Genomic DNA, 56,747 nt, shown 5'->3' with positions numbered 1-56,747 from the left:
CCGGCCCCTCCACCACCGCCCCCACCCGCGGCAGCGCCCGCGGCAACGGCAGCCCGAGCAGGGAGTACTCGCCCTCGGTCGGCGCGATCAGGCCCAGCATCATGCGGATGGTCGTGGTCTTGCCCGAGCCGTTGGGCCCGAGGAAGCCGTAGACCGAGCCGCGCGGCACGGTCAGGTCGAGCGCGTCCACGGCCACCTGGCCGCCGCGGAAGCGCTTGGTCAGGCCGCGCGTGACGATGGCGTGCTCCCCGGAGGGCGGGGCCGCCCCGAAGGGCGCCCCCGCTTCCTGCGCGACTGCGGTCACTTGACGCCCGCCGCCTGGGTGATCTCCTCCGGGGTGACCGCGCCGACCAGCAGACGGCCGTCGTCGGTCAGCAGGACGGTGACGAGCTTGGTCCTGATCAGCCGGCCCGAGCCCCACGTGCCGCTCACCGGGGTGGCCGTCTTGAGCACGGTGTCGGCCAGCGCGCCCACGCCGGCCTGCGAGCCGCCGTCGGTGGACGGCGAGCCGCCGCCGGCCTTGAGGTCCTCCGGCTTGAACGGCAGGACCGCCACGGTCGTCCAGCCGTCGCCGACGACCCTGGCCCGCGCCGCGACCTTCTCGGCCTGCTCGGCGTGCTGCTCGGCCTGCTCGGCGCCACCCAGCTCGCTGAGGTCCTTCTCCTCCACCTTGGCGCCCGCGGGCGGGGTGAAGTCGAAGTTCTCAGGCGCCGGGGGCGTGAACGTCACCTGGGTGAAGCCCACCTGGAACGCCGGTTCGGCCGAGCCCTTGGCGTAGACCTGGACCTGGAGCGGGACGTACGTCTCGCCGTCGAGGGCCAGGCGCACCTCCTGCACCAGCGAGCCCTCGTCCTTGGGCGCCAGGACGAGCTGGTAGACCGGGCGTCCGGCCACCTCGGCGGTGTTGATCACACGGACCGCGGTGTCCTTGCCGGCCGTGGCCAGCAGCCGCTGGGCCGCCTGCGCCGGCGTGAGCTGGACCGGCGGCGGGGTGGGCCGCTGGTGTTCCAGGCTTGTGCCGGGCTTGACCGTCAGCTTCGTCGCGGTGTTGTCGGCACTCTGCCAGTACCAGCCGTGGTCGCCGTTGACGATCAGGTTGGTCTCGCTCAACTGGCTCGGCATGGCCACCCTGAACCTGTCGGCGCCGCCGTACCAGACCTTGATCTCGTGCGAGCCGGACAGCAGGCTGAGCGGCGACTCACCCCCGGTCTGGGGCAGTGCCGGCAGGCCGAGCGAAGCCGTCTGCTGCACCGTGCCGGACATGGGCGGCAGGCCGCCCTTGTCGCTCGTCGCCGCCACGGCGTCGGCCAGCAACTGCTGGGCCGAACGCTCGGGCAGGACGGGCTCGCCGCTCACCGCGGCGATGACCGGGCCGGCTCCGATCGCGCCGCCGATCACGGCCGCCGCCGCGATCGGCACTCCCCACCTCACGAACGTGCCTCTGCGCATCTCACTCCTTAACGGTATGTCGATGACCAGAGCCTGCGTCATGCATCCTGTGGCGGGCCTGAGACTGTCTGAGACGCCTCTCAGCCTTCTCAGCGGCGTCTCAGGTCAGGGACGGGAGAATCAGCACATGAGAGTACTGGTCGTCGAGGACGAGCGGCGGATGGCGGCGGCGCTCCAGCGCGGGCTGCAGGCCGAGGGCTTCGCCGTGGACCTCGCCCACGACGGCGAGGAGGGGCTGCACGCGGCCCGGCAGGGCGACTACGACGTCGTCGTGCTGGACATCATGTTGCCGAGGTTGTCGGGCTACAACGTGTGCAAGCAGTTGCGCGCGGAGGAGAACTGGGTGCCGATCCTCATGCTGTCGGCCAAGGACGGCGAGTACGACATGGCCGACGGCCTCGACCTCGGCGCCGACGACTACCTGACCAAGCCCTTCTCGTACGTGGTGCTGGTGGCCAGGCTCCGGGCCCTGCTGCGGCGCGACGCCGGGCGGCGGCCGTCGGTGCTGGCGGCCGGCGACCTGACCCTCGACCCGGCCCGGCGCAAGGTGCAGCGGGGCGAGCGGCCGGTGGAGCTGACGCCGAGGGAGTTCGCGCTGCTGGAGTTCCTGATGCGCCGCCGGGACGAGGTGGTGTCGAAGTCGGAGATCCTGGAACACGTGTGGGACACCTTCGACACCGACCCGAACGTGGTCGAGGTCTACGTCGGCTACCTGCGGCGCAAGGTCGACGCCCCGTTCGGCAGGAACGCGCTGCAGACCGTGCGCGGCGCGGGCTACCGGCTGGCGGGCGACGGTGGCTGACACCCCGCTGGCGTGGTGGCGGCGGCAGGGGCTGCGGTTCCGGCTGACGGCGGCGGCCGCGGCCGTGCTGGCGCTGGCCCTGGCGCTGTCGGCCTCGGTGTTGTTGTCGGTTCTCGACCGGGCTCTGATCGACACCGTCGACGCGTCCACGAGGCAGCAGGCCCAGAGCGTACGCGTGGCGGCCGACGCCGGGACGCTGTCCAGCCCGATCACCACGCACGACGGCACGATCGTCCAGGTGCTCGACCGCAGCGGGCGGATCACGCACGTCACGTACGGCACCGACAGGCTCGTACCGCTGCTGGACGCGGCGGCCAGGGCCAGGGTGCTGCGGGACGGGCGGGCGGCGTTCCTGGACGGGCGGCCGTACGCGATCCCGGGGCCGCTGCGTGTGGTCGTGCTCAGCGCCGACCACGGTCAGACGGTGCTGGCGGCCAGGCCGATCGGGGAGATCCAGACCAGTCTGGGCGTCGCCGGCCGGGTCCTGCTGGTCGGCACGCCCGCGCTGGTCGTGCTGCTGGCGGTGGCGAGCTGGCTCATGATCGGCAGGACGCTGCGGCCGATCTCCTCGCTGCGCCGGGTCGCGGCCGACATCACGCACACGGCCAGGTCCCGGCGGCTTCCGGTGCCGCAGTCGCGCGACGAGGTCCACGCCCTGGCCACCACGCTCAACGGCATGCTGGCCAGGCTGGAGGAGGCCGAGCAGCGCCAGCGCGCGCTGGTCTCCGACGCCGCCCACGAGCTGCGCAGCCCGCTGGCCAGCATCCGGCTCCAGCTGGAGGTGGCGCTCGGCCATCCGGAGGGCCAGGACTGGACGGAGACCGCCGAGGGCGTGCTGGAGGACGCCCTGCGGCTGTCCAGGCTGGCCGAGGACCTGCTCGCGCTGGCCCGCCTGGACGAGCGCGGCGGCGTGCCGGCCCGCGACGAGCCGGTCAACCTGGACGAGGTGGTACGCCAGGTCACCGAACGCTACGGCGAGGCCCGGCTGACCGCCTGCGACCCCGTGGTGGTGCGCGGGGACGCCCTCGACCTGAGCCGGGTGCTGACGAACCTGATGGACAACGCCGTCCGGCACACCTCCTCGAAGGTCGAGGTGGCGCTGACCGCCGACGGGGTGCTGACGGTGACCGACGACGGGCCCGGCATCCCCGAGCAGGATCGGGAGCGGGTGTTCAACCGGTTCACCCGGCTGGACTCCGGCCGCAGCAGGGACGAGGGCGGGGCCGGGCTGGGGCTGGCGATCGTACGGGAGACCGTGCGCGCCCACGGGGGGACGGTGGTGCTCGCGGACGCGGCGCCTGGCCTGCGCGCCGTGGTCCGCCTTCCGGTGTCCCGCTAGGCGGGCGCCTCCGGGGTGCTCGGCCCGCGCGACGCGTTGGGGGCGCCGGGCGGGCTGCGGTGGGGACGGGGACGACGGGGGATCATGGAACGTTCCTGGTCAGGCGGCCGTGCCCTTCTCCGCGGTGGACAGGAAGTCCTGGGCGATGAGGGGCAGGCGGCGCCGGGCGTGCACGACGGCGATGACGCGCCGCACGGCGGGTTCGAGCGAGCGCACCACCAGGCCGGCCCTGGCGGCCTGGTCGGCCATGCCGCGGTACCACAGCAGTGAGGCCTGTCCGGCGCGGACGGCGCTGAGCCAGCCGTTGCGCTCGTCGGTCTCCAGGACAACGACCGGGGTGACGGCGTACTTGCCGAACATGGCGTCGAGCTCCCTGCGCCGCGCGCTGCCGCGGGCGGGCAGGGCCAGGCGCATGCCGTGCAGCTTGCCCATGGGGACGGGGTTGGGCAGGGTCAGCCCGGGCGGGGAGATCAGCACGATCTCCTGGCGTTCGAGCGGGTGGGTGATGAGGTCGGTGGGCACGGGCAGATCGGTGAGCCCGAGGTCGGCCCGCTGATCCCGGATGGCGCTGACGACGCCGTCACGGCCGTCGCAGCGGACGATGTGCACGCGTACACCTGGGTGCTCGGCCGCGTAGGCAGGGAGCAGCCGCCCCGCGAGTCCGGGTTCGAGACTCGGGGTGGAGGCGATGCGCAGCTCGGCCTCCGTGACGCCGGCGTGGTTGGCCAGGCCCTCGATCTCGTGCACGGCGTCGAGTGCCTCCCTCGCCAGCTTGACCACGCGGCGGCCCTGCGCGGTGACCACCACGCCGCGGCCCGAGCGGGCGAAGAGCGTCATGCCGAGCTCCCGCTCAAGATCGCGGATCGCGCGGGACAGCGCAGGCTGCGCGATGTAGAGCGACCTGGCCGCGTCGGTCATGGTGCGGTGCTCCGCAGTCGCGACCACATAGCGGAGCTGCTGGAGGTTCATGCCAAAGAAGCTAGGACACCGCCCCGCTCCGGGACCGGGAGATAGCGGAGATCACCTCGATTGATTTCAGAGCGTGACCGAGTACCGCTACATCCGTGACGGGTGATAAATCAGTATGCTTTTGCCCCAAATTTGGCAAAGATCCTTTGGGGTCTGCCGCAAAGCCGTGCATTGCAGACAAGCGGGTTAACGGGGAGACACGGTGACAGCAAACGGGCAATATCCACCCCCACCACAAGGGCCAGGGCAGCCACAACGGCCTCCCTCGTTGCCCTGGCCGCCGCCGGGCCACCGGCAGCCGCAACCACAGGGTGGTCACCCCTACCCGCAGGCTCCGCCGCCGCCGCAGCGTCCACCCCAGGGGCCGCCCCCGGGGCCGCCGCCCGGCTCTCAGCCTTACCCGCCGCACGGCTCCCAGCCCTACCCACCGCCGCCCGCGGCGCCCCCGCAGGGCTACCCGGCCCCGCAGCAGGGTTACCCGCCGCCCGGCCCCCAGTATCCGCAGCCCCCGTACGGGCAGCACTACCAGCCGCCGCCTCCCCCGCCCCCTCCGCCGCCGCAGCCGCCCATGCCGACGCGGCAGTGGCCGCAGCAGCCGAGGAAGAAGTCCGGCATGGGGGTCGCCGGCGTCCTCGGGACCGTGTTCGGCTCGCTGGCCGCGCTGTTCGTGCTGATCGTCATCGGGGCCGCGATGCTCAAGTCGGCCTCGCGGACGGACACGACCACGCCGATGGCGATCCCGTCGTACGAGTCGCGGACCGAGGACCCGTTCCCCACCCACGAGCCGACGCGGGACGTCCCCACGCGGGAGCCGTCCGATGAACCCACCGCCGAGCAGCCCACTGAGCAGCCCACCGAGCAGCCGACGCGGCAGCCCAGTGAGCGGCCCACGCAGCGGCCCACGCAGGAGACGGTCACGCCGCCCAAGCAGGTCACGCTCAACACCAGCCTGAAGAACAACACCCTCTACAGGGCGGGCACGCTCCCCCGGCTGAACTGCCGGGCCGGGAACGCCAACGTCTTCAGCCACAGCCAGCTCAAGGCGCTGATCCTGAAAACCGGCCGGTGCATGGACAAGGCGTGGGGGCCGATCCTGCAACGGCAGGGCATCGCGTTCAGCCCGCCGGGCTACGCCATCGCGGCCGGGCGCGGCCGGGGCGCGTGCGGCGACTACCCGTCGGCCGGGAGCATGGTGCCGTACTACTGCCCGCGCAACAACACGATCTACGGCTCCACCTCGGCCATGGCCAAGGGCAACGGGAACGCGCGCGGCTACGGCCAGATCATCTCCTGGCACGGCGGCATCATCAGCATGATGGCCCACGAGTACGGCCACCACGTCCAGAACATCAGCGGCGTGATGGACTCCTGGTGGCAGGGCACGCTGGCCTCCTCCAGCCAGAGCGGCAAGCTGGGGCTGAGCCGCAAGCTGGAGCTTCAGGCCACCTGCCTCGGCGGCATGTGGATGCGCTCGGTCGCCTCCACCTACCCGGTCTCGTCGTCGATGCGCTCGCGACTGTTCTGGTTCTACGCACAGGTGGGCGACTATCCCGGCTATCCGCGCGACCACGGAACTCCAGCCAACAACAATCGCTGGTTCCGCCAGGGCTGGGAGAGAGACAAGACATACCAGTGCAATACGTGGATGGCGCCCTCCTCAACGACCTCCTGAGGGACACGTGGCGTTCATCTCATGTTGAAGAGTTGTCTCGGATGTCCAGGTATGGGGGCTAGAATCCTGGCAATCTTGTGCCCGACATGGGGCTAACGTCATTTTTTGCCTGGTAGGCATGTGAAGGAGCCGGTGTGAGCAAGCGCGATGGGGCGGCCCCCGTGCCCGGAGGGGCCAAACGGCGTTCTCCACGTCCGCGCAAGGGCTCGTCCGCCGCGCCGCGCTTCGCCAGACCACTGACGACCGCCTCGATCCTCGGCTGGACGGCCCTGTCAGCCCTCGTGCCCGGCGCCGCGCATCTGCGGGCCGGGCGCCGCCGTACCGGGCTGATCATGATCGGCGTGTACGCGGTGCTGCTGCTCGCGGCCCTGGCCTTCGGCCTGACGCGGAGCACGGAGAACGTGACGGCGCTCGCCGAGGACGGCGCGCTGCTGACGGTCATCATCATCACGGCCTCGTGCGCGCTGGCCTGGTTCGCCGTGATCGTCACCTCGTACGTGACGCTGGGCCCCAACAAGCTGAACCAGCAGGGCCAGGTGGTCACCGGGATCGCCGTGGGCGTGCTGTGCGTGGCCGTCATGTCGCCGTTCGCGCTGGCGGCCAACAACGTCCTGGCCGGCCGGGAGGCGGTCAACGCGATCTTCCCGTCGCAGCCGGACCCGGAGAACCCCGTCCAGGTCAAGAACCCCGAAGACCCCTGGGACGGCAAGACCCGGGTGAACTTCCTGCTGGTCGGCGGCGACGCGGCGGGCAACCGCGTCGGCGTGCGCACCGACAGCATGACGGTGGCCAGCGTGGACACCAGGACCGGCAACACGGTCCTGTTCAGCCTCCCGCGCAACCTGCAGCACGTGCGCTTCCCGCCGTCCTCGCCGCTGCACAACCACTTCCCCAACGGCTACATGGCCGAGCTGCCCAACGGCGGCCTGCTCAACGAGGTCTGGCAGTACGCCAACGACAACCCGCAGCTCATGGGCGGCAAGAACCGCGGCCCGCGGGCCCTGATGGACGCCATCGGCTACACCCTGAACCTCAAGATCGACTACTACGCCCTGATCAACATGTACGGCTTCGCGGCCCTCGTCGACGCCATCGGCGGCCTGAAGATCCGGGTCGAGCAGGACATCAGGTGGGGCGGCCACTTCGGCACCGCCGGCACGATCAAGGCGGGCTACCGCAAGCTGTCGGGCGAGCAGGCCCTGTGGTACGGCCGCTCCCGCGTCGACAGCGACGACTTCTCCCGCATGGGCCGCCAGCGCTGCGTCATCGGCGCCTTCGCCCAGCAGGCCACGCCCGGCGTGATCCTGACGAACTTCAACAAGATCGCGGGCGCGGCCAAGCGGCTGGCCCAGACGAACATCCCGCGTCCGCTGGTCAAGCCGCTGGCGGACCTGGCGCTCAAGGTCAAGGACGCCAAGATCACCAGCCTGCAGTTCGTGCCGCCGGACTTCTACTCGGGCCGGCCCGACTGGGCCAAGATCCGGGTGGCCACGAGGAAGGCCATCGCCGACTCCGACCGTTCCTCGCGCCAGGCCCAGACCGCCAACGTGACCGCCTCCCCTGGCTCCTCAAGCTCCCCGACGGCCTCGCCGTCCGCCACGCGCAGCCAGACGCAGGCTGCCGGTACGCCGACGGAGACCCCGACCCGCAACACCCAGAAGGGCGGCGCCAAGTCCCTGTCGGAGCTGTGCGGCCTCTGACGGTCCCGCCGAGTGGTCCCGACCGGCGGTCTGCCGGGCCGGGTCACTTCGACAGGTGGGTGAGGATCCAGTCGGCGAGCGTGCCGGTGACGGTGCCGTGCTCGGAGTTGTCGGAGTCGCACTGGTAGTCGTCCAGCTCGCTCTGCTCCGGCGACAGGGCGGTGATGTCGGTGTAGAGGTCCACGGTCCAGTCCACGGGGTCGTACTGGAGCGCGACGGCGCTCACGGAGGGGACGAAGCACGCCGACCGGAACCGGCCCGCGATCTGCGCGCCGAACGCGTCGGCGACCATGCCGTAGGAGGCCAGCGTGCCGCCGGGCGCCCCGTCGAAGGGCGCGACGTCGCTGGTGTAGCTGGTGCTCGCCCAGATGGGCACGGCTCTCATGCCGCCCAGGCGCCGGTTGGTCCCGAAGTCGGGCTGGGTGCGTACGATGGCGCCGGCCAGCCCGTCCAGGGCGCTCCACTCGAAGGCCAGGGCGTCGGGCGGAACGTTCCTTCCGGTGCCGTCGGCGGCGCCGTTCGACACCCCGAGCTTGCGCGGCCGGGCGGGGAACCAGCCGGCGGCGCGCAGGTCCCCGATGAACTCCAGGCGCAGCGGGCTGGCGGTGGCGACCGGCCCCGAGTAGCGGCCGTCGCCGACCCAGCCCCACAGCAGTTGCTGGGCGGCCGGGCTCCTGATCAGGTCCGCCTGTCCCGGGCGGCCGGGGGCGGCCGGCGCGAGCTGTTCGGCGAAGTAGGCCAGTTGTTGCAGGATCAGCGGGATCCAGGCGCCGTTGTGCGGGCAGTCGTAGGACAGGTAGGTCATGGTCTGGTGGTCCTCGCGGCGGCGTTCCATCTCCGCCAGCGCGTAGCGGGTCACCAGCCCGCCCGCGCCGAGGCCGCCGACGATCAGCGGCGCGGCGCCGAGCCGCTCGGAGATCGCGCGGTGCACGCATCTCGCCGCAACCCCGGCGTTGGCCTGGATGTGGGTGTGGCGGGCGGCGAAGCCGAGCAGCACGACGTCGATCCCCTGGGCGAGGAGCCTGCTGAGCAGGCGGTCGCCGTGCGGCGGGTAGGGCGCGTCGAGCCGGTTCCACAACCCGGCCAGGTCGCTCGGCCCGTGGCCGAAGCCGTCCGCGAAGATCATGGGCTGGACGAGGGCGCGGTGTCCCGCGGCGAGGTGGACGGCGGCCGTTCCCGAGGCGAACCGTCCCTTGTGGCGCCAGGCGGAGGTGAGCTCCCACCGCGCGTCGGGCTCGCGGCCCGGCCCGGCGCCCGCGGGCTCGGCCTGGGTGAAGAACACTCCGGCCGGGAGCGCTCCGGCGACCTGCTCCGCCCGGCCGGGGGGCACGGGCTCGCGCTCCTGCTCCAGTACGCGCTCGACGTCGATCCTGGCTGCCCCTGGTGTCGCCATGACTGTCACCTTTTCTCGTGGGTTACCGGATGTGACCCCCGATCGCGGCGCCCTCCTTTCTGAATAACGTTCGATCATTTTCCGGATTCGACGACGTCTCTAGCTCACCTCGCCCGCGACGACAAATCAACCCGCGTCGCCGACAATTCATCCTGACCATCGGTCAAGGCATTACAGAAGCCCGCCGGAAGTCATTTCCATTTGTCACACGAGCGCGGATTTCCGCGGCATGAACGCGAGCGCGCCCAGGTAGAGCAGCGCGGCGACGATGAGCAGGCCCTTGTAGCCGATCACCAGCGCCAGGTATTCCAGGCAGCCGCCGACCATCGCGCCGAGCAGGTTGGCGCCGAAGGACGTGGTGGCGTCGGCGGTGTCGGAGAAACGTTTGGCGAAGACCACGTTCGCGGCGAAGATCGGCAGGAACGCCACCGTCACCGCCGCCACGGCCCGCAGGGGCACCGGCAGCGACAGCAGCCACGCGTTCGGCACGAGCCAGGCCAGCAGCAGACCGGCCAGCAGCACGCCGTACATGACGGGCAGCGGCGGCGTACGGAACCGGCGGGTCACCTCGACGGCGGCCAGCACGGCGACCAGCACCCCGGCGAAGACGATCGCGTTGACCACCCACGTGGTGCCGAACAGCAGCGCGAACCCCGTCACGCTCTTGGTCTCCAGCAGCAGGAACGCCACTCCGAGCAGGAACAGGTCGGTGTAGGGGCGCATGCGCGCGTACGGGCCCGCGACGACGCGCACGGCCAGCAGACTGACGATGAGGATCAGGCCGAGGGTGATGATGTAGATCGGCGGGATCGTCCGGTCCTTCAGGTAGAGGAAGGGACGGTCGTCGTCGGCGGGGGCCGGGGTGCCGGCGGCGGCGCCGGGCCACTCGCTCGCGCAGCGCTGGGCCGAGGCGCTCAGGCCCGCGGTGATGACGGCCTGCTGGCCCGCGGTGCTGACCACGTCGACGCAGGGCTTGTGGCCGAAGGCCGCCTGCATGGTCGAGGCCAGGCGGTCGACCAGCCAGCTCTCCCGGTAGTAGTTGTACATCGAGAACGTGCCGCCGGGCCGCAAGTGGTCGCGGGCGGCCTTCATGGCCTCCTCGGTGAACAGGTAGCTCTCCAGGCGCAGCGAGCTGGCTCCGGACACGAGGGTGAGCGAGTCGGGCAGGGCGAACAGGATCAGGTCGTAGCGGTCGCCGCTGCGTTCCAGGAAGGCGCGGCCGTCGGTGATGTGGGTGGTGACGCGCGGGTCGGAGTAGGGCTTGTCGGGGTGCACCGAGCCGCCCAGCTCGCGCAGCTTGGGGTCGATCTCGACGGCGTCGACGTGCTGGGCGCCCTTGGACAGCGCGATGGCCACGTCGGTGCCGCTGCCCGCGCCCACGATCAGCACGTCCTTGGGCGGCCTGGTGGTGCGCTCGTACGGCAGCCCGTACTGGCGTTCCCACTGCAGCCGGGCGTAGGCGGGCACGGCCTGCTGGTGCGGGATGCCGTTGACGGCGATGTCGGTGACCGGCACGCCGAGCATCTGCATCGCCTTGTAGGTCACCTTGTAGTAGGGCGACCAGAGGGCGCCCGCCGTCAGCGTCTCGGACAGCAGCAGGCCGACGACCAGGAGCGAGGGCACGGTCACCAGGCCCACGTAGAGCGTGCGGGGCCGGGGCACCAGCAGCAGGCCGTAGCACAGGGCCGCGACCAGGCCCCAGAACACCGGCGGCGCCGACAGGAACGACAGCGCCGTGAACGCGGCGATGCCGCTGAGGCTGCCGATCAGGTCGTAGCGGTAGGCCTCCAGGCGCGGCAGCTCGGGGAAGCAGCGTCCGACCAGCTCGGCGGGCCCCATGAGCACCGCCGCCGCGGCGATGAAGATCACCGGCAGGATGAGCCAGGCGGGCGGCCCGACGGTGGACAGGCTCGTCCAGTACAGGACGCCCTCGGTGTTGCGGTCGACGGTCACCGGGAAGGCCAGGACGACGGCCACCAGGACGAGCAGCACGACCGGCGAGTAATAGGGCTGGCGGCGCGAGCGTCCGACGCGCAGGAATCCGAGCCCGATTCCGAGGAAAGAACCCAGCAGAACAAAATTCGTGAAATAGCTCAGATGAACGATGTTCGAGCCTGTCCACCGGATGAGCGCCAGTTCGAGGAAGAGCATGAAGGCACTGGCGAGGACGAGCCTCGGCCGGACCGCCAGCCAGTGTTGTCTTTCCCCGTCGGAAACCGGCGTCTGCGCCTGGAGCGTCATGGTGCATCACCGTAGTGAACAGACCTAAGACAAGGAAGTCTGACGCCCCGGAAACAATATTGGTCCGCTTCGCCAGTTTTGAGGTGTTATCGCAGGTCACAACCCCCGCAATGCACTGGACGAGCCCTGACGGATGCAGGAATGTTGGAAGGTTCGTTTTTCTCCCCACACCTTCGGTGGTGACATATGCGGGTCCTGATCCAGCTTCGCCCCTCCCCCGATCTGGTCGCGGCCGTCGCCGACCCCGGCCAGGTCGCCACCACGGCCGACGTCGCCGACGGTCTGCCCGGCGTCGAACTCGACACGGCCTTCACACCGGTCGCCGTGCCGAGGCCGGTCCCCGTGGCCGGCGGCGATCCGCTCTCCCTCCATCAGCCCCTCGACTTCTCGCTCGCCGCCGAGGACGCCTCCGTGCTCGTCCGCGGCACGATCTCCGACGACGACCTGACCTCGCGGGTCACGCTGCTGCTCACGCTGCGGCCCGACGTCGTCGGCGTGTTCGCCGACCCGGTGATCGAGTCGAGCCTGACCTGCGGCGGCGATCGGCCGGTGGGCGACTGGCACGACGTCGAACGCCTGCTCAACATCGCCGGGCTGCACGCGGAAGGGCTCGACGGCTCCGGGGTGGCGCTGGCCGTGCTCGACACCGGCGTCAACGCCGCCCACGTGGCCAGGCAGCTCGGCCGCGGCGTCACGATGGACGCCGAGCGCAGCTGGAACCCCTCCGGCGTGACGGGCCGGGCCGGCCAGTTCGAGGTCGACCACGGGACGATGTGCGCCTTCGACGCGCTCATCGCCGCGCCGCAGGCGTCCCTGATCGACATCCCCGTGCTGCTGTCGGCCCGGCCGGGCGGCTCGGCCCTGGACGGGCTGCTGTCGGACGCCGTGGCCGCCTTCACCCACCTGCGCACGGTGCTGGAGGCCCAGCCGGCCGCCTCCAGGGCGCTGGTGGTGAGCAACTCGTGGGGGTCGTTCTCCCCCGAGTGGGACTTCCCCGTGGGGCATCCCGGCAACTACTCCGACAACGCGGCCCACCCGTTCAACCTGGTGGTGGCCAGTCTCGACCGGGCGGGCGCGGACGTGTTGTTCGCGGCGGGCAACTGCGGCAAGGAGTGCCCCGACGGCCGGTGCGCCTTCCCCAACCGGCCCATCGGGGGCGCCAACTCCCATCCCAAGGCCCTGTCGATCGGCGCGGTCGACGTCAACGGCGAACGGGTGGGCTACTCCTCGCAGGGGCCCGGCCGGCTGACCGCGCGCAAACCCGACGTCTGCGCGTACACGCATTTCTCGGGGTCGCGGGCGTTCGGGGAGGGCGAGCCGGACACGGGCACGTCCGCGGCCACGCCGGTGGCGGCCGGGCTGGTGGCCGCGGTGCGTACCCGGTGGCCGGCCGCCAAGCTGTCGCCGGCGCAGTTGCGCGCGCTGCTGCGGCGCACCGCCGAGGACCGCAGCGAGGTGGGCTTCGACTACGACTACGGCTACGGGACGGTGGACCCGGCCGGCATCCTGGCCGCGCTGCACCGGCGGGCCAGGAACGCGTCCTAGCCGCGGGCGGGCGGGCCGCCGCGGCGCGGCCCGCTCACGCGGTCGCCCGGTTGAACACGCGGGTCCCGACGGCCAGGGAGAACGCGGCGAAGACGACCGTCACGGCCACGCCGAGCCCGACCGTGCCCGTGGCGTAGTGGCCGGCGAACAGGTCGCGCAGCGCCTCCAGCACGTACCTGAAGGGGCTGAGGCGGGACAGGGCGTCCAGCCAGCCGGGCGCCATCGACATCGGCAGGAACGAACCCGACAACAACACCAGCGGGATCACCACCGTCGACATCACGGGGGCGAAGAGCTGCTCGTTCATGGTCAGCGCGACGGCGTACGACAGCGCGGCCAGACTCGCCCCCAGCACCACGACCAGCACGAACCCGGCCACGAGCCCTGCGGGCGGCACCCGCAGCCCGAACGCGAACCCGGCGGCGAGCAACATCAGCGTCTGGACGGCCATCGTCACGGCGTTGCCGAGCACCCGCCCGAGCAGCAGCGCCAGGCGGCTGGCCGGGGTGACGCGCAGCCGCTCCAGCACGCCGAAGCGCCTGTCGAAGACCACCCCGAACCCGGCCAGCCCCATGCTCATCAGGCCGAGCTGGATGATCAGGCCCGGCACCAGCACCTCCCACGTGCCGAACGTGGTGAAGATCGGCCCGAACAGCACCAGGAACAGCAGCGGCTGGACGGCGCCGAAGACGATGCCGAGCTTCTGCCGCAGGGTGGCGCGCAGCGAATGGCGGAACAGCACCCAGGTATCGCGCAGCATCAGACGCCCGCCTCCTCGCGCAGCGACCTGCCGGTGATGTCGAGGAACGCCTCGTCGAGCGTGCGGCCGCCCTTGAGCTGCGCGGGCGTGCCCTCGGCCACGATCCGGCCGTCGTCGATGATCAGCAGCCGGTCGCACAGGGCGTCGGCCTCGTCCAGGTAGTGGGTGGTCAGGAAGATCGTCACGCCGTGCTCGTCGCGCAGGGAGCGGATGTGCTCCCACAGGTTGGCCCGGCTCTGCGGGTCGAGGCCGGTGGTCGGCTCGTCCAGGAAGAGCAGGCGCGGGTCGTGCAGCAGGGCGAAGGCGATGTCGAAGCGGCGGCGCTGGCCGCCCGACAGCGCGCCGCCCACGCGTTCCTCCAGCCCGGCCAGGTCGAGCCGGGCCAGGACCTCGTGGTAGCGGGATCTGGCCGCGGGGCGGCTCAGGCCGTACAACATGCCCTGAAGCTCCAGGTCGTCGGCGAGCGGCGCCATCAGGTTGACGCCGCCGCCCTGCGAGACGTAGCCGATGCGGCGGCGCACCTCGCGCGGGTCGCCCAGCAGATCGTGGCCCGCCACGGTGGCGGTGCCCGACGTGGGGCGCAGCAGGGTCGTCAGCATGCGCATGGTCGTGCTCTTGCCGGCGCCGTTGGGCCCGAGGAAGCCGACGATCTCGCCGGCCTCCACGGAGATGTCCACGCCTTTGACGGCCTCCACGCCGCCTTCGAAGGTCTTGGTCAGACCTGCGGTTCTCATCATGTGATCGCCTCCAAAATTAGGGTAACCACAATTTTGGGGTCACTGCAAATTGGGTATCATGGGCCGTATGGAAGAGGGGCTGCGGGAGCGCAAGAAGCGCGAGACCAGGCAGCGCATCGCGGACATGGCGATGGGGCTGTTCATGACGCGTGGGTTCGACAACGTGACCGTGGCGGAGATCGCGCGGGCCGCCGACGTGTCGGTCAACACGGTCTTCAACTACTTCCCGACGAAGGAAGACCTGTTCGCCGACCGGCAGGAGCTGGTGACCGACCTGCCGCAGCAGGTGGTGCGGGGGCGCCGGCCCGGCGAGAGCGTCGTACGTGCCTTCCGCCGCGACTTCATGGAGGCCGTGGAGTCACGCCACTGGCGCTACGGGCTCAACGCGGGCGGCGACATCTTCGCCCGCATCGTGAACGAGAGCCCGTCACTGGTCGCCAAGCTGCGCGAACTCCACGTCGCGCGGGAGCGGGCGCTGGCCGAAGTGCTGGCCGACGAGCTCGACGCCGACCCCGACGACCTGACGCCGCAGGTCGTGGCCACGCAGATCCTCAACACGACCAGGGTGCTCACCGGCCACGCGGTGACCCGGATGCTGGCCGGCGAGGGCTGGGAGACGATCGCGCCCGACCTGGAGGCTCAGGCCGCGGCGGCCTTCGACCTGCTGGAGTCGGGCATCGGCGGCTACTGCGTACGGCCGCTAGTTGCTGGAGAAGATGGCCGACAGGATGCCGGCCCCGAGGCCGAGGACCATGAACCCGGCTCCGATGATTAGCAGGATCGTGGCGATCATGCCGCAGATCCGGCCGGCCTGCACCGCGCTGCGGTTGTCGTAGGGGTAGCCGCTGCCGTCGATCTCCTTGAGCGCCTTGTTGCCCATCGACCAGGCGAAGGGGCCGAGGATGCCGCAGACGACCAGGCTCAGGATGCCGAGCACGAGGATGGTGGTGCCGTTGGGGTGGGTCTGGGGCGGCGGTCCGTAATAGGACGGACCATAGTTCGGATACGACATGCCCCTTGCGCCCCCTCGCCCCTGTGACTATCAGGTGGGATTTATACCACAGGCAACTCCTTGATCATGTTGCTGCATCATGGAACGGCACATGACCGATCATTAGGAGCCTGCCCCCGTGCGTGAACGCGTCCATGCCCTCCTCGCCGACCGGCGTTTCCAGCGCTTCATCGTCGGCGTCATCCTGGTCAACGCGGCCACCCTCGGCCTGGAGACCGTCCCCGCCGTCGTCGGCGAGTTCGGCCACGTGCTCGTCGCGATCGACCACATCGCCCTCTACATCTTCGTGGCCGAGCTGGCGGCCAAGATCTACGTCGAGCGCTCGGCGTTCGTACGCGACCCATGGAACCTGTTCGACACCGCGATCGTGGGCATCGCCCTGGTCCCGGCGACGGGCGGACTGTCGGTGCTGCGCTCGCTGCGCATCCTGCGGGCCCTGCGCCTGCTGTCGGTGGTGCCGAGCCTGCGGCGGGTGGTCTCGGCGCTGCTGCGCGCGCTGCCCGGGATGAGCTCGATCGTCCTGTTGCTCTCCCTGGTGTTGTACGTCGCCGCCGTCATGGCCACCAAGCTGTACGGCGGCGCCTCCCCCGAACGCTTCGGCAGTCTGCCGACCTCGCTGTTCACCCTCTACCAGACGATGACGGGCGACGACTGGGGCAACATCGCCCGCGAGGTCATGACCGCCCACCCCACCGCCTGGATCTTCTTCACCATCTTCATCCTGGTGTGCACGTTCGTCGTGCTGAACCTGTTCATGGCGGTCGTGGTGAGCGCCATGGACGAGGAGTCGGCCGAGGAACGGGCCGCGCTGGAGCAGGACAACACCGTACACACCCAGCGCATCCTGGACGAGCTGAGCGCCCTGCGCCGCGAGGTCGCCGAGCTACGCCGGCAAGGCGTCTCCGGCTGACCCCGCGCCGCTCGCCGGTCACGGCCGCCGGGGCCGTGACCGGCGGTCATGGCGAAGTGCGAGGTCAGGTCGCGGCTAGCGCGAGTAGAACTCCACCACGAGCTGCTCGTCCACGGGGACGGCGATCTGCTCGCGCTCGGGCCTGGAGACGAGGGTGAAACGCAGGTCGGCATGGTCGGCCGACAGGTAGGGCGCGAGGCGTTCGTCGGCGTGCACACCCTCGGCGGCGGCCACGAAGGGCTGCATACGCCGCGAGCGCTCCCGTACGGTGATGATCTGGCCAGGCTTGACCAGGTAGCTGGGGATGTCCACCTTGCGGCCGTCCACGGCGATGTGGCCGTGGCTGATGTACTGCCGGGCCGCGTAGATCGACGGGGCGAAGCCGGCCCGCAGCACCAGGGAGGCGAGGCGGGTCTCCAGGATCGTGACCAGCTCGGCGCCCGAGGCGCCCGGCTTGCGCACCGCCAGGTCCCAGTAGCGGCGCAGCTGCCGCTCCGACACGTCGTAGTACCAGCGCAGCTTCTGCTTCTCCAGCAGCCGCAGCCCGTAGTCGCCGGTGTTGCGGCGGTTGGTCTTGCGGCCGTGCTCGCCCGGCGGGTAGGGGCGCTGCTCGAAGTAGCGGACGGCTTTCCTGGTCAGCGGGACGCCCGCGCGACGCGACAGTCGCACCTTCGGGCCGGTGTAGCGCACGTTCACCTCGGTGTGGTTAGGTAATCCTTACTTAGGTAAGGCTAACCTACCAGTGGATGTGATCTCAATGTTGCCCCTCGCCGAGCGGATCCGTACTCTCGCCTCGACCTCGACGCTGGCCAAGCTCACGGTGGACGGCGGCCACTCCCCCGCCCGTGGTGGCGTGGACGAGGGGGGCCGTCCGGTGTTGCTGGTGCACCCCGGCGAGCCGCTGCACGGACTGCGCGAGGACGCGGTGGTCGCGGTGAACCTGACCGCCATGCGCCGGCTCGGCACGGTGACGCACCCGCGGGCGATGATCGAGGTGCAGGGCTGGGCGGAGGCCGTACCGGAGTCGCAGGCCCGCTCGGCGGCGGTGGCGGTGGCGGCGCAGTGCGCCGACGAGGGCCTGTTCGAGGCTTTGGAGCGGTACGGCCGGCCGGACGCCCCCCGCCTGCTGCGCCTGGACGTGGCCCAGGTCGTCTACCTGACCGGCCAGGAGTCGGGCATGCTCGACGCCGACGACTACCTCGGCGCGACCCCCGACCCGCTGACCGAGACGGCCGAACGGGTTGTCGCGCACGTCAACGAGTCCCACCGGCCGCAGCTCACCGCGGGTGTGGCCAGGCAGCTCGGCGAGGACCCCGGCGAGGTGTGGTTGTGGGAGCTCGACCGGTACGGCGCGACCGTGCGCGTGGACGACTCGCTGGTGCGCTTCCCGTGGCCGGTCCCCGCCCGCTCGGGCCTGTGCCTGGAGACGGCGCTGCGCGGCCTGCTGTGCGGGTGTTGATCACGATTGACTGCGTGTTTTCCGGTCAGCCGTCCACTACTGGCTGACCCATGCCCACAGGTCACTACGATCGGAGGACGTGAGCGGATCCCATCGAGCAACGGCCACGCCCGCCTCCCCCAAGCCCGGGGCGAACGCGCGGCGCGGGCGTGCGCTGATGACCGCCGGGGTGCTGGCGGGCACGCTCATGCTGGCCACGGCGGGGGCGTTGATGGGCGACGCGTTCAACTCGCCCGGCCTCGATCCCGTGGACTGGCCGCACGGGGGGCGGTGGACGTCCAGCGAGCCGAATCCGGCGGCCGTCGACTCCGGTCCCGTCGTGGCGAAGTCGTCGGAGCCGGCCGCCGTCACCTCCTCCGGCGTCCCTGACCCCGCCAGGACCCGTACGGGCCGGACCGCGACCGGCACGAGACCCACGGCGACCGGCACGGGCCGTACCGTGGCAGGCACAGGGCCCTCCGCGTCCGACTCCAAGCCCGCCGCGGTCCGCCCGGGCGCCGAACGGGAGACGCGCCGACCGGGCTCGACCACCCCCGGCACCGCCGCCACCTCCCCCGCCAACCCGCCGTCGCCCTCCCCCTCGCGCGGCTCCACCCCGCGTCCCACGACGCCTCCGCCGAACACCTCCGCACCGACGAACACCCCCACCCACCCGCACGGCACACCCCCAGGCCGCCACCCCTCCAAGACCCACGGCCCCCGCTGACCCGCCGCCCCACGCCCCCGACCGGTCCCGCCACCGGCCCGCTCCTCGCCCGACCGGTCCCGCCGCCCGCCCTACGCGCCTGACCGATCGCAGCCCGCCATGCGCGCACGGCCGCGCCGCCGAGCCTCCTCCGCGACAAGCCCGCAGGCCCCACCTTCCGAAGTGCCCCAATGCGCGCCTTTCGAGCCGCTCTCTCGGCGTCGCCACATCCCTCCGCCTCCCGAGGGCGCACACCCTTGCACCGGCTCGGCATCTCCCGGCCTTCAATGTGGAATGAAGCGTTCCGTTCTGTTATTGTGGAACAGAGCAAACCGTTCCGATCCTGGAGGCCAGAGATGACCGCCCTCGACATCCGTCCCGCGGACACGTCGCCCGCCGAGCAGCCGTACCGTCGCCGCTGGGCCGCGCTCGCGGTCGTCCTCGCCGGGTCCGTCATGGAGCTCCTCGACGCCACCGTCACCACCGTCGCCGGGCCCACCATGCGGTCCGACCTCGGCGGCGGCACGTCGCTCATCCAGTGGCTCGGCGCGGCGTACACGCTGGCCATGACGGCGGGGCTGCTGACCGGCGGGCGGCTCGGCGACATCGTCGGGCGCAGGCGCATGTTCCTCATCGGGATCACCGGGTTCACGATCGGCTCGCTGCTGTGCGCGGTCGCGTTCTCGCCCGAGACCGTGATCGCGGCCCGGGTCGTACAGGGGTTGTTCGGGGCGGCGATGATCCCGCAGGGCATGGGGCTGATGAAGGAGATGTTCCCGCCCAAGGAGTTGCAGACGGCGTTCGGGCTGTTCGGGCCGGTCATGGGGTTGTCGGCGGTGGGCGGGCCGATCCTGGCGGGTGTGCTGACCAGCTTCGACTGGCGGCTGATCTTCCTGATCAACCTGCCGATCGGCGTCGGGACCGCGCTCGCCGCCCTACGCCTCCTGCCGCGGAACCGTCCGGCCGGCGGCGTACGGCTCGACCTGCCCGGCGCGGCGCTTGCCTCCCTGGGCACCGTGCTGGCCGTCTTCCCGCTCGTGCAGGGCGGCGAGTACGGCTGGCCCGCCTGGACGTACGCGATGCTGGCCGCCTCCGGCGCGGTGTTCGTGATCTTCGGCGCCTACGAGCGCAGGAAGGCCGCGCGCGGTGGCGACCCGCTGGTGGCGCCGAGCCTGTTCGCCAAGCGGGCGTTCGTGGCCGGGATGGCGACCGGTACGGTCTACTTCGCGGCCTTCGCGGGGGTCCTGTTCGTGGTCGGGCTCTACACCCAGCTCGAGCTCGGCTTCTCGCCGCTCAAGTCGGCCCTGACCGGGGTGCCCTCGTCGCTCGGCATGATCGCGGGCATGGGCATCGCGCAGGCCACGGCCCGGTACGGCCGGCGCGTGCTGCTGTCGGGCGCGGTCGTCATGGCGACCGGCGTGCTGCTCGTCATCGCGATCGCCGGGCCCGGCGTCACCCCGTGGCAGCTCGCCCCCGCGCTGGCGGTGACCGGACTGGGCAGCGGACTGATCATGAGCCCCTACTTCGGGATCGTGATGGCCGCCGTCGAGCCGGGCGAGACCGGGTCGGCCTCGGGTGCGCTCACCGCGTTGCAGCAGGTCGGCGCGGCGCTGGGAGTGGCTCTGCTGGGGTCGGTCTCCTTCGGGTCCGGCGGCGCGGAGGCGGCGCTGTGGGTGGCGGCCGGGATGATCGCCCTGACGTTCGCGGCCGGGCTGCTGCTGCCCCGCCAGGCGCGCGCCGACTTCTGACCGCCCCCGAAAGACCGGCCCTGAAAGACCGGCCCTGAAAGACCGGCCCTGAAAGACCGGCCCTGAAAGACCGGCCCCGGCAACCGGGGCCGGTCTTTCGGCTGGTCAGGGGTGGCCGGTCTCGCGGGCCATTCCGTGCAGGAGGTAGGCGAGGCCGGTGTCGAAGGTGGCGTCCCAGTCGTGGCCGAGGCCGTGCTCGGCCAGCGCCGGGTAGCGGGCGGCCCGCTCGCGCAGGAACGCCCCGGCGTCGAGCCCGTCGCGGCGCTGCCAGGTGACCTGCATGATGACCGAGCCCATGACGTAGTTGGACAGGCTGTAGGCGGCCCGAGGGCCGTCGAGGCCCGCCCCGGACAACGTCCGATAGAGGAACTCGGTACGGTCCAGGGCGTTGGGGCCCATGAGCGGGCGGTCGAGGATGGTGGCCGACCAGGGGTGGCGCAGCAGTGCGGCGCGCCAGCCGCGCATCAGGTCGCGCGCGGCCGTCCGCCAGTCGTCGCGGTCCCCGGGCAGCGGGACCTCGCCGAAGACGGCGTCGAGCGCCAGGTCCAGGACGTCCTCCTTGGTACGGACGTGCCAGTAGAGGGTGGTCGAGCCGGTGTCGAGGCGTTCGGCCAGGTGGCGCATGGTCAGCTTGCCCACGCCCTCCTCGTCGAGCAGCGCGAGCGCCTCGGCGACGATCCGGTCGAGCGTCAGCCTGGGCTTGGCGTCCTTGCGGGGGCGCACCCATACGTTGTCCACGACACGGATAATACGTTGTACGCGAACCGGATCGATGGTCTAGTAATGGAACATGGGTCATATCGAGGTGAGCGGCGTGACGTACCTGCTGCCCGACGGGCGGCCGTTGTTGCTGGAGGCGTCGTTCAAGGTGGGCGAGGGCGCCAAGGCGGCGCTCGTCGGCCCCAACGGCGCGGGCAAGACGACGCTGTTGCGACTGATCGCGGGCGATCTGCGGCCCGACGACGGGCGGATCTCCACCGGCGGCGGCGTCGGGGTGATGCGGCAGTTCCTGGGCACGGGGAGCGTGCGTGACCTGCTGCTGGGCGTCGCGCCCGCACGGGTGCGGGAGGCCGCCGCCGAGCTGGACCGCGCAGAGTCGGAGATCAGGGCGTGCGACGACGAGCCGCGGCAGCTCGCCTACGCCCAAGCCGTCTCCGACTTCGCCGACGCGGGCGGCTACGAGCTGGAGGTCGTGTGGGACGCGTGCGCGACCGAGGCGCTCGGGCTGCCGTACGAGCGGGTCGCGGCCCGCAGCCTGGCGACGTTGTCCGGCGGGGAGCAGAAGCGGCTGATGCTGGCGGCGCTGCTGCGCGGCCCGGACGAGATCCTGCTGCTCGACGAGCCGGACAACTACCTGGACGTGCCGGCCAAGCAATGGCTGGAGCGGGCGGTCAGGGGGTCGGCCAAGACCGTGCTGCTGGTCTCGCACGACCGGCGGCTGCTGGCCGAGGCGGCCGACCGCGTGGTCACCGTGGAGGGGCGCGAGGTGTGGGTGCACGGCGGCGGCTTCGCCGGCTACGCCGAGGCCCGCAGGCGGCGCGGCGAGCGACTGGAGGAACGGCGGCGGCGCTGGGAGGACGAGCGGGCCAGGCTGCGCCGGCTCGTGCACGTGCTGCGACAGCGCTCGGCCAACAACGACGCGCTGGCGGGGGCGTACCGGTCGGCGGTCTCCAGGCTGGAGCGGTTCGAGCGCGAGGGGCCGCCGAGCCGCCCGCCGAAGGAGCAGAACGTCCGGATGCGGCTGCGCGGGGGGCGTACCGGGAAACGGGCCGTGACGTGCGAGGACCTGGAACTGACCGGGCTGGTACGGCCCTTCTCCGCGCAGCTCGCCTACGGCGAGCGGGTCGGCGTGCTCGGCCTGAACGGCACCGGCAAGAGCCACTTCCTGCGCCTGCTGGCCGGTGAGCCGGTCGCGCACACCGGCGTGGCGCGGCTGGGCGCCCGCGTCGTCCCCGGCCACTTCGCCCAGACCCACCTGCGGCCCGACCTGCGCGGACGGCCGATCGCCGAGCTGGTGACGCAGACGTACGCACTGACCAGGAACGAGGCCATGGCGGCGCTGGCCCGCTACGAGCTGGCGCCGGCCGGCGGCCAGAGGTTCGAGACGTTGTCCGGCGGCCAGCAGGCCCGGCTGCAGATCCTGCTGCTGGAGTTGTCCGGCGCGACGCTGCTGCTGCTCGACGAGCCGACCGACAACCTCGACCTGGCCAGCGCGCAGGCGCTGCAGGAGGGCCTGGACGGCTTCGAGGGGACGGTGCTGGCGGTCACGCACGACCGCTGGTTCGCCGACGACCTGGACCGTCACCTGGTCTTCGGCGCGGACGGGGTGGTGCGGGAGAGCGCCGAACCCCGCTGGGACCTCTAGCTGGAGGCGGCCAGGCCGCGCTCGCGGCGCAGCGTCGAGACCGTCATCGTCTCGTCCACCGCCTCCGGCGAGAGCACGTGGTCGAGCACCATGACCGCGCAGCCGCTGATGCCCGCCCCCGCGCCGAGCCGGCTCGGCTCGATGCGCAGCCGCCGGGTCGCCAGGGCGGTCGAGCGGCGGTAGACGACCTCGCGGATGCTCGACACCAGCGGGCCGAACGCCTCGGCCACGTCGCCGCCGAGCACCACGACCGACGGGTTGAGGATGTTGACCGCCCCGGCCAGCACCTCGCCGATCCTGCGGCCGGCCGTGCGAACCGTCGCCATCGTCTCGGCGTCGCCGGCGCGTACCAGCGCGGTCACGTCGGCGATGGTCCTGACGTCCTTACCCGCCTCGCGCAGGTCGCGCAGCAGCGCGGTGCCGCTGGCGACGGAGTCGACGCAGTCGGTGTTGCCGCAGCGGCACAACACGCCGCCGCCGTCGAGCACCGGGATGTGGCCGATCTCGCCGGCCGCGCCCATCGCGCCGCGCAGGATCTCGCCGCCGGCGATCACGCCCGCGCCGATCCGGGTGGAGACCTTCACGAACATCAGGTCGTCGAGGTCGGGGTAGGCGCCGCGGTGCTCGCCGATGGCCAGCACGTTGACGTCGTTGTCCACGAGCACCGGTACGGGGAAACGCTCGCGGATGACGGGCGGGATGACCACGCCGGTCCACGAGGCCATCACCCTGGCGCTCTCCGTACGGCCCTGGGCGAACTCGACCGTGGCGGGCACGCCCATGCCCACGCCCTTGATCAGGGAGCGGGGGCGGTCGCCGAGCAGGTCGTCCCAGGTGTCCATGAGCAGCGGGAGCACGGCGTCGGGGCCCAGCTCGACGTCGATGAAGAAGTCCTGGCCGGCCAGCTCGCGCCCGGCCAGGTCGCAGACCGCGACCCTGGTGCGGCTCGCGCCGAGCGCGGCCACCAGGACGACGCCGCCGCCGGAGTTGAACTCCAGCCGGACCGGCGGGCGGCCGCCGGTGGAGGGGGCGTCGGTGCGCTCGACGACCAGGCCGCGTTCGAGCAGCTCGCCGACACGCAACTGCACCGCCGGGCGCGACAGGCCGGTCACCCGGCCGAGGTCGGCGCGCGTGACGGCCTCTCCCGTGCGGATGAGGCGGAGCACCTCGCCACTCGTGGCGAGGGTCGCGGTGGTACGTCGAGGCATCGGCCAAGTGAATCACATGGGCTTCGGTAATGGAAAGTGAAGACTTTTTCATCTCAGATGCCAAAACTCCGCTTGTGTACGACCCGAACTCTCGTTAGTGTCCGTTCTGTCCTTCTTGGTAGATCAACGGAGCTTCGTTTTGTCCCCCCTCTCGACTGCCGGCCCTGCCCATACCGCAGATCTCGTCGTCTTCGGCGGCACCGGCGACCTGTCCATGCGCAAGCTGATCCCGGCGCTCTACCACAGCGACAGGGACGGCCGGCTGTCCCCGGAGACGCGCGTCATCGCCATGTCCCGGGGCGGGCTGACCGACGCCGACTTCCGCGGCAAGGTGGACGCCGAGGTACGCGACCAGGTCCCCGTGGACGACCCCGCCATGTGGCAGCGCTTCCTCGGCCGCCTGCACCACGTGTCGGTGGACGTCGGCGGCGAGGACAAGTCCGGCTGGGGCGCGCTGACCAGGCTGCTGGCCGGTCACGAGCAGCGCGACCGGGTGTTCTACCTGGCCAGCCCGCCGATGACGTTCGGCCCCTTCTGCCGCGAGCTGGAGGAGGCCGGCCTGGTCACGCCGCTCTCGCGGGTGGTGCTGGAGAAGCCGCTCGGCCGCGACCTGCCCAGCGCGCAGCGGATCAACGACGAGGTCGGCGCCATCTTCGACGAGCGCCAGATCTTCCGCATCGACCACTACCTGGGCAAGGAGACGGTGCAGAACCTGCTGGTGCTGCGCTTCGCCAACGCCTTCCTCGAACCGATCTGGAACTCGTTGTGGATCGACCACGTCCAGATCACCGCCGCCGAGACCGTCGGCACGCCGGGCCGGCGCGGCTACTACGACCACGCGGGCGCGCTGCGCGACATGGTGCAGAACCACCTGCTCCAGCTCCTCACGCTGACCGCGATGGAGCCGCCGGCCCGCAACGACCGCGAGTCCATCCGCGACGAGAAGGTCAAGGTGCTGCAGTCGCTGCGGCCGATCGTCGGGACCGAGGTGGACCGTTTCACCGTGCGCGGCCAGTACACCGAGGCCGACGGCATGCCGTCCTACCTGGACGAGCCCGCCTCCACGCCGACGACCGAGGCTTCGCGGCGGGTGGAGACGTTCACCGCGATCCGCGCGGAGATCAAGAACTGGCGGTGGGCGGGAGTGCCGTTCTACCTGCGTACCGGCAAGCGCATGCCGTACCGGCGGTCGGAGATCGTGGTGCAGTTCAAGGACGTGCCGCACTCCATCTTCCCCGGCGGCACGCCGAACCGCCTGGTGCTGCGGCTGCAGCCCGAGGAGGGCATCGAACTGCACATCATGGCCAAGGAGCCGGGCGCGGGCGAGGTGATGCTGAAGCCGGTGCCGCTGTCGCTGAGCTTCGGCAAGACGTTCACGGCGCGGGTGCCGGAGGCGTACGAGCGGCTGCTGACCGACGTACTGGCGGGCAACCCGACGCTGTTCATGCGGCGTGACGAGGTGGAGGCGGCCTGGCGCTGGATCGATCCGATCCTGGCGGCCTGGGAGTCCTCCGCCGACCTGCCCGAGCCCTACCCCGCGGGCACCACCGGCCCCGCCGGGGCACACGAACTGCTCGGCCGCAGCGGTCGCGCCTGGCACGAGGAGGAAGACCTGTGAATTCCGTCATCCAGGAGATCACCGATCGGATCGCCGAGCGCAGCGCGGCCAGCCGTACCGCCTATCTGGCGCGGATCCGGCGCGACGGCGAGGCGGCGCGGGCCAAGGGACCGGCGCGGGCCCACCTGGGCTGCGCGAACCTGGCGCACGGCTTCGCGGCCGCGCCCGAGGAGGACAAGCCGTCGCTGCGCGGCTCGGCCAAGCCCGGCGTGGCCATCGTGACCAGCTACAACGACATGCTCTCCGCCCACCAGCCGTACGAGACCTACCCGCCGGAGCTGAAGGCGGCGGTGCGCAGGGCGGGCGGCGTGGCGCAGGTCGCCGGCGGCGTGCCCGCGATGTGCGACGGCATCACGCAGGGCCGCGCGGGCATGGAGCTGTCCCTCTACAGCCGCGACGTGATCGCCATGGCGACCGCCGTCGCGCTGTCGCACGACATGTTCGACGCGACGCTGCTGCTGGGCGTCTGCGACAAGATCGTGCCGGGCCTGTTCATCGGCGCGCTGCACTTCGGGCACCTGCCGGCGATCTTCGTCCCGGCCGGGCCGATGACGTCCGGGCTGCCGAACAAGGTCAAGGCGCGTACCCGGCAGCTCTTCGCCGAGGGCAAGGTCGGACGGGCCGAGCTGCTGGACGCCGAGGCCGAGTCCTACCACTCCCCCGGCACCTGCACCTTCTACGGCACCGCCAACTCCAACCAGGCGCTGATGGAGGTCATGGGCCTGCACCTGCCCGGCTCGACCTTCGTCAACCCGCACACCGAGCTGCGCCACGCCCTCACCGAGGCGACCGGCCGCCGCGCCGTGGAGATCACCGCGCACGGCCCGGAGTACACGCCGATCGGCGAGCTGGTAGACGAGAAGTCGATCGTGAACGCGTGCGTCGCGCTGCTGGCCACCGGCGGCTCCACCAACCACACGCTGCACCTGGTCGCCATGGCCGCCGCCGCGGGCCTCGTGCTGACCTGGGACGACCTGGCCTGCCTGTCGCGCGTCGTGCCGTCGCTGACCAAGATCTACCCCAACGGCCAGGCGGACGTGAACCACTTCCGCGACGCCGGCGGCATGCAGGTGCTCATCGGCGACCTGCTGGACGAGGGCCTGCTGCACGGCGACGTGCTGACCGTCGCCGGGCCCGGCCTGGACCGCTACCGCGAGGCGCCGACGCTGACGGACGGCACGCTGACCTGGGCGCCGGTCACGGGCGGCAGCTCCGACCTCGGCGTGCTGCGCCCGGTCGCCGAGCCGTTCTCGGCCGACGGCGGCATCCACATGCTCGAGGGCAACCTCGGCCGGGCCGTCAGCAAGGTCTCGGCGGTCAAGGCCGAGCACCTGGTGATCGAGGCCCCGGCCAAGGTCTTCGACGACCAGCTCGACCTGCTGCGCGCCTTCGAGGCCGGCGAACTCGACGGCCAGGACTTCGTGGCCGTCATCCGCTACCAGGGCCCCAGCGCCAACGGCATGCCCGAGCTGCACAAGCTCACGCCGCCGCTGGCCGTGCTGCTCGACCGCGGACAGCGGGTGGCGATCGTCACCGACGGCCGCATGTCGGGCGCCTCGGGCAAGGTGCCCGCGGCCATCCACCTGTCCCCCGAGGCCGCCGACGGCGGGCCGATCGCGCTCGTCCGCGACGGCGACGTGATCAGACTCGACTCGGCCGCCGGGACGCTGGAGCTGCTGGTGCCCGCCGAGGAGCTGGGCCGCCGCACGCCCGAGGGCCGGCCGCTGAGCGACGCGGAGTGGGTCGGCACGGGACGTGAGCTGTTCGCCGCGTTCCGCCGCATGGCCGGGCACGCCGAGCAGGGCGCCGGGATCTTCGGGGTGAGCGGCGCCGAGTCGCCCCACCACGGTCCCGGGCTGGGCTTCCCCACCGAGGCGGGCGCCTCCCACCTGGAGACGGGCACGCCGGTGGGCAGCCGGGCCACCGGACTGCCCCGGTGAGGGTTCGTGGCATTCTTCCGGTGACGGCGTGCGATCTTGGCCTCGCCCGGAGCACCGGAGGTGTGCGATGAGTGCCTTTGACCTTCCCTGGCTGGTCGCCGACATCGGGGGGACCAACGCCCGGTTCGGGCTGGTCACCTCGCCGCAGGCCCGGCCCTCGAACGTCGCGGTGCTGGCCGGCTCCGCCTACGCCACCCTGCCCGACGCCGTGGACGCCTACCTCGCCGAGCACGCGGGCGGGGCGCGACCTGGCGCGGCCTGCCTCGCGCTGGCCGGGCCGATCGACGGCGACCGCTACCGGCTGACGAACTCGGCGTGGGCCGGGTCCGTACGCGACCTGGGCATCCCGTACGCGGTGCTGCTCAACGACTTCGAGGCGCTGGCCGTGTCGCTGCCCCACCTGGAGGGCGGCGACCTGGTCTCCCTGGGCGGGCCCGAACCCTCCCACGGCGTCAAGGCGGTGCTGGGGCCGGGGACCGGGCTCGGCGTGGGCGGGCTCGTGCCCACCGACCGGGGCTGGACGCCGATCCCGGGCGAGGGCGGGCACGTCACGGTGCCGGTGATCGACCGGCGGGAGCAGGAGATCGTACGGGTGCTGCAGGCCGGGGGCCTGACGCACGTGGTGGCCGAGCACCTGCTGTCCGGCCCCGGCCTCGTACGCCTGCACCGGGCGCTGGCCCAGGTCAACGGCGTGGCCGCGCCCGACCTGACCGCCTCCGACATCGTGGCCCGGCTGGACGACTCGCTCTGTGCGGAGACCGTCGAGGTGTTCTGCGAGATGCTGGGCGGCTTCGCCGGGAACGTCGCGCTCACCCTGGGCGCCAGGGGCGGGGTCTATCTGGGCGGCGGCGTGCTGCCCCGTATCGTGGAACGCGTACGGGCCAGCGGCTTCCGTGCCCGGTTCGTCGGCAACCCTGACATGCCCCGCTACCTGGAGGCGATCGCCACCACCCTGATCGTCGCGCCCCAGCCGGCGCTCACCGGCGCGGCCGCCTGGCTGCGCCAGCGGGCCACCACCGAGCTCGTGGGCTGACGCACAACCTGATCATCACTAGATCGGCCGTGAACCCCGGCCGATGAGGAGAAGACTCTCATGAGCTTGCTCGACCTGGCCCCCGTGATCCCCGTCGTGGTGATCGACGACGTGGCGACCGCCGTGCCGATGGCCGAGGCGCTGGTCGCGGGCGGGCTGCCCGTCATCGAGGTGACGCTGCGCACGCCGGCCGCGCTCGGCGCGATCGAGCGGATCGCCTCGGAGGTGCCGGGGGCCACGGTCGGGGCGGGCACGATCCGTACCACGGCCGACATCTCGGCGGCCGTGGCTGCCGGGTCCCGGTTCCTGGTGTCGCCGGGCACGACGTTGTCGCTGGTCGAGGCGCTGGAGGCGAGCGGGGTGCCGTACCTGCCGGGGGCCGCCACCGTTTCGGAGGTGATGGCGCTGGCCGAGCGGGGGATCAAGGAGCTGAAGTTCTTCCCGGCCGAGGCGGCGGGCGGCGTGCCGTACCTGAAGTCGCTGGCCGGGCCGCTGCCGGACGTACGTTTCTGCCCGACCGGCGGCATCCGGGCCGAGAGCGCCGCCGACTACCTGGCGCTGCCCAACGTGGGCTGCGTGGGCGGAAGCTGGCTCACCCCCGCCGACGCACTGGCCACGGGCGACTGGGCCCGCGTGGAGAAGCTCGCCGCCGACGCGGCCGCCCTGCGCCGATAACCCCGAAGACCGGCCAGGGACGACGGGCTTCGCGCCTTCGTCCCTGGCCTTCGCCTTCGCGCCTTCGTCCCTGGCCTTCGCCTTCGCGCCTTCGTCCCTGGCCTTCGCGCCCTCACCCCTGGCCTTCCCGCACTCGGCGGCCGGGGACCGCGTGCGGCGGTACTCGTGGACGGCTGTCGCACCCAGGCACACGTTCCCTCGGTGGTGACGCTCCTCCGTGCCGGCGGGGGTGGACGGTGGTGAGCGGGCACTTGCGCCCATAATTCCGAATATATGCGCAAAACCCCCGCCGAAGTGGCCGTTTCCGTGTACGCGGAGATCATCAGCCCGCGCCGAACCGGGTATTCGGACGCGCGGCGGCGGGGTAGGGCAAGGGTTGTCAAGCCGCAGCCCCGGGAAGCCCCATCCGCTCCTCGGAGAGCGAAAGGGACCACCATGCCGCTGGAAACGGCCCGTAAGGAAGACCTCGCGCGTCCGGTGACGACGCCGGGGAGCCTGGAGCGGGGCATCGACATCCTTCTCGCGCTGAGCGCGGCGCCCCGGCCGGTCAGCCTGGCCCAGCTCTGCCGGAGCACGGGCCTGCCCAAGTCGACCGCCCACCGGATCCTCGGCGTACTGTGCGCGCGCGAACTGGTCCGCCGCGTGGGCACCGGCTACCTGCCGGGCAGGCAGCTGGAGACGATGGCGGGCATCGCCCGCGGCCGCATCCCGGGCTCGCGGCGGGTGGTGCTGCCGTACCTGCTGTGCCTTCAGGAGACCACCCGGCAGACGGTCAACCTGGCCGTGCCCGCCGGGCTGGAGGCCCGCTACGTCGAGCGCCTGTACGACCACGACCGCGTACGCTCCCGCTCCGACGGCACGGACCTCGCGCCGCTGCACTGCACGGCGACCGGCAAGGCGCTGCTGGCCTTCGACCCAGGCCTGCGCGAGGAACTGCTCGGCCGCGGCGGCTTCGAACGCCTGACCCGCCGTACGATCACCGGCCAGGCCGCGCTGGAGCGGGAACTGGCCCAGGTCCGCCGGTACGGCGTGGCGTACGCGCAGGAGGAGTACACCGAGGGCGTGTCGTGCGTGGCCGCCCCGGTCTTCGGCCCCGGCGGCGGCGTGTGCATGTCGGTGGGGGTGGCGGCCCCGGCCACATCGGCGCCGCTGGCCCGGCTCGGCCTCACGGTACGCGGCGCCGCCCAGGCGATCACGGCCGCGCTCGTGGCGGCCTGAGGCGTTCCGGCCCTTGGAACGCTCCATAAGGCGCGGCCCGAAAACGTTCCGCCCACCGAGACCCCCGCTTGCGCGACCGGCGGACGGGCGATCGCATGAGCCCATGGACTTCCTTCCCGCTCCGGCCGCCGTCCCGGCCACCGAGGCGGCGCCCGCGGCCCGCCGAGGTCAGGCTCGGACGACCCCGGGCACGCGGGCGCCGACCGGCCCCGGAGAGGGCACGCGTGCCTAGAGGCCTGCCCAGGGCCACCGTGCTGGAGAGCCTGCGCCTGACCGCCGCCCTGCTGCCCCCGGGCACGCCGCACGCGAGGCCCGGACTCGACCTGCTGCGCTCCCGCTCCCTGCTGACCGGCCTGCAGATCCGGTACGGCGGCCGTCCCGTGCTGGTCCGCGGCCCGCGCCGCACGGCCCTGGTGGTGTTGTCCCAGCGGGACGCCGAACGCGTGTTGTCCGAGCCCGCCTTCGTCCCCGCCGTGCGCGAGCGGGCCGCCGGGCTGCCCTGCGACGTACTGCGACCGGCGTTCACCGAGGTGGCGCGGGAGGAGGCGGCGGCGCTGACCGAGGGCGTCGTCGACTACGCCAGGCTGGAGGCGTGCTGGCAGCGGGTGGCGCGGCGATGCGTCTACGGCGCCGGCGCGGCCGGCGACGAGGAGCTGAGCACACTGCTCGCCCAGGTCAGGCGCGCGGGAAGGGGCCGCGCCAGACGCCGCCAGGAGATCCTGTCCGGCCGCTACGACGCCCGCATCCTCGACCACCTGCGCCGCGCCGAGCCCGGCACCCTCGCCGGACTGCTCGCCCGGACCAGCGGCCCGGAGGCGCGCGGCCTGCGGCAGGCCGCCTTCTGGCTCATGGGCTTCAGCGTGACCGCCGCGAGCCTCATGCGCACCCTCGCGCTGCTGGCCACCTACCCCGCCCAGCGCAAGTGCGCCCGCGCCGACTCCGACTACCTGCGCGCCTGCCTGCGCGAGGGCCTGCGCCTGTGGCCGCCGGTCCCGGCCCTGTCCCGGATCAGCACCGAGGAGACCGACTGGTACGGCGTCCCGGTGCCCGCCGGCACCCACGTGCTCCTCCCGTTCGCCCCGCACCAGCGCAGCGCGCGCCTGCCGTACGCCGACTCCTTCGCCCCCGAGATCTGGCTCGACGGCACCGCCGCCGACGAATGGTGGGCCCTGCCACGCTGCGACGGCGTGCACCTCATGCTCGCCGTCGGCACCGCCTTCCTGGGCGGCATCCTGGCCTCGGCCCGCCCGAAGGCGTCCGGCCGGCCGCTGTCGCCGCACCGCCCGCTGCCCCAGACGCTCAACGCCGCCCGCCTGCGGGTGACGATGCGGCCGCTGAAGCGGCGTCCGGCCCAGAGCTGAACGGTCTTCGTCGCCACCGGGCCGCGGCTTCTCCGTTAGAGTCTGGGGTGGAAAATTGCGTACCGGCGGAGGAAACGGTTCGGTTTGCGACGGGATGACGACGGCGAGAGGACGGCGACCGTGGGGCGCTCGGCAGGCACTCCGCTGAAGCCTGAGGATCCGCCGGAAATCGGCCCCTACGAGTTGGTCAGCCGGCTCGGCTCGGGGGGCATGGGCACCGTCTACCTCGCCAGGGGCGCGGACAGGGTGAAGGTCGCGCTCAAGGCCATCAGGCGTGACTTCACGGCCGACCCGGTCTACCGGGCGCGCTTCCACGAAGAGGTGTCCAACGCGCGCAAGGTGGCCTCGTTCTGCACCGCGCGGGTGCTCGACCACGGCGAGGACCGCGGGGTTCTCTACCTGGTCACCGAGTACATCGACGGCATCTCGCTGGAAGACCACCTGATCGAGCACGGCGCCCTGTCGTCGTCGGTGCTGCACTCGGCGGCCGTGGGCGTGGCGGCGGCGCTGACCGCCATCCACGCCGCGGGGCTGGTGCACCGCGACCTCAAGCCCGCCAACGTGATGCTGACGCTGGCCGGGCCGCGGGTGATCGACTTCGGGCTGGCCCGCTCGACGCACGTCGAGTCCCGGCACACGAACGCCGGCATGGTGATGGGCACGCCCGGATGGATCGCTCCCGAGCAGGTCTTCGAGGGGCGTACCAGCCCGGCGGGCGACGTGTTCGCCTGGGGTTCGCTGATCGCGTACGCGGGGCTCGGCGGGCACCCCTTCGGGGAGGGGGACGCGTACGTGATGGCGGCGCGGGCCCGTACCGCGCCGCCGGACCTGCGCGGGCTGCCCGCGCCGCTGGACCGGCTGGTCGCCGCGGCCATCCACCCCGACCCGGCACGCCGCCCGGCGGCCAAGCAGCTCCTGCTGGAGCTGGTGGGGGCGGCCGACGAGCCCGCGGCGCAACTCGCCGCCAGCAAGCACCTGACCAACGCGTGGAACCCGTCGGAGTTCCCGCCGCTGCACCACATGACGCCCCCGGCCGAACGCACCGGCCCCCGCCCCCCGATGCCCCCGTCGGCCGAACGGCCGCACCAGGCGCAGATGCCGCCGATGCCGTCCGCGCCCGAGCCCACGGGAGCACGCCCGCCTCACACGCCCTCTGCGGCCGACCACACGGGAGCACGCCCTCCGCACGCGCCCTCCGCGGCCGAGAGCACCGGCCCGCGCCCGCCCATGCCCGCACCCGCGGACCACCCGGGATCACGCGCGACGCCGTCCCCGGTCGAACGCACAGGCCCCCGCCCCCCCATGCCCTCCCAGGCAGACCACGCCGGCCCACGCCCACCGCAGCCGCCCTCCACGTCCGACCACACCGGAGTGCGCCCGCCCCACACGCCTTCCGCGGCCGACCACACGGGAGCACGCCCTCCGCACGCGCCCTCCGCGGCCGACCACACGGGAGCACGCCCTCCGCACGCGCCCTCCGCGGCCGAGAGCACCGGCCCGCGCCCGCCCATGCCCGCGCCCGCCGAGCGCCCAGGGCCGCGCGCGCCGCAGATGCCCGCCCCGGCTGAGCGCCCAGGGCCGCGCCCGCCGCTGATGCCGCCCCCCGTGGACAGGACCGGGAACATCCCGCTCCCCCACCACCAGGCAACCGGTCAGAGCCCGCTCTCCCATCACCAGACCACCGGTCAGGGCCCGCTGCCCCCGCACACGACGGGCCAGGGTCCCCTGCCCGGGTACGTCCCTCCGCGCCGCAGGCGCAGCACCTTCACCGGCTGCGTGACCGCGCTGGTGATCGCGATCGTGCTCCTCGTGGTGGTGCTGGCCACGCTGGCCTGGATCTTCCGCTCATCCACGATCGGCGAGGAAGGCCCGGTGAAGGACGGGACGCTGACGTTCGCGGTAACCGACACAAAGTGCCCCAGAGCCGCAAAGTCAGCCACCCACCGCAGTTGCCAGGTCATGGTCAAGGTGAACAACGTCGGCCAGGAGGCCCGCGTTCTCTACCCCGGCCAGCAGAAGCTGATCGACAAGGACGAGGCACTGCACGGCGGGAACAAGCTCCTGGACAAGGGCGGCGCGGAGATCACCTCGACCCGCATCGCCCCCAGCCAGTCCTTCACGGGCACGCTGGTGTTCGACCTGCCGAGAAGCATCGAACCGGCCGGACTCGAAGTACACGACTCAGACCTGAGCCCCGGCGCCCGCCTAGCCCTGAGCTAACACCACCCACCACCCGAGACTCCCCACCCCGAGGCTCCCCCCTCACCCGTGCACCACCGCCCGGGGCCGAACGTCACCACCCATGCACCATCGCCCCCCGTGCTCCACCGCCCGGGGCCGAACGTCACCACCCGTGCTACACGGCCACCCGTGCTTCACCGCCGAGGCCGAACGTCACCACCCGTGCACCACCGCCACCCATGCTCCACGGCCGCCCCACCGCCGGGGCGAACGTCACCGCCATCGCCCGCCCCACCGATCAGAACCCCTGCTCCGGTGAGACCACACCTTCCAGCGAGGCGCCATCGCCGAAGTGGCGTACGTTCGCGGCCACCCGTTCGGCCAGGCCACGCCAGTAGGACGACGGCGGGTTCGCGGTGTGCGGGGTGATCAGGACGTTGTCCATGTGCCACAGCGGATGCCCCGGCGGCAGCGGCTCAGGATCGGTGACGTCCAGCGCCGCACCACCGATCCGGCCCGTACGCAAGGCAGCCACCAGGTCGTCGGTGACGACGAGCGCACCTCGGGCGATGTTGACCAGCCAGGCGTCCGTACGCATCAGGTCGAACTCGTGGGCGCCCATCATGCCCCTGGTGCTCGGCGTGGTGGCCGCCGCGAGGACGACGTACGCGGCCTCCGGCAACGCCTCCCGATACCGGGCACGCGGAAGGATGCGCTGCGCACCGGGCGCCCGGCCGCTGTCGGTGACCGCGACCACCTGGCAGCCGAACGGCTCCAGCATCCTGATGAGCGCCCGGCCGATGCCCCCGCTGCCGATGATCGCGACCGTCGAGCCGGCGAACTCCCTCGACTCGTTCCGCCCCCACTCCCTGGCCCTCGCCAGCTGCGGCAGGTTGCGGGCCGCGGCCAGCATGAGCGCCAGCGCGTGCTCGGCAACGGGTACGCCGTAGGAGCCGGTGGCGGCGGTGAAGACCGGCTCGTCGGTGATCACCCCGGCCTCGGCGTACCGCTCGACGCCCGCCGCGGGCAACTGCACCCAGCGGATACCGTCGTGGATCATGGATCGCAGCTCCTCGGGCCCGCCGCGCCCGTAGTAGACGATCGCCTCGGCCTCCTCCAGGGGCACGACGCTGCCGCCCGATCGCCGTACGGCGTCGATCAGCACGGGCACCGGTTCGGGCCCGACGTGGACGGCGACGCTCATCGGGGAACCTCCGTGACGCGGACTCGGCTGTCTTCCAGGATCTGCTCGACCTCGGCACGGGCGCGTCCGACGATGTCCGCGGCGGCCTGCGCGGCTTCGTCCGGACGCCCGGCGGCTACCGCCTCGGCGATCTCGTGATGGCGTCCGATGGCGGTGGTCTCCAGGCGTTCGGGCAGGAGCAGCAGCTCCCGCCTGGCTTCGAGCAGCACCTCGGTCACCTCGGCGAGCTGCGCGAACATGCCGTTGCCCGACGCGGTCAGCAACACCCGGTGGAAGGCGGCGTCGGCCGTGACGTAGGCCCGGTGGTCACCTGCCCGCGCCGCGGTGTCCATGGCACGGGCGTGGGCGGCCAGCTCGTCCCGGACACGGGGGTCCTGCCTGGCCGCGGCCAGCGCGGCGGCGGCGGGCTCGACGGCGGCGCGCAGCTCGGCCAGCTCACGCAGCTGGGCCTCACGTCCGGGCGAGGCCAGCCGCCAGCGGATCACCTGGGGATCATAAAGATTCCAGGCGCTCATCGGCCGTACGGTGACGCCGACCCGAGGGCGGCTGGTGACCACCCGTTTCGACTCCAGCACGCGGACGGCCTCGCGCGCGACGGTCCTGGACACCCCGTACCGCTCCTGGACGTCCTCCAGGCGCAGCACCTGGCCGGCCCGGATCTCCCCCGCCGCGAGCGACCTGCCGACCGCGTCGACGACCTGCCCGTGCAGGCCCCGCAGCGCCTCCACGCTCATCGGGCCCGCGCCAGCCCGGCCAGCAACGCGGCCACCCGTTCACCCGCGGCACGCGGCCCGCCCGAGGTCAGCGCGGAGCCCATGCCGCAGGCCACGGCACCGGCCGCGATCCACTCGGGCGCGTCCTCGACGCTCACGCCACCGGTGGGGATCACCGGCGCCTGCGGCAGCGCCGCCCGCACGTCCCGCAGCCAGGACGGTGACACGGCCGACGCCGGGAAGATCTTGACCGCGTCCGCGCCCTCCTCCAGGGCCCGTACGATCTCGGTCGGAGTGGCCACGCCGGGGAAGACCGGCACGCCGTAACGGTGTCCGGCGCGGATCACCTCGGGGTGCAGGCTGGGCGAGACCAGGAAGCGGGCGCCAGCCTCCACGGCGGCCCTGGCGGCGGCCGCGTCGAGCACCGTCCCGACGCCGACCAGGGCGTCGGGACGCTGCTCGGTGAGCCTGGCCACGGCGCTGAGGGCGCGGGGCGTGGTGAGCGCGACCTCGACGGCGTGCAGCCCGGCGTCCAGCACGGCCTCGGCCGCCGCCAGCGCCGCCTCGGGCGCGGCGGCCCTGACGATGCCGAACACACGCTGCTGCGTGACGGCCTGGACGATCTCCCAGCGGTACATGACTTCCTTTCTGCGGTCTTGTCTCATCACCGAACGGCTTCGCCTCGGATTCACCCGCGAACGGGCCCGCCAGCGGCGGCGAACCGTCTCCGCATGCCTCTCCGAACGGACCTCCTCAACCGGGCCGGCCGACTCGCCGACGAACCATCTTCCCCATGCATCCACTTCCAACGGGCCGCTTTCATCGGGTATGCAGGCTTATCGTTGGCTCGTCTTCCACGTGCGCGCTCTTCGATCCGACGGCCTCCGCCGAGCTCTTCGCTCCTCGCTCCTCGCCGGCCCGCCTTCGACGCGCTCGCTCATCAAGGCAGCCGACATGGGCAGACTCACTCCGCGTGACAAACCGCCTCCAGCGGGCTCGCGTTTCGTCGTGGACCGACTTCGACAGATTCGTGGTTACCGGCGACCGTCTGCGGCGGTTTCGCTCATGGCGGCATGACATCTCTGGCTGATCGCCCGCTATCGATGGACTGTCTCGGTGGGCTCGGTGAAGGCAGCCAGCGCGCGGTCCAGGCCCGCCCGGTCCGGCAGCCCGTCGGTGTCGGCCGCACACTGGACGACGAGCGCCGCCACGCCCGCCCCCTCACGCAGGCACACCTCGTACGGCTCACCCCGCAACATCCCCGACAGGAACCCGGCGGCGAACCCGTCCCCCGCCCCTACGGGATCGGTCACCGGCACCGGGAACGCGTCCTGTCGCAATCCCGCGCATGTGGCCGACTTGTCGCGGTGCTTGACCACGGTCAGCCCGGGCAGCACTGCGGGATCCACCTGGAGCAGGTCAAGCTCGTCCTCCCCGGCCAGCACCACATCCGCCCTGGCCAGCAGCGGCACGACCCGCTCGCGCCACGCCCCGGGCGTGCCCAGCTTGAGGCGGACGTTCGGGTCGATGGAGACCAGCGCCCCGGTCTGTCCTGCCAGCTCCAGCAGCCGCAAGGTCGCTTGATGCGCGGAATCGGACAACATCGGGGTGATCCCCGTCACGTGGACGATCTTCGCACCGCTCACCATCTCAGGCGCTACCTCGTCGGGCGTCAGCCTCGAGGCGGCCGACCCCGCACGGTGATACTGCACGTCGATGGCCCGAAAGGGGTGACTGTCACGAACCAGCAGCCCGGTCGGCGCGTCCGGGTCGACGACGGCGTGCCGGGTGTCGACGCCTTCGGCCCGGAGCATGGACAGGACCGCCCTGCCCGCGGGGTCGGCCCCCACTCGGCCCAGCCAGCGCACGTCGTGGCCGAGCCTGGCCAGGCCGGCGGCCACGTTCGACTCCGCGCCGGCGATCGAGCGGCGAAAAACGGTGGCCCGCTCCAGCGGGATGCCGGGCTCGGCCAGCATCAGCAGCATCGCCTCACCGCACACCACGACGCTCACGGCTTACCCATCTCCTGTCGTTCCAGACCGGCTCAATGGTGCTATCAAATCATGAAAGACAAGAGAAATGGCGATCAGGTCGTCTTGTAGGCGGAATGCAGCGAAATATCGATCTTGGAGCGGTCCGGCAGGGCGAGCGTGGCCACGAACCCGACCACCGCTGCGCCGACCATGAAGATCGCGATGGCCTGCCAGCCGTAGTCGTGCAGCAGCCACGTCGCGACCAACGGCGCCGGACCACCGGCGATGATCGAGGCGAGCTGATACCCGAGGCCCGCACCGCCGTACCGGAGCGGGGTCGGGAAGCTCTCGGCGATGAGCGAGGCCTGCGGGCCGTACTCCATGGCGTGCTGGATCTGGGTGATCATGATCGTGAGGAAGACCACAAGCACGATGCCGGTGTTGAGCAGGGCGAAGTACGGGAACGCCACCACCGCCAGCAGCGCGGCGCCGACCGCGTAGACGAGCCTGCGCCCGACGCGGTCGCTGAGGTGCCCGAAGAACGGGATCGCGACGAGCTCCACCGCCGCCGCGCACGTCACCGCCGACAGCGCAACCGTCCGGGGCAGGCCGAGCTGCTGGGTGCCGTACGTGATCGCGAACGTCGTGTAGAGGTAGAACGGCATCTGCTCCGACACCCGCAGCAACGCGCTGAGCACCACTTCCTTCGGGTGTTTGCGCAGCACCTCGACGACCGGGAGCCGCGCCACCTGCCGCCGTTCCAGCACCCGCGCGAACATCGGGGTCTCCAGCACCTTCAGCCGCACCCACAGCCCGACCGCCACCAGCACCAGACTGGCCAGGAACGGCACCCGCCAGCCCCAGTCCTTGAACGTGTCGCCGGTCGTGGCGGCCAGCAGCGACATCGCGCCGGTGCCGAGGATCAGCCCGATGGGCACGCCCACCTGCGGCCAGCTCGCCATCAGCCCGCGCCGGCGCTGGTCGCCCCACTCCATCGACAGCAGCACCGACCCGCTCCACTCGCCGCCCACCGCGATGCCCTGCAGGACGCGCAGGACCACCAGGATGATCGGCGCGGCGATGCCGATGCTCCCGGTGCCCGGCAGCACGCCGATGAGCGCGCTGGCCACGCCCATCGTCAGCAGGGTGACGATGAGCGTCGCCTTCCTGCCGATGCGGTCGCCCCAGTGACCGAAGATCGCCGCACCCACCGGCCGGGCCGCGAACCCCACGGCGTTGGTCGCGAAGGCCGCCAGCGTCCCCGCGTACGGCGTGGACTTCGGGAAGAAGACCTCGGCGAAGACCACGGCGGCGGCGGTGTTGTAGAGGAAGAAGTCGTACCACTCGATGGCGGTGCCGACCACGCTGGCCGTCGCCGCCTTGCGCACCTGGGCCTTGTGCTCGGCGGTCGTTAATCCGCTGCTGCTCTCGGTCACGCTGCACCTCGAAGGCGTTCCTGGGCGGCGTCCGCGCCAACGGGTGCCTTACCCCGCGCCCGCGCCCCGAACCACCTGGCGTGTCCCACCCCGACGGGAACCCCTCGGCCATCGCCATGCCCCCTTCCGCCCCCTGACTCCGCCCGGCTGGACGCGGAGCCGAGCAGAACTCTAACACCCGTTAACCCGCGCGGAAGCCACCAGAGTAATATCCGAGAGCGCAGAGGCGGTCACGCTCCGCGACGAGCCGGGGGCTTCGCAGACGGTCAGGCAGTAGGGTCGTCACCCTGGTCCGGTTCGGGCAATCCGGCGAGCACCGCGTCCAGCGCGAACTTGAAGTGTTCGACCTGGTCGGCCTGCAGCCGCGCGGCCTCGACCGCGTGGAAGTGCGGATACTTGTCGGCGGGAAGCTCGGCCCAGTCCCTGGCCGCGGCCTCGTGCAGGACGAGGTGCCCGACGCACACGCGCAGCACCGCCCCCTTCACGTGATCGGCCCGGTCAGGAGGGAATCCCGCCTCCAGCAGGATCCCGAAGATGGCCTCCTGGAGGCTCATCACCGGCGCGCGCCGCGCATAGGTGGTGATGGACCAGACCGAGGCCCGGGGGTGCTCCAGCGACTGACTGACCATGGAGATCATGAGCCCGCGGAGCTGTTCCCTCCATCCACCTTCACGGGGAGCCTGCGAGACGATCTTGCTGCACACCTCGTCGACGATGGCTTCGAGCAGGGACTCGCGTCCGTCGAAGTAGTGGTAGATCGCCGTCGCCGTCACATCGAGACGTTTGGCCAGCTTACGCATGCTGATTCCGTGGGCGCCGTCCTTCTCGAGGACCTCCAGCCCGGCTTCCAGGATCTTGTGACGGGTGAGCACCAACGTTGACCTCGCGCTTAACACATGTTAGAAATCTAACGGCCGTTAACTCGGGACAGCTTATCCGAGAGGAGAGCGATTCTTGGCTGCCCTTCTCGCGTGCCATCCACTCGTCCGACAATCGTCAACCGTTCACGGGGAGACCAGCCGGTGTCTACGACCTCCGATCTGACCGCGCCCGCGACCACGCCGCGCCGCGCGGGCCCCCGGATCCTGCTCCGGGCTTTGCTCCTGCTCCTGCTCCTGGTGGCCCTCGCGGCGGCCGGCGCCGTCTACGCCGTGAACCGGGGCGGCGCTCCGCAGACTGCCACGCAGCTGGGCGCAGAACCCCAGCTCGGGGAGCGCGAGACGTTCCCCATTCCCAAGGTCAACGCCCCGGACGTCGTGGGCTGGCCCTCCGGCAAGGCGCCGACCGCGCCCGACGGGTTCGCGGTCACCCGGTTCGCCGGCGAGCTGGAGCATCCGCGCTGGCTCTACGAGCTGCCCAACGGCGACGTGCTCGTGGCCGAGTCGGCCACCCTGCCCAAGGATCCCGGGTCCCCGATCATGCAGTTGTTCTACTGGCTGCGCCGCAACGACGGCTCGACCACCGAACGCAGCGCCAACCGGATCACGCTGCTGCGCGACACCGACGGTGACGGCGTGGCCGACTTCCGCAGCGTGTTCCTGGAGAACCTCAACCAGCCGTTCGGCATGGCCCTGCTGGCGGCGTCACCGCCGTACACGCTGGGGCCGTCGGCCGCGAACGGCACCGAGGCGGCCTTCTACGTCGCCGGCACGGACGGCGTCTGGCGTTTTCCGTACAAGCTGGGCGAAACCCGCGTCACCGGCACTGGGAAGAAGATCCTCGACCTGCCGGCCGGCGGCTACAACAACCACTGGACCCGCAACCTCTTCGCCTCCGCGGACGGCACCAAGCTCTACGTCACGGTCGGCTCGTCCAGCAACGTGGGCGAGTACGGAATGGAGGCAGAGCGACGACGGGCCGCCGTCCTGGAGATCAACCCCGACGGCAGCGGAGAACGCATTCTGGCCTCCGGCCTCAGAAACCCCAACGGTCTGGGCATCGAACCCCACTCCAAGACGCTCTGGACAGTCGTCAACGAACGCGACCTCCTGGGCGACGACGCCTCCCCCGACTACCTCACGCGCGTACGCCCCGGCGACTTCTACGGCTGGCCCTGGAGTTATTGGGGGCGCCACGTCGACGACCGGGTCCAGCCACAGCGCCCCGACCTGGTGGCCCGCGCCCTGCGGCCCGACTACGCCCTGGGCGCCCACACGGCTCCTCTCGGCCTGACCTTCGCCGAGAGCCCCGCGTTCCCCGAGCGCTACCGGGGAGGAGCCTTCATCACCGAACACGGCTCATGGAACCGGGGCGATCCTGTGGGCTACAAGGTGGTCTACGTGCCCTTCAAGGACGGCATGCCCAGCGGCAAGCCCCAGGACTTCCTCACCGGCTTCAAGCCCGCCCCGGACGAGAGCACCACGTACGGCCGGCCGGTAGGCGTGATCACGGGCAAGAACGGCCGTTTATTGGTCGCCGACGACGCCGGGAACACGATCTGGCACGTCACCCCTCGACCGTGACGACGCCGCTCAGGGAAGCCGGGGCCCCACAACGGTCAGGCAGGGTTCTCCGCCGAGGCAGGGCGTCCCTCGTCGGGGGTGTCTCCGAGAGGGATGCCGCGGATGCTGAGCAGGAACAGGACGGCACATCCGCCGGTGAGGGCGATGTCGGCGACGTTGCCGACGAACAACCCGCCGTAGTCGATGAAGTCCACCACATGCCCCTGGGCGAAGGCGGGCGGACGGAAGAGGCGGTCGAGCAGATGGGAGGTGGCCCCGCCGAGCAGCGCGCCCAGCACGACGGCCCAGGCCGCCGAGCGCAGCCGACGCGCGGCGTAGAGGATGCCGGCGACCGCCGCGGCCGCCGCCAGGGTGAACACCCAGGTCACCCCCTCGCCCATCGAGAACGCGGCACCGGGGTTCAGCAGCAGCCGCAGCTGGAGCAGCCGCGGGATCACGGTGATCTCCGTGCCGTCGGAGAGCGCCGAGACCGCCCAGAACTTCGACGCCTGATCCACGAGGAGGACCACTATGGCCAGCGCGAACATGCGCCCAAAGGGCCGCGCTCTTCGACTCGTGGCCTGCGGGCCGCGTTCGTCCGACACTCTTCCCTCACAATCAATGGCTTTTGTCTTGAAATCTAGCGGGACTTCACAGCAGTCCGGCATCGCGCACCTTCATGGCGACGAGAACCCGGTTGTCCGTGCCCAGTTTGGCGAAGATGCGGGTGATGTTCGCCTTGACGGTGGCCACGCTCACGTAGAGGCGTTCGGCGATCTCGGCGTTCGAGCTGCCGCGGGCCAGCTCGATCGCGACCTCGCGCTCGCGTTCGGTGAGGCGGGCCAGGTCCCGTCGCGCGTCCGGGTCGTGCCCACCGGTGGCCGCGGCGATCACCTGGTGTGTGACGCTCGGCGAGAGCACCGGCTCGCCGTTCGCGACGGCGCGCACCGCCTCGATCATCTTCGCCGGCGGCGTGTCCTTGAGCAGGAACCCGCCGGCGCCCAGCCGCAGCGCGCGCAGCACCAGGTCGTCAGCGTCGAACGTGGTGAGCACCAGCACCCGTGGCGGGTCCGGCCTGGACAGCAGCAGCTCCGTGGTCGCCAGCCCGTCCTGGACGGGCATCCTGATGTCCATCAGCACCACATCCGGACGCAGCTCGCGAATCACCCGCATGGCCTCACGCCCGTCCCCGGCCTCGCCGACGAGGTCCAGGTCGGGTTCGCCGCCGAGGATGAGCCGCAGGCCGGTGCGTACCATCGGGTCGTCGTCCACGATCACGACGCGGATCATGTCAGGCCTCCCACGGCAGGCGGGCGTCGAGCACGAAGCGCCCGTCATGAAGCTCGTGACTGATCGCGCCGCCGGCCATCCGGGTGCGTTCGGCCAGGCCGACCAGGCCCAGCCGGCCGCCCGGGCCCGGCGACGTCCCGTAGGGGGCGGGGTTGCTCACCCGGATGCGCAGCCCGTCGCCCGGCCCTCCGGTGAGTTCGGCCGTCACCCGCGTGCCGGGCGCGTGCTTGCGCGCGTTGGTCAGCGCCTCCTGCACGATGCGGTACGCGTGCCGCCCCGTCCGTGCGGGCAGTCGTTCGCGTCCGTCGATGGTGTCGTCCACCTCTACGCGCTGCCCGGCGGCGCGTACCTCCTCGAACAGCGCGTCCAGGTGGGCGAGGGTCGGCTGGGGCGGCTCGGTGCCGTCGCCGTCGTGGCGGAGCGTGCCCAGCACGGCGCGCAGTTCGGTGAGCGACTGGTGCGCGTTCTCCTGGATGGCGAGCGCGACCTCCCGCGTCTCCGCGGCCGGCAGGTCCCTGCGGTGGGCCAGCCCGCCGGCGAGCATCGCCAGCAGCGAGATCCGGTGGGCCAGCACGTCGTGCATCTCCTGGGCGATCTTCAGGCGTTCGCCCAGCCTGGCCTGCCGTACCCGCTGACGCTGCTCGGCCAGTTCAGCGGCCCTGCGGGCGGCGGCCAGCTCGCGGCGCCCGCGCACGTACAGCGCGAAGACGGTCAGCGCGCCGACGGCGAGGGCGGTGACGGCGCCGTACAGCACCATGTACGCCACCGTGCCCTGCCACCGGGAGTACACCACCTGGCTCAGCCAGAACACGACCGCGACCGGTGCCACCTGCCGCCATCGCCCGCGTACGCACAGGGACGCGTACGCGACCGCGGCGACCCCCACGGCGGCGAGCGAGACCGCGGTCAGCACGGCGGTGACCAGCGCGAGCTGCCACGGCAGGCGGTGCCGCAACAACAGGAGGGGCAGCGCGAGCACCCCGATGCCCAGGTCGATCAGCAGCGGCGTCGGCGGCGGGTCGGTACGCGCGATCAGCAGCAGGCCACTGAGCAGCACCGGCACGGCGGCGACCAGGTAACGCAGCGCGGGCCCCGCCCTGTCCGGTGGATGCTCGATGAGGTCATGCACGGCTCCCACCTTAGGGAATCGCACAAAGGCGACCATATCGACCAGGGTCGACAGCCTTGTAGACCTGGGTCGCCATCGGTGTGGCCGCCGATCCGATGCCGGGCAGCCCAGGTGACCGATGGACTTGACCCGTGATCGAATTCAGCCATCTCACCAAGGTCTACAAAGACGTGAAGGCGCTCGATGACGTGTCCTTCACCGTTGCGGCCGGGAGCGTCACCGGGTTCCTGGGCCCCAACGGGGCGGGCAAGTCGACGGCGCTGCGCGTCCTGGCGGGGCTGTCGCGGCCGACGTCGGGGTCGGCCACCGTACTCGGCCGGCCCTACGCCGAGCTGGACCGCCCGGCGTTCCGCGTCGGCACGCTGCTCGACGCCACCGCCCAGCATCCCGGCCGCACCGGGCGCGAGGTCCTGACGCTCGGCGCGATCATGCTCGGCCTGCCCAGGTCGCGCGTCGCCGAGGTGCTCGACCTGGTCGGCCTGACCGGCAAGGAGAGCAAGCGGGTCGTCGGCCGGTACTCGCTGGGGATGCGGCAGCGGCTCGGCATCGGCCATGCGCTGCTCGGACGTCCCGAGGTGCTCGTGCTCGACGAGCCCGCCAACGGGCTCGATCCTCAGGGCATCCAGTGGCTGCGCGGCCTGCTGCGTGAGCTGGCCGGGGCGGGGTGCGCGGTGCTGCTCAGCTCCCACCTGCTGCACGAGGTGGAACTGGTCGCCGACCACATCGTGGTGATCGGCCACGGCCAGGTGCTGGCCCAGGGGACGATCGCCGAGCTCGCCCGGCACGGGAGCCTGGAACAGGCCTTCCTGACCCTGACCACCGCCGCAGACCGGGCTCACACCACGGGCACCGCTGCACGCCGAGGTCTCGCCACGGACAGTGCTGGAGGCAGTGGGCAGGCGACGGCCGCTGCCACGCCGAGTGGGCGGGCGACGGCCGGCTCCGCGGATGGGGGGCGGGGATGAGTGCCGTTCCCTTTCGCAGGGTGCTGGTCGTGGAGGCGCGCAAGCTCGTCGACACGCGGAGTGGGCGGGCCATCGCCGCGATCATGCTCGCGTTGTCCGTCGTGGCGATCGCGGGGCGCGCCACGGCTGCGGAGCCGCACCTGAGCCTCCTGGCGGGCACGGCCGGGCTCGGGTACGGAACCTTGCTGCCCGTGCTCGCGATCCTCACGATGACCGGCGAGTGGAGTCAGCGTACGGCGTTGACCACGTTCGCGCTGGAGCCTCGGCGTGGTCGCGTACTGGTGGCCAAGTGTCTTCCGCCGCTGGTCGTGGCCTTGGCGGCGCCGCTGGTCGCGCTGCTGGTGGCGCTTCCCGTGACGGCGGTGTCGAGTGCGGTCCGCGATGTTCCTGCCGTTTGGGAGGTCTCGCCGGGAGCCGTTCTGGGGCTGGCCGTGACGACGGCGCTCACCGCGGCGGAGGGGCTGGGCATGGGCATGCTGCTGCTGAACGCTCCGGCCGCGATCGTGATCTGCCTGTCGAACTCGGTGGTGTGGAGCGCCGTCGCGCAACTCGGGGACACGGGGGCGGCTCTGGCCGGATGGCTCGACCTGAACCACACCACCGATCCGCTGCTGAACGGGCAGCTGACCGGAGGTGACGCCGCCCGGCTCGCGGTGTCGGTGACGGTGTGGATCGTCGCTCCTCTGGTGGCGGGAAGCGTCCGGGTGATCCGCAAGGAGGTGAGCTGACAGCTCACTGCATGGGTTGAGGCGAAGAAGGGGCCTTTGCCCGAGTCTGTGCAGGTGTTCGGAGACGCTGTCACGCCAGGCAGTCGCCCCAGGGCCGTACCCGAGGCCACGCCGAGCCGCACAAGGCCATGCCCGGCCGGGGTTTGGGCTTGGGGCCCGGCATGAGCTTGGGGTCCGGCTTGGACTTGGGCTGAGGGACGAGGGCCTGGGGCGCGGGCCTGGGGCGCGGGCCTGGGCGTGAACCGGTGTCATGCCGTGGCCGCACGCGGGCCCGTGCTGGAGCTGTGCCTCGACCGGCGTGGAGGCCGTTGCCGGTGCCGAACCCAGCCAGTGCCGAAAGCTAAGCCGACGCTCAAGCCGGGTCCGTGCTCAAGCTGAGTACCCAAGCTGTGTCGGCGCCCGAGCCGGGCCAGTGCCCAAGCGGGCCAGTGCCCAAGCGGAGCAGTTCCCAAGCGGAGCAGTGCTCACGCCGGGCCGGTGTCCAGGGGTCGGGGCCGCACTGGTGGTGGGTGGCTGAGTGCTGTGGTTCTGGGCTGTGGGTGCTTGGCTGTGGGTCTGGGCTCAGGGTGGTGTGCGTTCGTGCGGGGGGCGGGGCTCGGCACGGGGTGGAACGATTTGGAACGCCTTCCAGGTGGCGCCGGCGAGGTGTCGGTTCCGGTTCGCACGATGGAAGGAACGCTTATGTCAGAACGTCGATCAGGTCGTGAACGGCGCCGTGCGGCGGCTCTTGTGCTGGCCGCTGCCGGGGCGATGGGGCTGGTCGTCGCCGGTCAGGGGGTACCTGCTCAGGCTGCGGGCTCGGCGGTGGGGGTCAAGTGCGGGTTCGCCGTTCATGACCTGACGTTCACGACCGCGGCGCCCGCACGGGTGATCGCCCAGGGTGAGTGTGTCCCCGAGACCGAGGATCACCAGCTGTTCGTCAAGATCTTCCGTAACGACACGCAGGTCTTCAGCGGGGGCAACGGCGTCGGGATCGTCACGGCCATCTACACCTGCCATGGCAGCACGTCGAGCACCTTCAGGGCAGTGTGGAGCACCGGCCAGGTGGACGAGGCCACGTTCCCCTGCGGCTGACGACCGGCCGGACCTCGAGGGCGGGCCGTAAACGCCCATCGCCCAGGCCACTCGCCGCACAGGCTGGCCGTTCGACCACGTCCCAAACTGTGGGCCACGTCTCGGATTATGGACCTCGAACCAGGTTGTGGGCGGACCGCGAGTCGGTGTTCGACATCCGACCCGAGTTTCAAACACGCGGCCCCGCCTTCGGCACAGGGCCCGACGTCCAAGGCCGCACCCGACGTCCATGGCCACGCCCGACGTTCAAGGCCACGCCCGACGTCCATGGCCGCGCCCGACGTTCAAGGCCAGGGGCCGTGCTCGGTGCGGGCCCCGGCTCAAGGTTCGGCCCGAGCTCCGGTGCCCAGCCGGGCGTCCGGCACAGGACCCGAGCTACGGTGCACGGCCAAGCGCGGCACACGGATCGGACAGTGGCATACGGTCCGAGCTTCGGCGTGCAGGTCCGGGCTTCGGCCTCTGGCCCCACCAAAACGCGGGGACGGAAACGACCCCCGCCTCTCCCGTGGCGAGCCGATGGCCGGTGTCGTTCGGTGAACGGGGCCCACCTCGTACGGCCAGACGCTCACCGAGGTTGCCCGGATGCCCGGGTGAGGAGGAGGTCTTCTGGGATGGGGGATTCGTGGGTGCCCTCGACCGTGCAGGCGTGGGCACCGGCGATGGCGCCCAGTCTGACGCGTTCGGACAGCGGATAACCGTTCAAGGTGCCGTACAGGAAGCCGGAGACGAAGGCGTCGCCCGCGCCGTTGCTGTCGGCCACCGCCCCGGGCAGAGGTACGGCGGGAAAGACCTGTACGGCCGGCGAGTCGCGGGTCAGGACGAGGCAGCCGTCCGCGCCCCGGGTGCAGACGACCGTGTGGGCGCGCCCTCTGTCCAGGATGTCGCGCATCGTGGCGGCCGGGTCCGGCAGGGCGGCGGCCGAGAGGAAGACCAGGTCGGAGCGGTAGGCGAAGTCCTTCTGGTAGTCGGCGACGCCGTCCCAGTCGTGCAGGTCGGTGGAGATGGGTACGCCGTCGAGGTCTGGGTAGACGTGGCGGCAGAAGTCCATGATCGAGATGTGGACGTGCCTGGCGCGCAGGCCGGCGTACAGCTCACGGGGCAGGCGCTCCCCCGGGGTGACCTTGGGGTCGTGGAGGGACGTACGGCGCCCGTCGGGCCCGACGAGCAGGACGCTGCGCCGGGTGCCCGCCTCGGCCGTCCCCCACCTGCAGTCGACGTCGCGCAGCGCGTGCCTGATCAGCGCGCCCTGCGGGTCGTCGCCGATGAGGTCGGCGAACGCCACGTCGAGGCCCAGCGCCCGGCAGCCGAGGGCGACTCCGGCTCCTGTGTTGCCGATGCGGTCGACGACGGGAGGCACGTGGTAGGTGTCCCGGTACGGCAGCGGCAATGTCGGCACGTACACCGTGGTGTCCACCCCGGCGCCGCCGAGGACCAGCACGTCACGCAGCAACGTTCGATCAACCCTTCGAGGACGAACCGGCGGATCAGCGGTTCACCAGTGGCCCGGAGCCCGTGGAACCGCGGACGACGAGCTCCGGCTGGAAGATCAGCTCGACGTGCTTGGCCGGCGCGCCGTTGATCTCCTCCAGCAGCGTCTGCACGGCGGCGGACGCCATCGCCCCGATCGGTTTGCGCACGGTGGTCAGCGGCGGGTCGGTGAACGCGATCAGCGGCGAGTCGTCGAACCCGACCACCGACACGTCGCCCGGTACCGCGAGCCCCATCTGCCGGCACGCCCGGATCGCCCCCAGCGCCATGAGGTCGCTCGCGCACACGATCCCCGTGCACCCGCGGGCGAGGAGCTGCGCGGCGGCCGCCTGCCCGCCCTCGACCGAGAACAGCGAGTGGGAGATCAGATCGTCCACGTCGGTGGCGCCGAGCAGGTGGGCCATGGCCTGCTTGTAGCCCTCGATCTTCCTGATCACCGGGACGAACCTGCGCGGCCCGAGCGCGAGCCCGACACGTTCGTGGCCGAGGTCGACCAGGTGCTGCACGGCCAGCCGGGCCGCGAGGCGGTCGTCGGGCGAGATGAAGGGCGCGTCGATGTGCTCGCTGTAGCCGTCGACCAGCACGATCGGCAGGCCGCGGTCGGTCAGGCGGGTGTAGCGGTCCATCCGGGCGGTGGTGTCGGCGTGCAGGCCGGAGACGAAGACGATGCCGCTCACGCCACGGTCGACCAGCAGCTCGGTGAACTCGTCCTCGGGCGCGCCGCCGGGGAGCTGGGTGCACAACACGGGCGTGTAGCCGTGCTGGGTCAGCGCCTTCTCGATGGCCTGCGCGAACGCGGGGAAGATCGGGTTGTCCAGCTCGGGCGTCACCAGCCCGATGAGCCCGTTGCTGCGCTGCCGGAGCCGGGGCGGCCGCTCGTAGCCCATGAGGTCGAGGGCCGCCATCACCGCCTGGCGGGTGCCGGCCGAGACCCCGGGTTTGCCGTTGAGCACCCGGCTGACCGTGGCCTCACTCACCCCGGCCTGGGCGGCGATGTCGGCTAGGCGAGCGTGACCGTTCATGGAACACACTTTACTTTCCACCACGCGGCCGAATCGGCTGCTCCGGGGACATCCGAGGCGAGCAGCGGCTCTCCCTCTACGCCGAAGTCGACGGGGGCGCCGGTCAGGTTGACGGTGCACAGCACGTCGCCGCGGGAGAAGACCAGCGTGCCCTCGGGCGAGTCGTGCCAGACCAGGTCGCCTTCCAGGGTGCGGCGCAGGCGCAGCGCGGCGCGGTAGAGCTCCAGGGTCGAGCCCGTGGCGCCGTCCTGGGCCTGGACGCTGAGGTCGGCCCAGCTCGCCGGGATCGGCAACCACGGGTCGCGCCAGCCGAGCTCGCGGGTCCAGGGCAGCGGCACGCGGCAGCCGTCGCGCCCGCTGTCGGGGTCGCGCAGCCGCTGCGGGTCCTGGCACACCTCCTCCGGGAGGTCGAGCACCTCGGGAAGGCCCAGCTCCTCGCCCTGGTAGACGTAGGCCGAGCCGGGGAGCGCGAGCGTCAGCAGCGCGGCGGCGCGGGCTCTGGCCAGGCTGCCGTAGCGGGTGACGTGCCGCTTGACGTCGTGGTTCGACAACACCCAGGTGGTGGGCGCGCCCACCGACCCGGCTGTGGCGAGCGAGGAGTCGATCACCTCGCGCAGCGCGGCGGCGTCCCACGGGGTGAACAGGTAGTGGAAGTTGAAGGCCTGGTGGAGCTCGTCGGGCCGTACGTACATGGCCAGGCGCTCGGCGGTGGGCGCCCACGCCTCGGCCACGCCGATGCGCTCGCCAGGGTAGGAGTCGAGCACGCGCCGCCACGCCCGGTGGATCTCGTGCACGCCGTCGTTGTCGAAGTACGGCACCGGCTCCCGGCCGATCATCCTGGTCTGGTTCGGATGGCCGATGTCGGGCAGGTCGCGCGGTTTGACCATGCCGTGCGCCACGTCGACGCGGAAGCCGTCCACGCCCAGGTCGAGCCAGAACCGCAGGATCGACTCGAACTCGCCGCGCACCTCGTGGTCGTCCCAGTTGAGGTCCGGCTGGGCGGGGTCGAACAGGTGCAGGTACCACTGCCCGTCCTCGACCTGGGTCCAGGCGGGGCCGCCGAAGATGGACTCCCAGTCGTTGGGCTGGTCGCGGAAGATGTAGCGATCGCGTCGCTCGCCGCGCAGCGCGGCCTGGAACCACGCGTGCGCCGAGGAGGTGTGGTTCGGTACGACGTCCACGATGACGCGCAGGCCGTGGCCGTGCGCCTCGTCGATGAGCGCCTTGGCGTCGGCCAGGGAACCGAACAGCGGGTCGACGTCCCGGTAGTCGGCCACGTCGTAGCCGAAGTCGGCCATCGGAGAGGTGTAGAAGGGCGTCAGCCAGACGGCGTCCACCCCGAGCTCCACCAGGTACGGCAGGCGATCGCGGACGCCGATCAGGTCGCCTACGCCGTCGCCGTTGCCGTCGGCGAAGCTGCGCACGTAGACCTGGTAGATCACGGCGTCACGCCACCACTTGTTCATGGATTTCCCCCCGAGTTCCCGCACCATGAAAGCCCTTGCCGCAAGTTTACGCAAGCCCTTCCATGCACCTCGTATCCGGATTTATGGGTATTCGGCCGCCTAAAACCCCTGGCCGAAACACCTGCGGGAGAGATTCTTTATGTCAAGGGTGGACATGCGGCGTTAAGGCGCGATGTACTACCTCATCAATCAGCCTCGTCACAGGTGACACGCGTGCAAGGTGTGGGCCCATGAGCTCGGTCGTTCTCGACAAAGTGACCAAGGTGTATCCGGGCGACTACCTGGCAGTCGACCGGCTGAGCCTTCAGGCCGAGGATGGCGAGTTCCTCGTCCTCCTCGGGCCTTCCGGTTGCGGCAAGTCCACGTTGTTGCGGATGATCGCCGGCCTGGAGGAGATCACCGAAGGTGATCTCTGGCTGGACGGCCAGCTCGCCAACCACCTGCCACCGCGCGACCGCGACGTGGCCATGGTGTTCCAGAACGGTGCGCTCTACCCGCACCGGACCGTACGCGGGAACATCGCCTTCCCTCTGGAGATCGCCAAGTCGGACCCGGCGATGGTGCGCGACCGCGTCACCGAGCTGTCCAAGGTGCTGCACATCGACGAGACGCTCGACCGCCGCCCCGGCACACTGTCGGGCGGCCAGCGGCAGCGCGTGGCGATGGGCCGGGCGATCGTCCGGCAGCCGAAGCTCTTCCTCATGGACGAGCCGCTGTCGAACCTCGACGCCGGCATGCGCACCGAACTCCGCATGGAGATCAGCGCCTTGGTCAGGTCACTCGGGGTGACCACGATCTACGTCACGCACGACCAGGTCGAGGCGCTCACCCTGGCCGACCGGATCGCGATCTTGAATCGCGGCGTCCTGCAGGACGTCGGCACTCCGGCCCAGATTTACAACGATCCAGCGACGGCGTTCGTGGCGGCCTTCCTCAACTCTCAGCAGTTGAACCTGTTGGCGGCCGGTGTCAGAACGCCGCAGAACCAGTATGTCATGCTCGACTTCGGCCCGCACCGGCTCACGATGCCCTGGAGCGATCCCAGGGCGTACGCGATCTCTCAGCACACGGGCGGGCAGGTGCTGGTCGGCATGCGTCCGGACGGGCTGGCGCCGGTGCCGGAGTCGTACGAGGGGCCGTCGTTCTACGGGCGGGTACGGGCGCTGGAGTACCACGGGCACGAGTGGCTGGCCTACCTGGAGTGCGGCATGCCGGCCGTACCGGTGCCCGAACCCCCGGACCCGCGCGCCCGCATGAACGGCGAGCGCAACGGCGCGGGCGGACTGACCGGGATGGTGCGCCGCCTCTTCTCCCAGCGGAACGAGGAGCGGGAGGAACAGGAGCAGGTCGGCCAGAACGTGGGCAGCGGCTTCCACCGCCGCTCCGACCTGATCGTCCGGCTGGGGAACCGGCCGATGTGGCGCGCGGGCGACGCCGCGAAGGTCGCGGTGGACCTCTCCCGCCTCATGATCTTCACCCTGGACGGCACCCGCATCGACCCACCCCGCCGCTGACGTATTGACCGAACCCCGCCGTTCGCCACAATTCGCGTACGGCGGCACAGTCGCCGACCACGCCATCGCCCCGGAGGCCCCGCACACCCCACCGCGCCCCACCATGCCCTCGCGCGACCTTGACCAAGTGGACCGCAGTCCGTATTGTTGGCGACGTTAAACGGACCATAGTCCAGAAAGGCTCGCGTCATGTCCAGGTTGCTGCACATCTCCGCCTCCCCCCGCGGCACGGAATCCATCTCGACCGCCATCGCCGAGACGTTCGTCGAGGAGTACGTCGCCACCCACCCCACCCACACCGTAGACAGGTTCGACCTCTGGGACGGCACCCTGCCGGAGTTCGGCCCCGCCGCCGCCCGCGCCAAGATGACGGTGTTCGGCGGCGGCACGCCCGAGGGCGAGGAGGCCGAAGCGTGGGCCGCGGCCGTCAGGACGTTCGAGCGGTTCGATTCCTACGACCGCTACCTGTTCAGCGTGCCCATGTGGAACGCGAGCGTGCCGTACAAGCTCAAGCAGTTCATCGACGTCGTCAGCCAGCCGGCGATGATCTTCGACGTGCACCCGGAGACGGGCTACCGGCCCCTGCTGACCGGCAAGCGCGCCGCCGTCGTCTACACCAGCGCGGTGTGGGGGCCGGGTCTCGGCCCGGAGTTCGGCAGCGACTTCCAGTCGACCTTCTTCAACGACTGGCTGCGCTGGACGGGCATCGGCGACGTCCAGGAGATCCGCCACCACCCCACGCTCACGGGCTCGTACGACACCGAGCGCAAGCAGGCCGACGAAGACGCCCGCCGCATCGCCCGCACCTTCTAGGAGACTCGGCGGCGCCCGGCCAGGACCGCCGGATCGAAGGCCACGGGGAAAGGCTCGGCGATCTCCAGCAGGTCTCCCGCCTTGGCCTCGGCCACCAGCTCGTAACCCTGCCTGCCGAGATTGAAGACCTCGACACGCGGCGTGTCGTCGCCTTCGAGCTCCACGCGGATGAACACCGGAATGCCGGCGGCCGCGTACTTGGGCGGCTTGATCGTGTAGTCACGCTCGCGGTTGCCCTTGCCAGGGCTGACCACCTCGGCCACGCAGACGACGTCGGCCGCGAAGAGCGCGACCTGCCCTTCCAGAATGGCCTCGGCGAATCCCACCAGCACATCGGGAACCAGCCCGTCGTCCCCGACGCGGAGGTTTCCCGACTCGATCACCTCGAACTCCTCGGGCGCCGCCGCGAGGAGCAGGTCGCGCAGTCTTCCGGCGCAGAGCGCGTGATCGTAGGCGGCCATGGGACTCACCACGAAACTCCCGTCGATCAACTCGATCCGCTCCCCGGTCTCGGGAAGCTTGAGCCAGTCATCGACGGTGTATCCATCCTTGGAGGGCGGCAGGGAGAAGAGCCGCACCCGGCGCGGAGGCGGGTGGGCGACCAGCCATCCCTCATCCGGCAGAGCACTCATCGCCTCATCGCCTTCCATGGATCGAGTCTCGCACGCCTGCCATCAAGGGCCAAGTGTAGCCGGGCGAGCACGTCGAGTGACGAGAGCACATTACCGTGTCTTTACCCGCGCCGCCCCGGTATGCAGCCCGTCTGGGGAGCCGGGCTCCAGCGGGGGCCGTCCGGGGTGTCCTCCACGAGGACGCCGCCGCGCGCCATCGCCGCCCGTAACGCGTCCGCCGTCTCGTACCGTCCAGATCCGCGCAGTTCGGCGCGCAGGTCGAGGAGCGGTTCGACCAGGGGGTGCAGGGGGGCGGTGGCGGCGGCCTCGCCCAGCCGGGCGATCAGCAGCCGCATCAGCTCCCGGGCCTGGTCGACCCCGCCGGAGTCCTCCTCGGTGTCGGCCGCCCACTTGACGATCTCGGCTTCCAGGTCGAGCACGAGCTGCGCCGCCGCCACCAGGTCCGGCCCGGCCACGGCGGCCTTGAACAGCTCCTCGCACGACCGGGTCGTCTCCTCCAGCGTGACCGTGTCCTCCGGGGGCCCGGCCACGCCCGGCGGCGGAACGGCTCCTGGCGTCCCGCCCTCGGCCAGGTCGCGGACCGCGGCCAGGGACGTACGGGTGCCCGCGGGCAGGACGGTCACCGAACCCGGCCGCCGTACGGTCAGGCCGCCGCGCCCCGCCACGCACACCTCCTCGGACTCCAGGTCGACGATCAGCGCGGTGTGCTCGTCGAGCCCCAGGACGGCGGTGTCCGACGGCAGCTCCCGCTCCATCCGTGCCAGCCGCCGCTCGCCCAGGTAGCAGTAGCGGGTGTCGTGGGTGCCGCCCTCGGCGTTGTCGTAGTGCGGGATCAGCACGGCCCGCAGGCCCAGCGTCTCCAGCAGGTCGACGCCCTCGCGCCAGTGGGGTTCGGCGCCGACCTTGTAGATCTCGTACACGGGCACGGTGGCCAGGCCCGCGGTGCAGGCGGCGGCCGAGGTGAGCACCGTCACCCCCTGCCGGGAACGTACGCGGGCGCGCAGGTCGCCGGCCACGCCCGAGGCGGCCCACCGGTCCAGCGCGTACGTGGGGCTGCCCGGCCCTGAGAACACCCAGTCGGCCCCCGTGACCCCGGTGGCCACCTCGACCTCCAGGCCGACGCTGCGGGCGAAGTAGCGGCGGGCACGGGCGGAGATGTCGGCGGCGTTCTCCTGGAAGGCGTAGGGGGTGTCGAGCAGCACGGCGCGGGCTCCGGGACGCAGTCCGCGCGCGACCGCCCGGTGGACCTCGACCATGGTCGGGCTCGTCTCCCCCGACCCCATGAGCACCAGCGCACCCGGCATGACCTCGGCCCTTCTCTCACCCGCCGGCGACCGCGGCGGTTCCCGGCTCAGCGGGGTCCGTGCCGATGACCCGCACACCATCTTGCGCTTCACGAGCCGGCGGTACGAGCCCGATGACCAGATCGTGCAGACCTACGCGGTGTGCCCCGATCCGTCGCCCGTACTGGAGACCGCCCCGGCCAGGCCGCCATCGAGGACCCCGTCATGTCCGGCGCCCTGGGCGCCCACCCCGGCGCCGCGCCGGGACAGGCGCCGGCCGAGCGTCTGCATCGGGCGTTCGACGTAGCGGTAGGCGAGGGCGCTGATCCCGAGGATCAGCGCCAGGGCCAGCACGGCCATCACGAGCTGGTACGGCAGCGGCGACAACCGCAGGTCGCCCGTGACCTCGACGAAGTACTTCAGCAGCGGATGGTGCACCAGGTAGAGCGAGTAGCTGATCAGCCCCAGCCAGGTGAGCACGGCGGGCAGCCGCCGCCCGCGCAACGCCATCGCGCCCGCGAACGTCGCCGCCGCCAGCGCGATCGTGGTCAGCCACACGTCGGGCTCGACCCACCACCAGCCGCTCTCGATCGCCCAGAGGGGAGCCACGGCCACCAGCGCCGCGGTCACCGCGACCGGCCACAGCCCGCCGCGCCCGCGCTCCCACCGGTGGATCGCCGTGCCCGCGAACATCACCGCGACGACGGCCGCGCCCAGCCACGGCACCCGGCTGCTGAGCAGCAGCAGCGCCAGCGCCATCAGGCCGAGCACGCACGCGGCGGTCCTGCGGAACCAGCCGCCGACCACGCAGGCCAGCCCGGCCGCGAACACCGCGCACGACACGTACGCGAGCCATCCGCCGCGCAGCACCGCGCCCGACACCACCAGCCCGACCACGACGGACGCCCCGGCGAACAACACGGAGACCAGCCCGCTGCGCTCGTGCGCCTTGATCACGAACAGCGCGGTGACCAGGAGGTAGAACACCATCTCGTACGACAGCGTCCACATCGTGTCGGCCACGCCGCCCACGCTCACGACGTCGAGCAGCATGGTCGCGTGCGCCGCGACCGCGCTCCCGTCGCGCGGCACGCCCTCGCGCACCGGCACCCACCAGGACGCGGCCAGGACCAGCGCGATCACGGCCAGGTAGAGCGGGTAGAGGCGGAAGAAGCGGCTGGTCCAAAAGGCCCGCACGTCGCCGTGGCGTTCCAGGGAGGTCGGGATGATGTACCCGCTGACCAGGAAGAACACCAGGATGCCGTAGACGCCGAGGCTGAACCAGAAGGGCCGCAGCGCGGGCAGGAACCACGGCAGCAGGTGCTCGGCGACCACCGCGAGCGCGCCGATGCCGCGCAGCGCGTCGAGCCAGGCGAGCCTGGAGGGCGCGCCGGGCATGGTCGTCTCGGGGGTCGCGGCGGTCGGCACCCGGCCCAACTTACCCGCAGCGGGCTAGATCACTGATGTGAATTTGGGTTAATGGTCGTAGGCGGTCAGTGATCGTTTGACGGGTGCGCCGGTGTTCCAGTTGTGCCAGATCACGGCGTTGAGGGCGA

General features: G+C 71.6%; 50 protein-coding genes (1 of these 50 running past the window's edge). 24 read left to right on the top strand and 26 right to left on the bottom strand.

Going from position 1 to position 56,747, the window contains the following annotated elements:
* A protein-coding gene (locus tag IEZ27_RS47155; protein WP_189653207.1) for an ABC transporter ATP-binding protein crosses the window boundary here: on the bottom strand, nt 1-304 show its 5' end (the start). The gene continues 671 nt to the left of window position 1, outside the view; only the first 304 of its 975 coding nucleotides appear in the window; it begins with the start codon at nt 302-304; its stop codon lies off the left edge, out of view.
* Nucleotides 301-1,449 (bottom strand): LolA family protein, encoded by a 1,149-nt coding sequence (locus IEZ27_RS47150; RefSeq protein WP_189653206.1) that lies wholly within the window; start codon nt 1,447-1,449, stop codon nt 301-303. The genes IEZ27_RS47155 and IEZ27_RS47150 overlap by 4 nt, the downstream gene beginning before the upstream one ends.
* 127 nt (nt 1,450-1,576) lie before the next feature.
* On the opposite strand from IEZ27_RS47150, the gene IEZ27_RS47145 reads away from it, so the two are divergent.
* The gene (locus IEZ27_RS47145; protein WP_125648719.1) at nt 1,577-2,251 is read left to right on the top strand and encodes a response regulator transcription factor; all 675 of its coding nucleotides are present in this window, start codon (nt 1,577-1,579) and stop codon (nt 2,249-2,251) included.
* On the top strand, nt 2,244-3,590 hold the full coding sequence (locus tag IEZ27_RS47140) for a sensor histidine kinase (RefSeq protein WP_189653205.1): 1,347 nt from the start codon (nt 2,244-2,246) through the stop codon (nt 3,588-3,590). The genes IEZ27_RS47145 and IEZ27_RS47140 overlap by 8 nt, the downstream gene beginning before the upstream one ends.
* Nucleotides 3,591-3,689: 99 nt before the next feature.
* On the opposite strand, the gene IEZ27_RS47135 is transcribed toward IEZ27_RS47140, so the two are convergent.
* Complete coding sequence (locus tag IEZ27_RS47135) at nt 3,690-4,559, bottom strand: LysR family transcriptional regulator (protein WP_125648713.1); 870 nt, start codon at nt 4,557-4,559, stop codon at nt 3,690-3,692.
* Nucleotides 4,560-5,127: 568 nt separating this feature from the next.
* Between IEZ27_RS47135 and IEZ27_RS47130 the strand changes: the two genes are divergently transcribed.
* Nucleotides 5,128-6,231, top strand: coding sequence for a neutral zinc metallopeptidase (locus tag IEZ27_RS47130; protein ID WP_189653204.1), 1,104 nt, complete (start codon nt 5,128-5,130; stop codon nt 6,229-6,231).
* Between the two features lie 134 nt (nt 6,232-6,365).
* Entirely contained in the window at nt 6,366-7,931 is a 1,566-nt protein-coding gene (locus IEZ27_RS47125) for an LCP family protein (RefSeq protein WP_229824989.1), read from the top strand.
* 43 nt (nt 7,932-7,974) lie between these two features.
* Here IEZ27_RS47125 and IEZ27_RS47120 read toward each other — a convergent pair whose 3' ends face one another.
* Together IEZ27_RS47120 and IEZ27_RS47115 are read right to left on the bottom strand one after the other, a co-directional pair.
* Complete coding sequence (locus tag IEZ27_RS47120) at nt 7,975-9,324, bottom strand: hypothetical protein (RefSeq protein ID WP_189653203.1); 1,350 nt, start codon at nt 9,322-9,324, stop codon at nt 7,975-7,977.
* A 204-nt stretch (nt 9,325-9,528) separates the two neighbouring features.
* Nucleotides 9,529-11,565 carry a spermidine synthase gene (locus IEZ27_RS47115; protein WP_189653202.1) on the bottom strand — a complete coding sequence of 679 codons (2,037 nt, stop codon included), beginning with the start codon at nt 11,563-11,565 and terminating at the stop codon, nt 9,529-9,531.
* Between the two features lie 186 nt (nt 11,566-11,751).
* On the opposite strand from IEZ27_RS47115, the gene IEZ27_RS47110 reads away from it, so the two are divergent.
* Nucleotides 11,752-13,110 (top strand): S8 family serine peptidase, encoded by a 1,359-nt coding sequence (locus IEZ27_RS47110; RefSeq protein WP_189653201.1) that lies wholly within the window; start codon nt 11,752-11,754, stop codon nt 13,108-13,110.
* Nucleotides 13,111-13,144: 34 nt separating this feature from the next.
* On the opposite strand, the gene IEZ27_RS47105 is transcribed toward IEZ27_RS47110, so the two are convergent.
* Nucleotides 13,145-13,870 (bottom strand): ABC transporter permease, encoded by a 726-nt coding sequence (locus tag IEZ27_RS47105; protein WP_189653200.1) that lies wholly within the window; start codon nt 13,868-13,870, stop codon nt 13,145-13,147.
* Nucleotides 13,870-14,607, bottom strand: coding sequence for an ABC transporter ATP-binding protein (locus IEZ27_RS47100; RefSeq protein ID WP_189653199.1), 738 nt, complete (start codon nt 14,605-14,607; stop codon nt 13,870-13,872). The genes IEZ27_RS47105 and IEZ27_RS47100 overlap by 1 nt, the downstream gene beginning before the upstream one ends.
* A 67-nt stretch (nt 14,608-14,674) precedes the next feature.
* Between IEZ27_RS47100 and IEZ27_RS47095 the strand changes: the two genes are divergently transcribed.
* Nucleotides 14,675-15,382 (top strand): TetR/AcrR family transcriptional regulator, encoded by a 708-nt coding sequence (locus tag IEZ27_RS47095; protein ID WP_125648692.1) that lies wholly within the window; start codon nt 14,675-14,677, stop codon nt 15,380-15,382.
* Here IEZ27_RS47095 and IEZ27_RS47090 read toward each other — a convergent pair.
* Nucleotides 15,308-15,619, bottom strand: coding sequence for a DUF4190 domain-containing protein (locus IEZ27_RS47090; protein ID WP_189653198.1), 312 nt, complete (start codon nt 15,617-15,619; stop codon nt 15,308-15,310). The two genes, IEZ27_RS47095 and IEZ27_RS47090, sit on opposite strands and share 75 nt — an antisense overlap.
* 118 nt (nt 15,620-15,737) lie before the next feature.
* Here IEZ27_RS47090 and IEZ27_RS47085 point away from each other — a divergent pair, with 118 nt between their 5' ends.
* Nucleotides 15,738-16,529: an ion transporter gene (locus tag IEZ27_RS47085; RefSeq protein WP_125648686.1), complete on the top strand. Its 792-nt coding sequence runs from the start codon at nt 15,738-15,740 to the stop codon at nt 16,527-16,529.
* Nucleotides 16,530-16,604: 75 nt separating this feature from the next.
* On the opposite strand, the gene rpsD is transcribed toward IEZ27_RS47085, so the two are convergent.
* Nucleotides 16,605-17,219, bottom strand: a complete 615-nt coding sequence (gene rpsD / locus IEZ27_RS47080) for a 30S ribosomal protein S4 (RefSeq protein WP_189653230.1) — start codon at nt 17,217-17,219, stop codon at nt 16,605-16,607.
* A 52-nt stretch (nt 17,220-17,271) separates the two neighbouring features.
* On the opposite strand from rpsD, the gene IEZ27_RS47075 reads away from it, so the two are divergent.
* The 3 genes from IEZ27_RS47075 (at nt 17,272) to IEZ27_RS47065 (ending at nt 20,421) form a co-directional block, all read left to right on the top strand.
* A complete protein-coding gene (locus tag IEZ27_RS47075; protein ID WP_229824988.1) occupies nt 17,272-17,988 on the top strand; it encodes a DUF2470 domain-containing protein in 717 nt (238 codons plus the stop codon).
* 79 nt (nt 17,989-18,067) lie between these two features.
* On the top strand, nt 18,068-18,694 hold the full coding sequence (locus tag IEZ27_RS47070; protein ID WP_189653197.1) for a hypothetical protein: 627 nt from the start codon (nt 18,068-18,070) through the stop codon (nt 18,692-18,694).
* A gap of 335 nt (nt 18,695-19,029) precedes the next feature.
* Entirely contained in the window at nt 19,030-20,421 is a 1,392-nt protein-coding gene (locus IEZ27_RS47065) for an MFS transporter (RefSeq protein ID WP_189653196.1), read from the top strand.
* Nucleotides 20,422-20,526: 105 nt separating this feature from the next.
* Here IEZ27_RS47065 and IEZ27_RS47060 read toward each other — a convergent pair whose 3' ends face one another.
* The gene (locus tag IEZ27_RS47060; protein ID WP_189653195.1) at nt 20,527-21,159 is read right to left on the bottom strand and encodes a TetR/AcrR family transcriptional regulator; all 633 of its coding nucleotides are present in this window, start codon (nt 21,157-21,159) and stop codon (nt 20,527-20,529) included.
* 52 nt (nt 21,160-21,211) lie between these two features.
* Between IEZ27_RS47060 and IEZ27_RS47055 the strand changes: the two genes are divergently transcribed.
* On the top strand, nt 21,212-22,786 hold the full coding sequence (locus IEZ27_RS47055) for an ABC-F family ATP-binding cassette domain-containing protein (RefSeq protein WP_189653194.1): 1,575 nt from the start codon (nt 21,212-21,214) through the stop codon (nt 22,784-22,786).
* On the opposite strand, the gene IEZ27_RS47050 is transcribed toward IEZ27_RS47055, so the two are convergent.
* Entirely contained in the window at nt 22,783-23,994 is a 1,212-nt protein-coding gene (locus IEZ27_RS47050) for an ROK family transcriptional regulator (RefSeq protein WP_189653193.1), read from the bottom strand. The genes IEZ27_RS47055 and IEZ27_RS47050 overlap by 4 nt on opposite strands.
* A gap of 139 nt (nt 23,995-24,133) precedes the next feature.
* On the opposite strand from IEZ27_RS47050, the gene zwf reads away from it, so the two are divergent.
* The 7 genes from zwf (at nt 24,134) to IEZ27_RS47015 (ending at nt 34,059) form a co-directional block, all read left to right on the top strand.
* Nucleotides 24,134-25,612 (top strand): glucose-6-phosphate dehydrogenase, encoded by a 1,479-nt coding sequence (zwf, locus tag IEZ27_RS47045; RefSeq protein WP_189653192.1) that lies wholly within the window; start codon nt 24,134-24,136, stop codon nt 25,610-25,612.
* Nucleotides 25,609-27,552 (top strand): phosphogluconate dehydratase, encoded by a 1,944-nt coding sequence (gene edd, locus IEZ27_RS47040; protein ID WP_189653191.1) that lies wholly within the window; start codon nt 25,609-25,611, stop codon nt 27,550-27,552. The genes zwf and edd overlap by 4 nt, the downstream gene beginning before the upstream one ends.
* Nucleotides 27,553-27,619: 67 nt before the next feature.
* A complete protein-coding gene (locus IEZ27_RS47035; protein WP_125648659.1) occupies nt 27,620-28,585 on the top strand; it encodes a glucokinase in 966 nt (321 codons plus the stop codon).
* A 60-nt stretch (nt 28,586-28,645) separates the two neighbouring features.
* Nucleotides 28,646-29,260 carry a bifunctional 4-hydroxy-2-oxoglutarate aldolase/2-dehydro-3-deoxy-phosphogluconate aldolase gene (gene eda, locus IEZ27_RS47030; protein WP_125648656.1) on the top strand — a complete coding sequence of 205 codons (615 nt, stop codon included), beginning with the start codon at nt 28,646-28,648 and terminating at the stop codon, nt 29,258-29,260.
* Between the two features lie 435 nt (nt 29,261-29,695).
* Nucleotides 29,696-30,478: an IclR family transcriptional regulator gene (locus IEZ27_RS47025; RefSeq protein WP_189653190.1), complete on the top strand. Its 783-nt coding sequence runs from the start codon at nt 29,696-29,698 to the stop codon at nt 30,476-30,478.
* 224 nt (nt 30,479-30,702) lie between these two features.
* Complete coding sequence (locus IEZ27_RS47020; protein WP_189653189.1) at nt 30,703-31,839, top strand: cytochrome P450; 1,137 nt, start codon at nt 30,703-30,705, stop codon at nt 31,837-31,839.
* Between the two features lie 120 nt (nt 31,840-31,959).
* Nucleotides 31,960-34,059: a serine/threonine-protein kinase gene (locus IEZ27_RS47015; RefSeq protein ID WP_268246127.1), complete on the top strand. Its 2,100-nt coding sequence runs from the start codon at nt 31,960-31,962 to the stop codon at nt 34,057-34,059.
* A gap of 259 nt (nt 34,060-34,318) precedes the next feature.
* On the opposite strand, the gene IEZ27_RS47010 is transcribed toward IEZ27_RS47015, so the two are convergent.
* The 6 genes from IEZ27_RS47010 to IEZ27_RS46985 all read right to left on the bottom strand — a co-directional run bounded on the left by IEZ27_RS47010 (nt 34,319) and on the right by IEZ27_RS46985 (nt 40,218).
* Complete coding sequence (locus IEZ27_RS47010; RefSeq protein WP_189653187.1) at nt 34,319-35,224, bottom strand: D-isomer specific 2-hydroxyacid dehydrogenase family protein; 906 nt, start codon at nt 35,222-35,224, stop codon at nt 34,319-34,321.
* Nucleotides 35,221-35,958 (bottom strand): FadR/GntR family transcriptional regulator, encoded by a 738-nt coding sequence (locus IEZ27_RS47005; protein WP_125648641.1) that lies wholly within the window; start codon nt 35,956-35,958, stop codon nt 35,221-35,223. Before IEZ27_RS47005 ends, IEZ27_RS47010 begins: the two co-directional genes overlap by 4 nt.
* On the bottom strand, nt 35,955-36,575 hold the full coding sequence (locus IEZ27_RS47000) for a bifunctional 4-hydroxy-2-oxoglutarate aldolase/2-dehydro-3-deoxy-phosphogluconate aldolase (RefSeq protein ID WP_189653186.1): 621 nt from the start codon (nt 36,573-36,575) through the stop codon (nt 35,955-35,957). The genes IEZ27_RS47005 and IEZ27_RS47000 overlap by 4 nt, the downstream gene beginning before the upstream one ends.
* 459 nt (nt 36,576-37,034) lie before the next feature.
* Nucleotides 37,035-37,949 (bottom strand): sugar kinase, encoded by a 915-nt coding sequence (locus IEZ27_RS46995; protein ID WP_189653185.1) that lies wholly within the window; start codon nt 37,947-37,949, stop codon nt 37,035-37,037.
* Nucleotides 37,950-38,023: 74 nt separating this feature from the next.
* Nucleotides 38,024-39,346 (bottom strand): MFS transporter, encoded by a 1,323-nt coding sequence (locus IEZ27_RS46990; RefSeq protein WP_189653184.1) that lies wholly within the window; start codon nt 39,344-39,346, stop codon nt 38,024-38,026.
* 266 nt (nt 39,347-39,612) lie between these two features.
* Nucleotides 39,613-40,218 (bottom strand): TetR/AcrR family transcriptional regulator, encoded by a 606-nt coding sequence (locus IEZ27_RS46985; RefSeq protein ID WP_189653183.1) that lies wholly within the window; start codon nt 40,216-40,218, stop codon nt 39,613-39,615.
* A gap of 150 nt (nt 40,219-40,368) precedes the next feature.
* Here IEZ27_RS46985 and IEZ27_RS46980 point away from each other — a divergent pair, with 150 nt between their 5' ends.
* Entirely contained in the window at nt 40,369-41,808 is a 1,440-nt protein-coding gene (locus IEZ27_RS46980) for a PQQ-dependent sugar dehydrogenase (protein ID WP_229824987.1), read from the top strand.
* 35 nt (nt 41,809-41,843) lie between these two features.
* On the opposite strand, the gene IEZ27_RS46975 is transcribed toward IEZ27_RS46980, so the two are convergent.
* The 3 genes from IEZ27_RS46975 to IEZ27_RS46965 all read right to left on the bottom strand — a co-directional run bounded on the left by IEZ27_RS46975 (nt 41,844) and on the right by IEZ27_RS46965 (nt 44,206).
* Nucleotides 41,844-42,335, bottom strand: a complete 492-nt coding sequence (locus IEZ27_RS46975; RefSeq protein WP_189653182.1) for a signal peptidase II — start codon at nt 42,333-42,335, stop codon at nt 41,844-41,846.
* A gap of 103 nt (nt 42,336-42,438) precedes the next feature.
* Nucleotides 42,439-43,077 (bottom strand): response regulator, encoded by a 639-nt coding sequence (locus IEZ27_RS46970; RefSeq protein ID WP_189653181.1) that lies wholly within the window; start codon nt 43,075-43,077, stop codon nt 42,439-42,441.
* Between the two features lies 1 nt (nt 43,078).
* Nucleotides 43,079-44,206 carry a sensor histidine kinase gene (locus tag IEZ27_RS46965; protein ID WP_189653180.1) on the bottom strand — a complete coding sequence of 376 codons (1,128 nt, stop codon included), beginning with the start codon at nt 44,204-44,206 and terminating at the stop codon, nt 43,079-43,081.
* A 131-nt stretch (nt 44,207-44,337) separates the two neighbouring features.
* On the opposite strand from IEZ27_RS46965, the gene IEZ27_RS46960 reads away from it, so the two are divergent.
* The 3 genes from IEZ27_RS46960 (at nt 44,338) to IEZ27_RS46950 (ending at nt 46,973) form a co-directional block, all read left to right on the top strand.
* Complete coding sequence (locus IEZ27_RS46960) at nt 44,338-45,171, top strand: ABC transporter ATP-binding protein (RefSeq protein WP_189653179.1); 834 nt, start codon at nt 44,338-44,340, stop codon at nt 45,169-45,171.
* Nucleotides 45,168-45,899 carry an ABC transporter permease gene (locus IEZ27_RS46955; RefSeq protein ID WP_189653178.1) on the top strand — a complete coding sequence of 244 codons (732 nt, stop codon included), beginning with the start codon at nt 45,168-45,170 and terminating at the stop codon, nt 45,897-45,899. The genes IEZ27_RS46960 and IEZ27_RS46955 overlap by 4 nt, the downstream gene beginning before the upstream one ends.
* Nucleotides 45,900-46,580: 681 nt before the next feature.
* Complete coding sequence (locus tag IEZ27_RS46950) at nt 46,581-46,973, top strand: hypothetical protein (RefSeq protein WP_189653177.1); 393 nt, start codon at nt 46,581-46,583, stop codon at nt 46,971-46,973.
* 565 nt (nt 46,974-47,538) lie between these two features.
* Here the strand turns inward: IEZ27_RS46950 and IEZ27_RS46945 are convergent.
* From IEZ27_RS46945 to IEZ27_RS46935, 3 genes are read right to left on the bottom strand one after another with little or no spacing between them, the layout of a single operon-like run.
* Nucleotides 47,539-48,423 (bottom strand): carbohydrate kinase family protein, encoded by an 885-nt coding sequence (locus IEZ27_RS46945; protein ID WP_189653176.1) that lies wholly within the window; start codon nt 48,421-48,423, stop codon nt 47,539-47,541.
* Nucleotides 48,424-48,457: 34 nt separating this feature from the next.
* On the bottom strand, nt 48,458-49,483 hold the full coding sequence (locus tag IEZ27_RS46940) for a LacI family DNA-binding transcriptional regulator (protein ID WP_189653175.1): 1,026 nt from the start codon (nt 49,481-49,483) through the stop codon (nt 48,458-48,460).
* Nucleotides 49,480-50,949 carry a glycoside hydrolase family 13 protein gene (locus IEZ27_RS46935; RefSeq protein WP_229824985.1) on the bottom strand — a complete coding sequence of 490 codons (1,470 nt, stop codon included), beginning with the start codon at nt 50,947-50,949 and terminating at the stop codon, nt 49,480-49,482. The genes IEZ27_RS46940 and IEZ27_RS46935 overlap by 4 nt, the downstream gene beginning before the upstream one ends.
* A 230-nt stretch (nt 50,950-51,179) precedes the next feature.
* Here IEZ27_RS46935 and IEZ27_RS46930 point away from each other — a divergent pair, with 230 nt between their 5' ends.
* Together IEZ27_RS46930 and IEZ27_RS46925 are read left to right on the top strand one after the other, a co-directional pair.
* Nucleotides 51,180-52,463 carry an ABC transporter ATP-binding protein gene (locus tag IEZ27_RS46930; RefSeq protein WP_189653173.1) on the top strand — a complete coding sequence of 428 codons (1,284 nt, stop codon included), beginning with the start codon at nt 51,180-51,182 and terminating at the stop codon, nt 52,461-52,463.
* 189 nt (nt 52,464-52,652) lie between these two features.
* Nucleotides 52,653-53,276: an FMN-dependent NADH-azoreductase gene (locus IEZ27_RS46925; RefSeq protein WP_189653172.1), complete on the top strand. Its 624-nt coding sequence runs from the start codon at nt 52,653-52,655 to the stop codon at nt 53,274-53,276.
* Here IEZ27_RS46925 and IEZ27_RS46920 read toward each other — a convergent pair.
* The 3 genes from IEZ27_RS46920 to IEZ27_RS46910 form a co-directional block, all read right to left on the bottom strand.
* Nucleotides 53,273-53,926, bottom strand: coding sequence for a Uma2 family endonuclease (locus tag IEZ27_RS46920; RefSeq protein WP_189653171.1), 654 nt, complete (start codon nt 53,924-53,926; stop codon nt 53,273-53,275). The genes IEZ27_RS46925 and IEZ27_RS46920 overlap by 4 nt on opposite strands.
* Before the next feature lie 83 nt (nt 53,927-54,009).
* Nucleotides 54,010-55,212 (bottom strand): type 1 glutamine amidotransferase family protein, encoded by a 1,203-nt coding sequence (locus tag IEZ27_RS46915; RefSeq protein WP_189653170.1) that lies wholly within the window; start codon nt 55,210-55,212, stop codon nt 54,010-54,012.
* Between the two features lie 132 nt (nt 55,213-55,344).
* Nucleotides 55,345-56,619, bottom strand: coding sequence for an acyltransferase family protein (locus IEZ27_RS46910; protein ID WP_229824984.1), 1,275 nt, complete (start codon nt 56,617-56,619; stop codon nt 55,345-55,347).
* Nucleotides 56,620-56,747 lie beyond the last annotated feature (128 nt).

This window comes from Nonomuraea spiralis (genome assembly GCF_014648435.1).
Taxonomy (GTDB): Bacteria; Actinomycetota; Actinomycetes; order Streptosporangiales; family Streptosporangiaceae; genus Nonomuraea; species Nonomuraea spiralis.
This window is presented reverse-complemented; position numbering and strand designations above follow the sequence as displayed.

What these genes read in the sequence shown, in the direction of transcription:
- IEZ27_RS47095 (WP_125648692.1), top strand. Translation starts at nt 14,675, where the DNA reads ATGGAAGAGGGGCTGCGGGAGCGCAAGAAGCGCGAGACCAGGCAGCGC.
- IEZ27_RS46975 (WP_189653182.1), bottom strand. Translation starts at nt 42,335, where the DNA reads ATGTTCGCGCTGGCCATAGTGGTCCTCCTCGTGGATCAGGCGTCGAAG.
- eda (WP_125648656.1), top strand. Translation starts at nt 28,646, where the DNA reads ATGAGCTTGCTCGACCTGGCCCCCGTGATCCCCGTCGTGGTGATCGAC.
- IEZ27_RS46970 (WP_189653181.1), bottom strand. Translation starts at nt 43,077, where the DNA reads ATGATCCGCGTCGTGATCGTGGACGACGACCCGATGGTACGCACCGGC.
- IEZ27_RS47090 (WP_189653198.1), bottom strand. Translation starts at nt 15,619, where the DNA reads ATGTCGTATCCGAACTATGGTCCGTCCTATTACGGACCGCCGCCCCAG.
- IEZ27_RS47065 (WP_189653196.1), top strand. Translation starts at nt 19,030, where the DNA reads ATGACCGCCCTCGACATCCGTCCCGCGGACACGTCGCCCGCCGAGCAG.
- IEZ27_RS47145 (WP_125648719.1), top strand. Translation starts at nt 1,577, where the DNA reads ATGAGAGTACTGGTCGTCGAGGACGAGCGGCGGATGGCGGCGGCGCTC.
- IEZ27_RS47025 (WP_189653190.1), top strand. Translation starts at nt 29,696, where the DNA reads ATGCCGCTGGAAACGGCCCGTAAGGAAGACCTCGCGCGTCCGGTGACG.
- IEZ27_RS46935 (WP_229824985.1), bottom strand. Translation starts at nt 50,949, where the DNA reads ATGAACAAGTGGTGGCGTGACGCCGTGATCTACCAGGTCTACGTGCGC.
- IEZ27_RS46940 (WP_189653175.1), bottom strand. Translation starts at nt 49,483, where the DNA reads ATGAACGGTCACGCTCGCCTAGCCGACATCGCCGCCCAGGCCGGGGTG.
- IEZ27_RS46925 (WP_189653172.1), top strand. Translation starts at nt 52,653, where the DNA reads ATGTCCAGGTTGCTGCACATCTCCGCCTCCCCCCGCGGCACGGAATCC.
- IEZ27_RS46930 (WP_189653173.1), top strand. Translation starts at nt 51,180, where the DNA reads ATGAGCTCGGTCGTTCTCGACAAAGTGACCAAGGTGTATCCGGGCGAC.
- IEZ27_RS47035 (WP_125648659.1), top strand. Translation starts at nt 27,620, where the DNA reads ATGAGTGCCTTTGACCTTCCCTGGCTGGTCGCCGACATCGGGGGGACC.
- IEZ27_RS47120 (WP_189653203.1), bottom strand. Translation starts at nt 9,324, where the DNA reads ATGGCGACACCAGGGGCAGCCAGGATCGACGTCGAGCGCGTACTGGAG.
- IEZ27_RS47050 (WP_189653193.1), bottom strand. Translation starts at nt 23,994, where the DNA reads ATGCCTCGACGTACCACCGCGACCCTCGCCACGAGTGGCGAGGTGCTC.
- IEZ27_RS47000 (WP_189653186.1), bottom strand. Translation starts at nt 36,575, where the DNA reads ATGTACCGCTGGGAGATCGTCCAGGCCGTCACGCAGCAGCGTGTGTTC.
- IEZ27_RS47100 (WP_189653199.1), bottom strand. Translation starts at nt 14,607, where the DNA reads ATGATGAGAACCGCAGGTCTGACCAAGACCTTCGAAGGCGGCGTGGAG.
- IEZ27_RS47005 (WP_125648641.1), bottom strand. Translation starts at nt 35,958, where the DNA reads ATGAGCGTGGAGGCGCTGCGGGGCCTGCACGGGCAGGTCGTCGACGCG.
- IEZ27_RS47105 (WP_189653200.1), bottom strand. Translation starts at nt 13,870, where the DNA reads ATGCTGCGCGATACCTGGGTGCTGTTCCGCCATTCGCTGCGCGCCACC.
- IEZ27_RS47130 (WP_189653204.1), top strand. Translation starts at nt 5,128, where the DNA reads ATGCCGACGCGGCAGTGGCCGCAGCAGCCGAGGAAGAAGTCCGGCATG.
- IEZ27_RS46950 (WP_189653177.1), top strand. Translation starts at nt 46,581, where the DNA reads ATGTCAGAACGTCGATCAGGTCGTGAACGGCGCCGTGCGGCGGCTCTT.
- IEZ27_RS47110 (WP_189653201.1), top strand. Translation starts at nt 11,752, where the DNA reads ATGCGGGTCCTGATCCAGCTTCGCCCCTCCCCCGATCTGGTCGCGGCC.
- IEZ27_RS47055 (WP_189653194.1), top strand. Translation starts at nt 21,212, where the DNA reads ATGGGTCATATCGAGGTGAGCGGCGTGACGTACCTGCTGCCCGACGGG.
- IEZ27_RS46955 (WP_189653178.1), top strand. Translation starts at nt 45,168, where the DNA reads ATGAGTGCCGTTCCCTTTCGCAGGGTGCTGGTCGTGGAGGCGCGCAAG.
- IEZ27_RS47150 (WP_189653206.1), bottom strand. Translation starts at nt 1,449, where the DNA reads ATGCGCAGAGGCACGTTCGTGAGGTGGGGAGTGCCGATCGCGGCGGCG.
- IEZ27_RS47135 (WP_125648713.1), bottom strand. Translation starts at nt 4,559, where the DNA reads ATGAACCTCCAGCAGCTCCGCTATGTGGTCGCGACTGCGGAGCACCGC.
- IEZ27_RS47010 (WP_189653187.1), bottom strand. Translation starts at nt 35,224, where the DNA reads ATGAGCGTCGCCGTCCACGTCGGGCCCGAACCGGTGCCCGTGCTGATC.
- IEZ27_RS46915 (WP_189653170.1), bottom strand. Translation starts at nt 55,212, where the DNA reads ATGCCGGGTGCGCTGGTGCTCATGGGGTCGGGGGAGACGAGCCCGACC.
- IEZ27_RS46920 (WP_189653171.1), bottom strand. Translation starts at nt 53,926, where the DNA reads ATGGAAGGCGATGAGGCGATGAGTGCTCTGCCGGATGAGGGATGGCTG.
- IEZ27_RS47115 (WP_189653202.1), bottom strand. Translation starts at nt 11,565, where the DNA reads ATGACGCTCCAGGCGCAGACGCCGGTTTCCGACGGGGAAAGACAACAC.